The organism is Streptomyces sp. NPDC001606, assembly GCF_053596835.1.
Genome location: NZ_JBSFHC010000011.1, coordinates 111,483 through 168,859 on the forward strand (window position 1 = coordinate 111,483; position 57,377 = coordinate 168,859).

The window sequence follows — 57,377 nt, forward strand, 5'->3', positions numbered from 1 at the left end:
CGCGCAGCTCGCGGAAGACGGTCACCACCCGGCGGATCTCCTCGATGCCGTCGGGCGCGGCCGGCAGGTCCAGGGAGCGGCCGAGCTGCTCGACCCTGCGGGTGACGATGTCGACCTCGGCGTCGGCGCTCTCGGGCAGCGGCAGCACGACCGTGTTGAAGCGGCGGCGCAGGGCGCTGGACAGGTCGTTGACGCCCCGGTCGCGGTCGTTGGCGGTGGCGATGAGGTTGAAGCCGCGCACCGCCTGGACCTCCTCGCCCAGCTCGGGGACGGGCAGGGTCTTCTCGGACAGGATCGTGATCAGCGTGTCCTGCACATCGGCCGGGATACGGGTCAGCTCCTCCACCCGGGCCGTCATGCCCTCGGCCATGGCCCGCATGACGGGGCTGGGGACGAGCGCGTCGCGGCTCGGGCCGTGCGCGAGCAGCTGCGCGTAGTTCCAGCCGTACCGGATCGCCTCCTCCGGGGTGCCCGCGGTGCCCTGCACGAGCAGCGTGGAGTCGCCGCTGACGGCGGCCGCCAGATGCTCCGACACCCATGTCTTGGCGGTGCCGGGCACGCCCAGCAGGAGCAGGGCCCGGTCGGTGGCGAGCGTGGTGACGGCGACCTCGACGATCCGCCGCGGGCCCACGTACTTCGGTGTGATCACGGTGCCGTCCGGCAGGGTGCCGCCGAGCAGGTACGTCGCCACCGCCCACGGCGACAGCTTCCAGCGGGCCGGGCGCGGCCGGTCGTCCTGCGCGGCGAGCGCGGCGAGTTCGGCGGCGAAGGCGTGCTCGGCGTGCGGGCGAAGCACCTGTGCGCCCTCGCCGCGCTGCGTTTCAGCGGTCGTCGGTTCCACGGTCACGGTCATGGCTGAGGCCCCCTCCAGCTCGGCCGGTTCGGTCTGGCATCCACCGTGCACCACGCCACTGACAATCGCTCTGACCTGCACAAACGCTCTCGCCGGGCCGATTGTCAGTGGGGGGACCTACCGTCGGTGGCATGACTGAGCACGGGGAGCGCTGGACCGTGGAGCAGGTGCTGACACTGGCGCCTGACGCCGCGTCACGCACAGCGGGGAGCAGGCTCGGTACGGCCGGGCCGTGGTCCGGGACGGGGTGCGGGAAGGAGACGGTGTGGGGGCTGTGCAAGGGCAGCGGCAGCAAGCCGTACCAGACGGTGGTGGACCTCGCCGGGCCGGCGTACAGGTGCAGTTGCCCCAGCCGTAAGTTCCCCTGCAAGCACGCGCTCGGGCTGCTTGTGCTGTGGGCGGGCGAGGGGGGCGAGGTGCCGCCGGCGCAGCAGCCCCCGGACTGGGCCGAGCAGTGGCTCGCGGGCCGGCGCAGCCGCACGGAGAAAGGGGAGAACGGCGAGGGCGGGGAGGACGGTCGGGCGTCGGCCGACGGCGGTTCCGCCGACCCGCAGGCGGCGCGGCGCCGGGCCGAGCGCCGGGCCGAGCGGGTCACGGCGGGCGCCACGGAGCTGGAGCAGCGCCTGGCCGACCTGCTGCGCGGCGGCCTGGCCGCGGCCGAGCAGGCGGGGTACGGCCTGTGGGACGAGACGGCGGCCCGCATGGTCGACGCCCAGGCGCCCGGACTGGCCGCCCGGGTGCGGGAGTTGGGGGCGATACCGGCCTCCGGCGCGGGCTGGCCGGCGCGACTGCTGGAGGGGTGCGCGCTGCTGCACCTGCTGGACCAGGGCTGGCTCCACCGCGACCGGCTGCCGGACGCGCTCGCAGCCACGGTCCGCGCCCGGATCGGCCTGCCCGGCACGGCGGACGGCCCGCCGGTGCGCGACCGCTGGCTGGTCCTCGCCCAGTACGACACGGTGGACCCGAAACTGACGACGCGCCGGATCTGGCTGCACGGCGCCGCCTCCGCAGACACCCGGCTGCTGCTGTCCTACGGCGCGGCCGGCCGCGCCCCCGAGCTGTCCCTGCCGGTCGGCCTGGCGCTGGAGGCGGAGCTGTCCGCGTACCCGGGCGGCGGCCAGTCCCGGTCCGCACTGGGCGAGCGGTTCACCGCGCCCGCACCGGCCGGGTTCCGCCCGCCGGGGGTGGACACGGGCGAGGCGGCCGCCCGGTACGGCGCGGCGCTGCGCGACGACCCGTGGCTGGAGGCGGTCCCGGTGACGCTGGAGGGGGTGATACCGGTCCAGGACGGCGACCGGTGGCAGCTGGCCGACGCCGACACCGACAGCGCGCTGCCGCTGACCCCGGCCGCCCGCTCCCGCCCCGGCCTGTGGCGGCTGGTCGCGCTGTCCGGCGGCGCGCCGGTACGGGTCTTCGGGGAGTGCGGTCACCGCGGTTTCACCCCGCTCACCGCCTGGGCGGAGGGGCCGGGCGAGGCGGTGCCGCTGTGCTGACCGGGCCTGCCTCCACGAAGACGAGCGGACATCGCGCACCCCACCGGAAGGGACGGCCATGAACGCGTTCTCCCCCACCAGTCCTTCACCCGCCCCCGCCTGGGACGACCTGGTCACGGCCGCCCTCCTCGGCACCGACCGGCGGCCCGCGACCCGCGGCGCGGCCGGGCGGCCGGCCCCGGTCGCCCTGCTGGACGAGGCCGCCCTGGCGACCGTACGGCGGCGGGCCGGGCTGCGTCCCGGGCGCGCCGCGCGGCGGCCGGAGCGGGCACCCGAGGACCCACGCCCCGCACTGCCCGCGGCGGCGGAGCGCAGACTCCTGACGCTGCTCGCCGACCGGTCCGGCGGCGCGTCCGGGGGCCGCCGGGGCAGCTCCCCGGACCTGACGGAGCTGCTCCCGCAGTGGCTCGCGACAGCCAACGCACAGGGGTACGCGGCGCCGCCGCAGACCCTGCCCGCCCTGCTGGACGCGGCCCGTGGCCGTACGGATCTGCGCCCGGCGGCGCTGGCGTTCGCGGGCCCGCGGGCGCTGTGGCTGGCCCGGTTCAACCCGGACTGGCGGTTCGCCCTGCGCGCGGCCCCCGGCGGCGGCATGTCGCTGCCCGGGCCCGAGGACGACGAGGGGACCCGGCGGCTGTGGCAGGAAGGGCTGTTCGCCGAGCGGGTGGCCCTGCTCGGCGCGCTGCGCGCCCGGACCCCGGCACACGCGCGCGAGCTGCTCGCCTCGACCTGGGCGACGGAACGCGCGGAGGACCGGCTGATGTTCCTGGACTCGCTGCGCCTCAATCTTTCCGCGGCGGACGAGCCGTTCCTGGAGCAGGCGCTGGCCGACCGCAGCCGCAACGTCCGGGCGACCGCCGCCGAACTGCTGTCCGCGCTGCCGGGTTCGGCGCTGGCCGCGCGCATGGCCGTACGGGCCACCGCGTGCGTGGCCGTGGACCGTACCGGGGACGCTCCGGTGCTCGTGGTGGAGGCGCCGCACGAGTGCGACGCCGGCATGGAGCGGGACGGCGTCGTGGCCAAGCCGCCCACGGGCCGGGGGGAGCGGTCGTGGTGGCTGGGGCAGCTGGTGGAGGCGGCCCCGCTCGGGATCTGGCCGGGGCGGCTCGGCGGGCGCACGGCCGAGCAGATCGTGGCGCTGCCGGTGGCGGACGGCTGGCAGGGCGAGCTGCACGCGGCCTGGTGCCGGGCGGCGGTCCGGCAGCGGGACGCCGAGTGGTCACGGGCGCTGCTCGGCTCGCCGTCGGCGCCGGAGGCGGGCGGCCCGGGCGCGGTGTCGCTGGCGGAGCGGTCCAAGCTGCTGGCCGCACTGGAACCGGCGGAACGCGCCGAGTGGGTCGCCGGGTTCATCGCCGTGCACGGCCTGTCGGAGGCGTTCCAGGCGCTCGGCGTGTGCGCGGTGCCGTGGGCCGGACCGCTCGGCCGGGCCGTGGTGGACGCCCTCAACATCGCCCGGGACGCGGGGAGTTACCCGTGGAGCTTCAGCGGGGTGATGGGGCTGGCCGAGCGCTGCCTCGACCCGGCGGAGGCCGGCCGGCTCCAGGCGCTGCTCGCGATACCCGACGAGCGCGAGGACGCGGCGCCGGGCGCCGGGGGCTACTGGGCGGAGGCGTTCCAGCGGCTGGTCACCACACTGCGGTTGCGCTCCGCCATGACCGAGGAGCTGACGAGGGCCGAGTGATCCGTCCCGGGCACCGGGCACCGGGCACCGGGCAGTGAGCGCTGTTCACCGGCCATCGAGCAGGCGATCACGTTGCCCGGCCGTCGCGTCCGCAGTCCTGTCCGCGGCGGACGGCACCGCACAGCTCCCGGCGTGCCCCGGTCCGGCCGGTGGTGCCGCTCGCCGGCTCGCCCCGGCCCGGCCCGGTCCGCAGCGCCCGGAATCCGGCCGGATCCCGGACCTGACCGCTCAGTTCCCGGACGCCGCCGGCTGGCGGACGTTCTCCCGCACCCACTCCACGATCGACGTGGTCGTCGCGCCCGGCGTGAAGATGGCCGCGACGCCCTTCTCCTTCAGCGGCGCGATGTCCTCCTCCGGGATGATGCCGCCGCCGAAGACCAGGATGTCCTCGGCCTCGCGCTCCTTGAGCAGGTCGATGACCGCCGCGAACAGCGTGTTGTGGGCGCCGGAGAGGATGGACAGGCCGATCGCGTCGGCGTCCTCCTGGATGGCGGTGTCGACGATCTGCTCCGGGGTCTGGTGGAGCCCGGTGTAGATGACCTCCATACCGCCGTCGCGCAGGGCGCGCGCGATGACCTTGGCGCCGCGGTCGTGGCCGTCGAGCCCCGGCTTGGCGACCACCACGCGGATCGGACCGGCTGCCACACCCATCACTGCCTCCATCACAGGACCACGGAAGCGATCGCTTCCGTCCGTACCGACAAGTACCGCACTTTTGATGCGTTCCGCCACCGTCACGAAGTGAACGAACGTTATCCACAGCATCCCGCAACCGGCAGTTTTACGGGGGGCACCGAGGGGGAAATCACATGGTGGGACATGAGGGCACACGGGGGAGCGGGCCGTCCTCCGGCGTGCCGACAGGAGGTCGGCCATGAAGGTCACCGGGGTAGTGCCGCTGTTCCTCCCGCTGTGCCGTCGGCTGTGGCCGGGCAGACTGGCCGGACTCTCCATGGCGCTGCTCAAGGCGACCGCTCTCGAGGCCGCGATCCTGACCGGACATCTGCTGCTGTATCCGACCGGCCTGTCCCAGGAGCGCCGCGCGGCCGACCCGCCCGCCGCGGACGGCACGGCACAGCTGCCGGTGCGGCCGGGACCGCCGGTGGTGCTGCTGCACGGCTTCATCGACAACCGCTCGGTGTTCGTGCTGCTCCGCCGCCATCTCGCCCAGCACGGCCGACAGCGGGTGGAGTCGCTCAACTACTCTCCGCTGACCCGGGACATCCGCATCGCGGCGGAACTGCTCGGGCGGCACATCGAGGAGCTGTGCGAGCGCACCGGCAGCGCGCAGGTCGACATCGTGGGACACAGCCTCGGCGGCCTGATCGCGCGGTACTACGTGCAGTGCCTCGGCGGCGATCTGCGAGTGCGCATGCTGGTCACCCTCGGCACGCCGCACTCCGGGACCCGGGTGGCGCCGCTGGCCGACGCCCATCCGATCGTGCGCCAGATGCGGCCGGGCTCCGCGGTCATCGAGGAGCTGGCCCGGCCCGCGCCCGGCTGCCGTACCCGCTTCGTCAGCTTCTGGAGCGACCTGGACTCCATCATGGAGCCACTGGAGACGGCCTGCCTGGACCATCCCGATCTGGACGCGCAGAACATCCGGGTCTCCGGCATCGGGCATCTCGCCCTGCCGGTCCATCCGGCCGTCGCGGCGGGGATACGCGAGGCCCTCGACTCGGCACCCGCCGGGGACCGGAGCGCGGGCGGTCTGACGGTGGCGTGAGACGCGGTCCGGCACCGGCCCGCCGGTGACGCACGGTCACCCATCCTCGAACGCTCATCGAACAGAAGGCCAAGGTCGAGTCCGGCCTCCCCCGAAACACGGCCGATTGCCCGTTTCCCGCCACCTCGAAACCGGCCGAAGATTGTCGCGCCCGTATACCGCCGGGTACAGTCGCCGCACTGCTCTGGCAGCCCCTGTTGTCGAGGCGAAAGAGAAGTTGGTGAACGACCGTCACCCGTCGGGGACCATGACCACCCCGGCCCCGGCTTCCGACGCCTCCACCGCGCACTACGCGCCGTACGGCACACCGGAAGTCCCTTACGACGACCTCACCACGTACGGCGGCCACGGCGCCACCGGATTTCCCGGCGGCGCCGGGAACGGCACGGCCTTCGACACGGACCCGCTCTTCGGCAGCCTCCCCGGCGACCCGCACTCCACCGGCGCGTACGACACCACGCAGTGGCAGACCGGCACCGGCCAGGTCCCGGCCCACGACGCGTACGCGGCCCAGCACCACACCGGCTACGACTCCGGCGCCTACGACAGCACCGCCTGGACCTTCCCCGCGCAGGCCACGGGCAACGAGGTCAGCGGTGAGTGGGACGCGAGCGCCTGGCTCCAGCCCGAGCAGTCCGGTGCCGCCGACGCCACCCAGCAGTGGGAGTGGGGCACCCAGGCCTTCGACACCGGCGCGTACGACGCCACCCAGTGGAACCCGGCCGAGCAGACGGCCGTACCGGCTGAGTCCGAGCAGGGTGCCGAACCGTTCGACCAGCAGCCCACGGCGACGTTCGAGCAGGTGCCGTACGACGACCCCGGCGCGGACGAACTCCCCGAGCAGCCCGAGCTGTTGGAGGAGCAGGAAGAGGTCACCCCGGCGCCTTCGACCCGCGCGGGTGCGCGCGGCGGGGCGCGTTCCCGGCGCCGTACGCCCGCCAAGCGCTCCGCGCTGCTGACCGTCGCCGTGCCCTCCGCCTGTGTGATGGGGGTCGCCGGGATCGCCGTCGCCTCCGTGGGTGCGCTGACGGACGACGGCAAGGACACCACCGCCACGGCCTCGGACGCGCACGCGGTGCAGCCCTCGGTCGCCAACAGCAAGCTGGACACCCAGCTGCGGACGCTCTCCGCCGGCGCCGACGACTTCGCCGACCGGGCGAGCCGTACCCAGGAGCGGATCGACCTCAAGAACCAGCAGGAGCTCCAGAAGAAGAAGGCGGCCGCGGAGGCCGCGCTCAAGGAGCGGCTGCGGCCCAAGTTCGTGCTGCCGGTGACGCAGAAGGGGCTCAGCGCCTACTTCGGCCAGGCGGGCGTGAACTGGATGTCGGTGCATACCGGCATCGACTTCCCCGTCGCCTACGGCACCACGGTGATGGCCGCCACCGACGGCACCGTCACCACCAAGTGGAACAGCGCCTACGGCAACATGCTGATCCTGACGGCGAAGGACGGCACGCAGACCTGGTACTGCCACCTGTCCAGCTACCGCGTCCCCTCCGGTACGACCGTGAAGGCCGGCGATCCGATCGCCTACTCCGGCAACTCGGGCAACTCCACCGGCCCGCACCTGCACTTCGAGGTGCGGCCGGCGGGCGGGGCGGCCATAGACCCCCTGCCGTGGCTGCGCAGCCACGGCCTGGACCCGACGTAGGGCACCGGACGGACGGCCGCCGGTGCCGTCCCACTAGAGCTTCTCGACCGGCGCGTACCGCAGCAGGAGCCGCTTGGCCTTGCCGTCGCCGAAGTCGATCGTCGCCTGGGCCTTGTCGCCCACGCCGGACACGGCGACGACCGTGCCGAGTCCGAACTGGTCGTGCGTGACCCGGTCGCCGACCGCCAGGGACACCACCGGCTTCTCGGAGGCGCGCCGGGTGGCGAATCCGGAGGCACCCGACGCCGAGGAGCGGGAGCGGGTCGTGGACAGCGAGGCCGCCACCCCGGACGAGACCGGCGTGGTCGCCCCGGTCCGCTTCCACTCCACATGGGTGGGCGGGATCTCCTCCAGGAAGCGGGAGGGCGGGTTGTACGACGGCTGGCCCCAGGCGCTGCGCATCGCCGACCGGGTGAGATACAGCCGCTCCCGCGCGCGCGTGATGCCGACGTACGCCAGGCGCCGCTCCTCCTCCAGCTCCTTGGTCTGGCCGAGGGCGCGCATGTGCGGGAAGACGCCGTCCTCCATGCCGGTCAGGAACACGACCGGGAACTCCAGGCCCTTGGCGGTGTGCAGGGTCATCAGGGTGATGACGCCGTCGCCGTCCTCCTCGTCGGGGATCTGGTCGGAGTCGGCGACCAGGGCCACCTGCTCCAGGAAGTCGGCGAGCGTCCCCCGCTCCTCCTCGCCGCGCTCCTGCTCGAACTCCAGGGCGACGGAGGCGAGCTCCCGGAGGTTCTCGATCCGGGTCTCGTCCTGCGGGTCGGTGGAGGCCTGCAACTCGGCCAGGTAGCCGGTGCGTTCGAGCACCGCCTCCAGGACGGTCGCGGGTCCAGCGCCGGACTCGACGATCGTGCGCAGATCCTCCATCAGCGTGTTGAACCGCTTGACCGCGTTGGTGGAGCGCGCGGCCATGCCGTACGCCTCGTCCACCCGCTTCAGGGCCTGCGGGAAGCTGATCTTCTCGCGCTGGGCGAGGGCGTCGACCATCGCCTCGGCGCGCTCGCCGATGCCCCGCTTGGGGACGTTGAGGATCCGGCGCAGCGGCACCGAGTCCTCCGGGTTGGCGAGCACCCGCAGGTAGGCGAGGACGTCCCGGACCTCCTTGCGCTCGTAGAAGCGGACGCCGCCGACGACCTTGTAGGGCAGGCCGACGCGGATGAAGACCTCTTCGAAGACACGGGACTGGGCGTTGGTGCGGTAGAAGACGGCGACGTCTCCCGCGCGTGCCTCGCCCGCGTCCGTGAGGCGGTCTATCTCGTCGGCGACGAACTGGGCCTCGTCGTGCTCGGTGTCGGCGACATAGCCGGTGATCCGGGCGCCCTGGCCGGCGTTGGTCCACAGGTTCTTCGGGCGGCGGGACTCGTTGCGCTCGATGACCGCGTTGGCGGCGGACAGGATGGTCTGCGTGGAGCGGTAGTTCTGCTCCAGCAGGATCGTGGTCGCGTTCGGGTAGTCCTCCTCGAACTGGAGGATGTTGCGGATCGTCGCACCGCGGAAGGCGTAGATCGACTGATCCGCGTCGCCCACGACGCACAGCTCGGCGGGCGGGATGTCGTACTCGCCGGGCGGGACGTCCTCGTCGTGTTCCCCGGTGCCGACCAGTTCGCGCACCAGCGCGTACTGGGCGTGGTTGGTGTCCTGGTACTCGTCCACCAGGACGTGCCGGAAGCGGCGGCGGTAGTGCTCGGCGACGTCGGGGAAGGCGCGCAGCAGGTTGACCGTCGTCATGATCAGGTCGTCGAAGTCGAGCGCGTTGGCCTCGCGCAGCCGCGACTGGTAGAGCGCGTAGGCCTGGGCGAGGGTCTTCTCGAAGCCGTCGGTGGCCTGGGCGGCGAAGTCCTCCTCGTCGATCAGCTCGTTCTTCAGGTTGCTGATCTTGGCGCTGAAGGACTTCGGCGGGAAGCGCTTGGGGTCGAGGTCCAGGTCGCGGCAGACCAGGGCCATCAGGCGCTTGCTGTCGGCGGCGTCGTAGATCGAGAACGACGAGGTGAAGCCGAGCTTCTTCGACTCGCGGCGCAGGATGCGCACGCACGCGCTGTGGAAGGTCATCACCCACATCGCTTTCGCGCGCGGGCCGACGAGCTGCTCCACGCGCTCCTTCATCTCGCCCGCGGCCTTGTTGGTGAAGGTGATCGCGAGGATCTGGCCGGGGTGGACATGCCGCTCGCCGAGCAGGTGCGCGATGCGGTGGGTGAGCACGCGGGTCTTGCCGGAGCCGGCCCCGGCGACGATGAGCAGCGGGGAGCCGGCGTGCACGACCGCGGCGCGCTGGTTCTCGTTCAGCCCCTCCAGGAGGGCCGCCGAGTCGATGGCGGGACGCGGGGCGCCGTCGCGGTAGTAGGAGTCCCGGTCCGGCGGCACGTCGAACTTCCCGCCGAACAGATCGTCCGGAAGCGGCTCCGGAGCGTGATCGTCCTCGGTCGGCGGCGGGGGCTCCTCCTCGTGCCCACGCGGGGGCTGGAGGTCCGCCAGGAAGCTGTCGTCAAAGAGGCTGCTCATCGCTCTCCGAGTCTAGGGTGCCCCACCGACAACCGGTCGCCGTCCCCGGAACTCGGCCGGCCGGCGACCCCGCCGACCACGGCCCGCGTGGCGCCCGTCGACCGCTCACGCTGCGGAAGCGCCTGCTCACGCGCGTAGACAAGTGCCCCTCAGGTCACGGAAATGTATCGGACATACCTCGCACCAACCTTCACAGGACGCACACGAGTTGGCTAGGTTGCCGTCAGGCCGCACGACCCCTCTCCGGCGAACCTCGCCGGGCCGCGCGGCCTCCGCCGAATCCGGCGCGCCCCGCACGGTGCCCGGAGCCGGGGACCCACCGATCCTGGGGTGAATCGGCCGACCTCCCGCCCGGGACGACGCCGTAGGGCAACCCTTCCGAAGCACCCGCCCGAACCCGACAGCTAACCCGGTAGGCGGCGCGTTGGAAGGAGTCGCCTCTTTTGGCGTCGCACCGCAAGCCGTGGCCCGGCGGCACCCATGGACCGGGCCTGCGCGGCCCCGCCCTCGCCACCGCCGCGTTCACCTCCGTGGCCGTCCTGTCCCACACGGCCGAGGCCGTCCCCGCCCCCGACGGCAGGCCGAGCCTGGAGGAGATCGAGAAGAAGATCGACGAGTTCTACCGCCGCGCCGACTCGGCCGCGGAGGCGGAACCGGCGGCCCGGCAGCGCGCACGCTCGCAGGAGTCGGCGGCAGCCCGCCAGCGAGCCCGCGCGGAGGCGGCGGAGGCCGCCCGGCAGGGGGCGGGCCCGGAGCAGCCGGGAGCCGCCCGGCAGGGCACGCGCTTCGAGGAGCCGGGAGCCGGCCGGCAGGGGGTCTATTCCGCTTCCGCGGAGGCGTCGGCCGCGCGGCAGCCGGCGCACACGGCGGAAGCGCGCCGGGGCGACCCGGGCCAGGACGACCCGCGCGCGGGGGGCGCCCGGCCCGCGGGACGGCACGCCCGGGCCCGCGCGGGCCTGGTGCCGTTCGCCACGGCGCCGGACGTGGCCGCTTCGCTGCTCGCGGAGTTCCCGCAGGACCACTTCGCGCCGAGCCGGGTGATGAACCGGCTGGCCTCGCGCGTGAAGGACGCGGCGGAGCGGACCAGGGCCACCACCGGCGGGAACGCGCGCGGCCGGGACGCGGGCGGCGAGATCACCGATGCGGGCCCGCGGGGCGAGCGCCCTGGCACGCGCATGACGGCCGACCTGGGCGCGGCGACATCGGCTGCCGCCGACCTGGGTGCGCCGATACCGGCTACCGCCGACCTGGGCGCGGCGACATCGGCTGCCGCCGCCCCGTACGACGTGAAGACCGCCAAGGCCGCCGTCCAGCGCAAGCTCGCCACCGCGCGCGAGCTGCTGTCCCGGCTGACCGCCGAGGCGGACGCCCGCTCGGCCGCGCTCGCCGGGCGGAAGCGGGCAGAGGGTGCCGGTCCGGCGTACGGCGCCCAGGTCACCCGGGCCGAGCTGGCGGTCGCCTTCGCCCGCGCCCAGATCGGCAGGCCATACGTGTCCGGCGCCAGCGGCCCCGGCTCCTACGACGCCTCCGGCCTCACCCAGGCCGCCTGGAAGGCCGCCGGCGTCACCCTTCCGCGCTCCGCCCGGGACCAGGCGGCCGCCGGCACGCCCGTGCCGCTCGCCGACGCCCGCCCCGGCGACCTGGTCTTCTTCTACGACGACAGCAGCCATGTCGGCCTCTGCACGGGCAACGGCATGATGATCCACTCCCCCGAGCCGGGCGCGTACATCCGTGAGGACTCCGTGTACCGCTGGGGCGAGTCACTCGTCCACAGCGTGGTGCGTCCGGGCTGACCGGTGACGACCGGGGCGTGCCGCCCGGTTCATGGCACGGGCGGCCGTCAGGTCCACAGCACGGCGATGAACACGTTCGTCGCCGTGAGGGCGCCGACCAGGCCGAACTGGCCCTTGTCGATCGTCTCCTCGTCGCGCTTCACATAGACCAGCCCGAGGATCACGATCAGCAGCGCCAGCTTGATGCCGATCTTGATGGTGTTGATGTGGGCGCCCTGGGCCTGGTTCAGGCCGACCAGGGCCACGCCGGTGACCAGCATGGTCAGCGCGCCGTGCAGCATCCCGGGGACGAACCGGGCCGTGCCCTGGCCCATCGCCTTCATCTGGGTGAGGAAACCGCCGAGCAGCGCGGCGATACCGATGATGTGCAGGCCGACGAAGAGATGGATGAGTACGTCCATGGGGCCGGAGCCTAATTCGTCCCCCACAGCCCCCCGGACGGCAGGGTGCCGTGCCCGCCAGGCGGGCGCCACCTGCCCGGCGCTCCTACAGCGCCGGCGGCCGCACCCATGGCGCGAACCGCTGCCCGGGAGCCGCGTCGGCACGCCAGTACCGCAGGACGGTTTCCTGTACGACCTCAACCCGCTCCGCAGCGATCAGACAGGAGACCGGCTCCCGCCCGCCCGCGTCCGCCTCGAAGGCGAGGAGCACGGGCGGTATCTCACCAAGCTGACGAGTGATTCTCGCGAGCTCGTCTTCCGACGGGGTGCGAAAGACCGGGTCGGCGAACTGCGCCGGACACGTGACGAAGGCCGGGTCCCCGAAGACCAGTTCCAGGCCGTGGGAGTAGCTGAGGTCATACCCGGCCGCCAGCCGGAACTCGGCCGCGTCCCAGGCGATGACGTCCCAGTCCCACCAGGACCCTTCAGGAAGCTGGATGCCGGCATGCCGGTGTCCCGTGTCCACTCTCGGCTCCCTCCACCGACCCGCGCTGTCGATCTTGCATATATCCGTGCCATAGCACCCCATCACCCTCCCCCGTCCCCCTTTTCCGCGCTTCGGTCACCACGCTGCGTGAAGGCGACGACTCCGGGCGGCGCATTCGGTCATCCTCGGTTGGGATCCGGTCCCTCCCGACCAGTTCCGTACACCGCGTTACCGACTTGTCACCGTCAGGCCTAGCGTCCTCCCCCAGGTGACCGGCTCCCCAACGCCGCCCGGCCAAGGGCGGCAGCCGGCCACCCCCGCCGAGAAAGGCCCGGCGGCGGCCCGCTCCCCCTGTGCCGGCCGCCGCCGGGGCCCGGACGGCCCGCTCGTACGACCCGCACGGAAGGACGTGACGGTCCAGGTGGCAGCGCATCGCAAGCCCCGGCAACGCCCGCTCGGAGGCCATACGGCCCGCACGGCCGCGACCCTCGCCCTGGCGGGCGCGGCCACCGCGACCGCCTTCGACGGCACGGGACACGCGGAGCCGCAGCTGACGCCGGCGCAGGTGAAGGCGAAGGTGGACAAGCTGTACCAGGAGGCCGAGGACGCCACCGAGAAGTACGACGGGACGAAGGAGAAGGCGGATGCCGGGCAGCGGCGGCTGAACTCACTGCGCGACGAGGCCGCCCGCAAGGAGCAGAAACTCAACTCTGCCCGGGAGGCACTCGGTTCGTTCGCCGCGGCGCAGTACCGCTCCGGTGGCATCGATCCGGCCTGGCAACTCGCCCTGTCCAGTGACCCGGACCGGTATCTGGACGGCGCCGCGTTCGCCGAGCGGGCCGGCGACCGGCAGGCGGCCGCGGTGTCGCGGGTACGGCAACAGCTGCGGGAGATCGAGCGGTTGCGCGGCGCCGCCCGCGTGGAGCTGGCGTCGCTGCGGTCCCGGCAGGCGGAGCTGCGACGGCGGAAGACCACCATCACCCGGAAGCTGGACGAGGCCCGGCGACTGCTCGCCGGGCTCACCCCGCGCCAGCGCGACCACATCACCGGCGCCACCGGCACCGGCTCCGCACCCGCCTCGCGGTCGGCCTCGGAGCCCCGGCAGCCGCTGCACCCGACCGGCTCCGCCACCGCCCCCGACCCCCGCGCGGCGACGGCCGTCGCCTACGCCTACGCCAAGCTCGGCAGCCCCTATGTGTGGGGCGCCACCGGCCCGAACGCCTTCGACTGCTCCGGCCTGGTCCAGGCCGCCTACCGCTCCGCCGGGGTCTCCCTGCCCCGCACCACCTACTCCCAGATCAACGCCGGCCGGCGCGTCTCCCGCTCCGAACTCCAGCCGGGCGACCTGGTGTTCTTCTACTCCGGCATCAGCCATGTCGGGCTCTACATCGGCAACGGACAGATGATCCACGCCCCGAACCCGTCGGCGCCGGTGCGGATCGCCCCCGTCGACGAGATGCCGTTCGCGGGAGCGACCCGGGTGGTCTGAGGCGCCCCGGCTCAGACCAGCCGGCGGGCCGTCGCCCAGCGGGTCAGCTCATGGCGGTTGGACAGCTGAAGCTTGCGCAGCACCGCCGAGACATGGGACTCGACCGTCTTCACCGAGATGTACAGCTGCTTGGCGATCTCCTTGTAGGCATAGCCGCGGGCGATCAGGCGCAGCACCTCGCGTTCGCGCTGGGTGAGGCGGTCCAGGTCCTCGTCCACCGGCGGGGCGTCGGTGGAGGCGAAGGCGTCCAGCACGAACCCGGCCAGCCGCGGGGAGAAGACGGCGTCGCCCTCCTGGACGCGGAAGATGGAGTCGACCAGATCGGAGCCGGTGATGGTCTTGGTGACATAGCCGCGGGCGCCGCCGCGGATCACGCCGATCACATCCTCCGCCGCGTCCGACACGGACAGCGCGAGAAAGCGGACGGGCTGCTCGGCGTCCGCCATCAGCGCCGCGCACCGGCGCAGCACCTCGACCCCGCCGCCGCCCGGCAGATGCACATCGAGGAGGACCACCTCGGGCCGGGTCGCGGTGATGACCGTGACCGCCTGGTCGACGTCCGCGGCCTCGCCGACCACCTCGACCCCGGTCTCGGCGGTCTGGCCGATCTCGGCCTGCACTCCGGCGCGGAACATCCGGTGGTCGTCGACGAGCACCACCCGTACGTGCCGCCCGGCCGGCTCCCCCGCCCCCGCCGTGCCGTTCGCCTCGTTCGCGTCGCTCATGACGTCCTCTCCGCCCTCTCCATCTCCAGCTCCACCTCGGTGCCGCCGCCCGGCACCGCCCGCAGCCGGGCCGTGCCGCCGTTGCGCTCCATGCGACCGATGATCGATTCTCTGACACCCATGCGGTCGGCGGGTATCGAGTCGAAGTCGAAACCCGGGCCGCGGTCGCGCACGGACACGAAGACCGTCGCCCGCTCGACCTCGGCGTAGACCTGTACGGCACCGCCCTCGCCACCGTACTTGGCGGCGTTCACCATCGCCTCGCGCGCGGCCTGCATCTGCGCGCCGGTCCTGTCGTCCAGCGTGCAGTCGCCGACGACGACGACCTCGATGGGCACTCCGTGCTTGTCCTCCACCTCGGCGGCGCTGCGCCGCACGGCCTCGGCGACCGTGTCCGGCTCGTCGGCCTCGTCCTTGCCGGTGCCCTCCGGCTTGTAGAGCCAGGTGCGCAGGTCGCGCTCCTGGGCGCGGGCCAGGCGGCGCACCTCGCCGGCGTTGTCGGCGTTGCGCTGGATCAGGGTCAGGGTGTGCAGCACGGAGTCGTGGACATGGGCGGCGACCTCGGCGCGCTCCTGGGCGCGGATGCGCATCAGGCGTTCCTCGGACAGGTCCTGGGTCATCCGGACCAGGTACGGGCCGGCGAGCAGGGTGATGCCGACGAGGACGGCGAGCGCCGCCTGGAGGACCGCGCCGAGATGGGCGGCCGAGCCCTGGAGGACGAAGATGGCGGAGACGCCGGCCGTGACGAGCAGGACGCCTGCGGCCGCCCGCACCAGGGTGAGGGTGCGGCGCCGCCGGCCGACCTCGACCCAGCGGGCCCGGCGGGCGTTGTCCGCCTGCCGCCAGACCAGGGCGACACCGGCCGCGACGAGCACGGCGGGCAGCAGATACGCCTTGGCCACGCCACCGAGGTCGACGCTGGTCACGAAGACCACGGACACGACGACCATGAGGAGCAGGGCGACGATCTGGCCCCGGTCGGGCTTGCGGGTCACGAGTCTTCGGCGGCCGTCCGGCGCGGTCTCGGTGGCGACGAGCGACTGCTTCTGCGCCGCGACCCCGCCGACGCCGAGCGGGACGAAGAACCAGAACGCCGCGTACAGCAGCGCTCCGTATCCGTGGGCCATGAACAGGCCCGCGAAGGCGAGCCGGACCCAGACGACGGGCAGCCCGAGGTGCCCGGCGAGGCCCCGCGCCACTCCGCCGAGCCAGCGTCCGTCGCTGCTGCGGTAGAGCTTGCGCGGCGGCCGCGGGTCGTCGAGGGGCAGGCTTGCGGCTTCCGGCATGGCATCGATGGTCACACGGGGTGGCGGGGCGGGGCATCAGGGTCGGCCCCGGAGACTCCCCTGATCTTCCCCGAGCCGGGGCCGGGGCCGCGGTGTCCTGAGCCCGCCGGGGCCGCTCGACCGCGGCCCTGGCGCGTGTCAGGGCCGATCTCAGGGTTCGGCCAGGGTCTTCCCGACTGCCGTGGCGGCGGCCGGGCCGTCACCATGGACGCATGACGGATCACGAGCACGCCGCGACGGGTCCGGGACCCGGCCCCGGCCCGCGCCCGGCCCCGGGCACCGGGCCGACGGATGCCGCGCCCGCCGCGACGGGGAAGACGGACGCGGCCGGCACCGGCGCCACCGACACCACCAGCCCGGGCACCGACACCTCCAGCACCACCACCGGCACCGGCAGCTCCGACCCGCGCCCCGGCGGCCGCGGCACCCGCCCGGACACCGACGCGCAGGAGCAGACGGGCACCGACCCGCAGGAGCCGCAGCAGGACGCCGGCGCGGCCTTCGACCGGTTCCAGCGCGACCGCGGGCACAAGATGATCGCGGGCGTGTGCGCGGGCCTGGGCCGGCACACCGACATGGACCCGGTGATCTTCCGGATCACGCTGGCCGTGCTCTCCGCGACCGGCGGCATCGGCCTCATCTTCTACGGCTTCGCCTGGCTCCTGGTGCCGTACGCGGACGAGGAGGAGAACGAACTGCGCAAGCTCCTGACCGGCCGGGTGGACGGCCAGGCCCTGGCCGCCGTGCTGTTCGCGCTGGTCGGCTGCGGGCTCTTCCTGACCATGCTGAGAAACGGCGGGGTGCTGGCCTTCACCGTGGTCCTCTCGCTGCTGCTGGCGGGCGCCGGGTACTGGTCGCGGCGCCGCGGCGCCTCCGATCCCGACCCCCTCGCCGCGCAGGCCGCCGCCGACGCCCCGCCGGAGGCCCAGGCGCCGCCGGTCGTCATCTCCTACCCCTCGTGGTGGCGGGACCCGATCGTCAAGGACGGCACCCATGTCGGTGGCACCGGGTATCTGTGGGGCCCCGGGGACGCCCGCGACCGGGACGTGCCCTCGGGCGTCGACATCGGCATCCCCCTCCCCTGGACCCACCCCGGCGCCCGACAGCAGCAGCCACCCACGCCCACGCCCCCGAGACCGAGCGGCCCGCGTGGCCCGCGCTGGATCGGCGGCTGGGTGTTCCTGCTGGCGCTGGTCGCGGGTGGCCTGGGCACCGGGCTGACCTGGGACACGCATCCGCTGGGCGCCACTTTGGAGGCCGGTCTGGCCTGCGCGTTGGCGGTCTTCGGGCTGGGTCTCGCGGTCAGCTCGCTGCTCGGCCGCACCGGCGCCGGGACAGTGTTCCTGGCGATCGTCACCGCCGCGCTGCTCGCCGGGGCGGCGGCCCTCCCCGGAGACATCACCACGCACTGGCGGAACACCACCTGGACGCCCACCGCGACGGCCGCGATACGTCCGGCGTACGACCTCGGGACCGGACGCGGCACCCTGGACCTGAGCCGGGTGCACCCGGCCAAGGGGCAGACGGTCGCCACGAAGGCCCATGTGGGCGCGGGACAGCTGAAGGTGATCGTGCCCGCCGGGTCGGCCGTCCGGATGAAGATCGATGTGGGCGTGGGCGACATCCGGTTGCCCGGCGACAGCAGCAAGGACGTGGACGTGCAGCCGAGCAGGCACAGGACGGTGACGCTGGCCCCGGTCAAGGGAGCCCGGGGCACCGGCACCCTGGACCTCACGCTCGGGGTCGGTGTGGGACAGGTGGAGGTCAGTCGTGCTGCGTCATGAGTTCCAGCCGGGAAGGCTGGTCGCCGGGCTCTTCCTGACCGCGACCGGCGTGGTCTTCGCCGGGGATGCGGCCGGCTGGTGGAACACCCCGTGGTTCGGTGTTCTGCCGCTGGTCGTGGGCGGGCTCTGTCTGGCGGTTGTCACGGCGGCCGTCTCCCGGGGCATACGCAGACGGGCCGGCGCCGGGGAAGGTCAGCGGTAACCGCCGGTGCGGGCGCGGCGACGGGCTCGCCAGGCCGCGTCGAGTGAGAGGTAGGGGGCGCCGGCCAGGATCAGGGGCAGCCAGGCCATCAGGTAGGCGAGGTCGTTGCCGTAGTAGTAGGGGGTGGTGGCCCAGCTGACGGTCAGCCAGAGACTGAGGGAGATCAGGGCGCCGCCGAGCGCGGCCACCCGGCCGAGCAGTCCGAGCAGGGTGCCGATGCCGACGGCCAGTTCGCCGAGGGCGATGCCGTAGCCGAAGCCGACCGGGCTCTTCAGGGCCAGGTCGATCAGGGCCGGGACGGCGGCGGAGCCGCGGGCCGCGCGCATGGTGTCGCCGACCGAGCCGGCGCCGCCGGACTTCAGGAAGGCGCTGTCCGTGAGCTTGTTCAGGCCGGCGTAGATGAAGGTGACGCCGAGGAAGACGCGCAGGGGCAGCAGGGCGTAGTGGGCGGCGGTGTCCCGCAGTCCGCGGCGGCCGCCCAGCCGGGCGGGGTGCGTGTCGGTTCGCATACCGTGAGTCATCGCCGTCAGCCGCCTCTCTCCCGCACTGCCCCCTTATCCGACGATACGTAGGGCGGGAGGGGCCGGTTCAACCCCGGGCCGGATGTTCTGCCGTGTTTCGTTCACTCGGTGATGTGGACGATGCACCGGTTGGTCGCCACCCCGGCCGCGGTCACCACCTGGATCTCGGCGGTGCCGGGCTCCACATCGGCCGGTACCGGCACGGTCAGGACGGTGTCCGCGGGGTTGCGGAAGCCACCCGTGACCGGGACCAGCGGGACATGGACGTCGACGGCGCCGATCCGGACGACCGTGCGCGCCAGCCGGTCGGCGGTGTGCGCGCCGGGCGGGACGAAGCCGCTGCCGCGGATCTCGATGTCGTCGCCGGTGCGGATCGGACCGTCCAGGTCGCCGGGTTCCCGGGCGCGGACCACGGAGAGGATGACCGGGCGGCCGCCCTCGGCGTACTTGCCGGCCAGGTAGGTCGCGGCCGAGATCAGCACGACGGTGCCCAGTCCCCAGGGCAGGTCGGGCAGCTGGTCGGGGCGGCGGGCGAGCCGTACGGCGGCGAACAGCAGGGCGACGGCGCTGATGGCGACGTACTGGATGTCGGTGAAGGCGCCCCGGCCGGAGTCGTCGGTGAGCAGGTCGGCGGCGCGCGGCCGGTGGGCCGGCAGCTTCTGGAGCCGCTGGGCGAGGATGCGCACGCCCACCACCCGGCGGACCAGGACGGCGATGCCGCAGACCACGGCGAGGACGGTCACCGTGCCCGCTCCGCGCGCGAGGTCGAGGCCGGAGATGAGGGCGTCGCGTTCGGCGTGGTCGGAGGCGGTGGCCAGGCGGCCGGCCAGCAGCAGGATCGCGTAACCGACGAACAGCACCCAGCAGACGGCGACCGTACGGGAGGTGGACATGCGATTGTCCTCGCCGATCACCGGGGCGAGCGCCCCGCCGCGGGCCCGGTGGAACCAGCAGGCGGCACTGAGCGAGAGGGCGGTGACGAGCGCGGCGAGCAGGGCCGCGGTGCGGGCGTCCGTCCAGCCGGCGCCGACCGCGGTGAGCGCCTCGCCGAGCAGCAGGCCGAGCACCGCGCCCCACACCACGGCCAGGGTCCGCAGCCACAGCCGGGCCAGCCAGGCCTCGCCCTCGGCGCGGCCGCGTTCGGCGACGGCCTCCGCCCGCTGGGTCAGCTCCTCGGAGACCCAGCTCCGGGAGGCCGAGGCCGAGTGGACCACGGCCGCGGGCAGTCCCTGCCCGGCCGCGAACTCGTCGCGCCGGCGCAGAAACGCGGCGACGGCCCGCCGATGTCCCTCGCGTGCACCGTGCGGACAGTCCCCGCAGGTGCAGCCGCCCTCATGGATCCCGTCGGGGCTCGTGCCCCCTCTCGCCTCCTGCACCGCCACGCCCGACGCCCGCCTTCCCCGCGACCTTCCGGCACGGCCGGCGGCACCCTCGGTGCGCGCGCCACGGCCATGCAACTGCCCAGTGCCGTCAGCGAATTGTGCCCTACATCGGGGCCTGTGGGGCCTCCGGAGCGGGTCATGACGGGTGATGCGGCAGCCGGCGTGTTGACCCGACTGCAAGAATGTGCGTATGGCCGAGATCATCCAGCGGGACGGGACCTGGGCCTTCGACGGCAGCACGATCCGGATCACCCCGGGACTGCACCGCTCGGTGCCGCTGTTCCGGCAGACGTACGGGGAGATCGCCGTACCGCTGGAAGCGGTGTCCGGGGTCGGCTACGAACCGGAGCGCAAGCGCGGCCGGCTGCGGATGCGGTTGCGCGAGGGCGCCGACCCGCTGTTGCAGGCCACCGGCGGCCGGCTGCCGGAGGCGGCCGATCCCTACCGGCTGGCGGTGGACGCGGACCGGGGAGCGAACGCGGAGTACATCGCCGAGGAGATCCGGCACGCGCTGCTCATCGAGCAGGTGCCCAAGGAGCCGACGCACAGCTATCTGCTGCCGGGTCCGCCGGTTCCGGTGTCGGTGCGGTCGTCCGACGGTACGGCCTCCTTCGACGGCACCCAGGTCCGTATCGACTGGGCCGACACCTCCGACCGGGTCAAGCGCGCGACCGGCCCGCGGATCATCGCGCTCGGGGAGATCGTGCAGGTGGAGTGGCTGCCCAACTCGGGGGGCGAGGACGGGTTCCTGCGGTTCGTGACCCCGGAGACGGCGTTCTCCAAGCTGCCGCCCGAGCGGGACCCCTACACCCTGGACCTGTGGGGCAGCGTGCGCCGCGATCTGCTGACGGCGCTGGTCGCCGCGGCCGTCACCGCCCGGCTGCCGCATCCCTCGGCCCGTGCGGGCGGGGGGCACGGCGGCGGTGCGGGCCGGGCCCGGGCGGGCGTACCGGCGCAGGGCGACCGCCATGACGTACTGCTGCGCCGACTGCGGGAGCTGGGGCGGCTGCACCGGGAGGGGGTGCTCACGGACGAGGAGTTCGCGCGGACCAAGGCGGTGGTGCTGAGGGAGTTCTGCTGACGGGTGCCGCTCGGGGTCAGCTGAGCAGGTCGGGCTCGGTGCGGCTGATGTCCTGCCACATCGGCTGGTAGTTGATCCAGGCCACGAGGTCGCCGCCGAGCTGTTCGCGGGTGGCGACGGCGAGCTTGTGGTCGATGAGCACCGGGCGCCCGGCGGCCTTGGCCATGAGCTGCACCTGGCAGGACCGTTCCAGGGACAGGAACCACCAGGCGGCCGCGTCCACCGAGTCGCCGACGGTGAGCAGCCCGTGATTGCGCAGCACCAGCGCCTTGCGGGAGCCGAGCGCGAGCGCGATCCGGCGGCCCTCCTCGGCGTCGACGGTGACACCGCTGTAGGCGTCGTAGAGCGCGAGGTCCTCGTAGAAGGCGCAGCTCTCCTGGGTGATGGGCTCGATCAGGTCACCGAGGGCGGCGACGGCCCGGCCGTGCACGGAGTGGCAGTGGGCGACGGCGACCACGTCCGGGCGGGCGGCGTGCACCTGGGCGTGCACGGTGAAGGCGGCCTGGTTGACGTGGTAGCGGCCCTCGACGACCTGCCCGTCCTGGTTGGCGAGGACCAGGTCGCTGACGGTGACGTGCCGGAACGGCATGCCGAACGGGTTCACCCAGAAGCAGTCGGTGAACTCCGGGTCGCGGGCGGTGATGTGCCCGGAGACCCCGTCCTCGAAGCCGCTGCGCCCGAAGATCCGCAGGGCACCGGCGAGCCGTTCCTTGCGGTGCCGGCGCTCGTCCTCGACCGACTCGAACATCTGCGGCATGGCGAACCGCAGCTGGTCGGTGGGGAGCGGCCGGGGCGGGGTGGGCCCGTGCATAGGTCCTCCAGCGCTGGGATTGCTGTCTGCGCGGGAAGTTACCGCCGGTCAGCGCAGAAGGGCAGAGCTGTTCTTGTGAAGATGACGTACGCGAAAAAGAGGTGGAACCGCCGCAGCCGTTCCACCTCTTCCGTACCGGGCCGGCATCCGCCGGCCCGGTGAGTCCCCGCGCGCGTCAGGCGCGGGTGGTCACTCCCACTCGATGGTGCCCGGGGGCTTCGAGGTCACGTCGAGGACGACGCGGTTGACGTCCCGGACCTCGTTGGTGATACGGGTCGAGATGCGGGCGAGGACGTCGTACGGCAGCCGGGACCAGTCGGCGGTCATGGCGTCCTCGGACGAGACCGGGCGCAGCACGATCGGGTGTCCGTAGGTGCGGCCGTCGCCCTGGACGCCCACGGAGCGGACGTCGGCGAGCAGGACCACCGGGCACTGCCAGATGTCCCGGTCCAGGCCGGCCGCGGTCAGCTCCTCGCGGGCGATGGCGTCGGCCTCGCGGAGCAGGTCCAGCCGCTCCTTGGTGACCTCGCCGACGATCCGGATGCCGAGGCCGGGGCCCGGGAAGGGCTGGCGCTGGACGATCTCCTCCGGCAGGCCCAGCTCCTGGCCGACCATGCGGACCTCGTCCTTGAACAGCTTGCGCAGCGGCTCGATCAGCTTGAACTCGAGGTCCTCGGGCAGGCCGCCGACGTTGTGGTGCGACTTGATGTTCGCGGTGCCGGTGCCGCCGCCGGACTCCACCACGTCCGGGTAGAGGGTGCCCTGGACCAGGAACTCCACGGCCGGGCCCTCGTCGGCGATGATCTCGGCCTGCGCCTGCTCGAAGACGCGGATGAACTCACGGCCGATGATCTTGCGCTTCTCCTCGGGGTCGCTGACCCCCTTCAGCGCGGTGAGGAAGCGCTCCTCGGCGTCGACGACCTTCAGCTGGACGCCGGTGGCCGCGACGAAGTCCTTCTCGACCTGCTCGGTCTCGCCCTTGCGCATCAGGCCGTGGTCGACGTAGACGCAGGTCAGCTGGGAGCCGATGGCCTTCTGGACCAGGGCGGCGGCGACCGCGGAGTCCACACCGCCGGACAGGCCGCAGATCGCGCGCTTGTCGCCGACCAGCTCGCGGATGGCCTCGACCTGCTCCTCGATCACATTGCCGGTGGTCCAGGTCGGCTTCAGGCCCGCGCCGCGGTACAGGAAGTGCTCCAGGACCTGCTGGCCGTGCGTGGAGTGCATGACCTCGGGGTGGTACTGGACGCCGTAGAGCTTCTTCTCGTCGTTCTCGAAGGCGGCGACCGGGACGACGTCCGTGGACGCGGTGACGGTGAAGCCCTCGGGGGCGGCGGAGCAGGCGTCGCCGTGCGACATCCACACGTGCTGCTCCTCCGGGGTGCCCTCGAAGAGGGTGGAGGAGGGCCGGGAGACGTGCAGGTCGGTGCGGCCGTACTCACGGGCGCCGGTGTTGTCGACGGTGCCGCCGAGCTTCTGCGCCATCAGCTGGAAGCCGTAGCACATGCCGAAGACGGGGACGCCGGCCTCGAAGATCTCACGGTCGAGGTGGGGGGCACCCTCCTCGTACACCGAGGACGGGCCGCCGGAGAGGATGATCGCCGCGGGGTTCTTGGCGAGCATCTCCTGGACCGGCATGGTGCTCGGCACGATCTCGCTGTAGACCCGCGCCTCGCGGACGCGACGGGCGATGAGCTGGGCGTACTGTGCGCCGAAGTCGACGACCAGGACGGTGTCGGGAGCGGCGGCAGCGGGGTTCGCTGATGACACGGGGTGCCTTCTGGTGGTCGGGCGGGGGTCGGTGTCTACGAGTCTACCGGGGTGGCCGCGGGTGGCCCGGACGTCCCTGGGCCGCCCCTCCCGGAGGCCGGAAGCGGGCCGGGTCCAGGGCCGGGTCCGGGAGCTGGGTGGTCCAGGGAGTGGACGCCCCCGGACGGGCGCGTACTGCCGTGGCATACTGGCCGCATGCTCCAGCACCAGACCTTCGTCTTTACCTATGGCACCCGGCCCGCCGGCTGCCATGGTCGTGCTGCTTGAGCTGAACGAACGCCAAGCGACTTCCCAGGCGCCCCGGGCCGACAAGGCCCGGGGCGCCTGTCGTTCTCAGGGTTCTGTCGTTCCGGGACGCTCATCCCACCCGAGGAGCCCCGACATGACCACCACCACACCGGAAGCGACCATCAGCGACGCCCGGGAGCGCATCGACGCGCTCGACGACCGGATCATCGGTCTGATCCAGGAGCGGATGGCCGTCTCCGCCGTCGTGCAGCAGACCCGGATCGCCGCCGGCGGGCGGCGCGTGCACCTGTCCCGGGAGATGGAGATCCTCGGCCGCTACCGGGACGCCCTGGGCAAGCCCGGCACGGCCCTCGCCATGACGCTGCTGGAGCTGTGCCGGGGTCGCATCTGAGTTCGGTCCCGCTCTCACCCGTACGGCGCGTGACCGGCCCGCGCACCGCCTCGTTGAGGGGGGTGTCCGTGCCAGCCAGGGGCGGGCCCGAACAGAACCACGCGTGGCTCACTGGAGCGATGAGGCGTACGGGTCGTGCCGTACGCCGTGGGACCTCGCTCCAGGAAGTGACCGGACGGCAGGGGACAGCAGCCCGGTCACCCAAAGAACGACCGGCTCCGGGGACGCCCGGGGCCGGTCGGCGGGACAACTGAACAGGTGCGCGGGATGTCCGAGCCGGCCCGGCCGGTGAGTGATCCAGGTCATATAAAGATCCTGTCAGGGCGGCACAACCATCTCACCGGGCCCCAGGTCTCCTCTGCGAAACCAACGGCCACGCCCGCGCCCCACACGCGGAGGCCTCCCGACACGTGCTGCGGTCTGTGCGGCACGTCCGCCCATCAGAGGTCTTCATGAAGCTTCGCCGCGCCCTGGTCACCGCGGCCGCGACGGCAGCCGTCGCACCGATCGCCCTGCTGTCCGCTCCGACGGCGTTCGCCGAGACCGGCGAGTCCCCCACCACCACGGTGAGCAGCCCGGCCGCCGACGACAGCTCCCCCAGCGGCGACACCAGCCCCACGGCCGGGGACGACAGCTCCCCCAGCGGGGAGAGCAGCCCGACGGACGGGACCGGCGGCTCGCCCTCCGGCTCCCCCTCCCCGACCGCTTCGCAGTCCGACACCGCCTCGCCCACCGCCTCCGCCACCGCGACCGGCAGCGCGAGCGCCTCGGCGTCGGCTTCGGCGTCCGCCTCGGCCTCGGCGTCCGCGAGCGCCAGGCCCACCGCCGAGCCCAGCGACTGCCCGGTGGACGGCGACCTGTCCGACCCCGACTCCCAGCTGACCCTCTCCCTCTCCGGCCTGCCCGGAAAGATCGTCGCGGGCAGCGGCTGGCACTACTTCTCGATGACGGCCGCCAACCACAGCGACCAGTCGCTCGGCACCGTGCAGTGGCTCGCGGTCGTGGACAACGACACGGAGAGCGCCGACGAGAAGGACTGGCTGAGCACCTACGCCAAGCTGGAGTACTTCAACCCGCAGACCAAGGCGTGGGAGTCCATGGACGACGAGGTCGGCGGCGGCCTCTACTTCGGCGAGACCCCGCTCGGCCCCAAGCAGACGGTCGGCATCAAGCTGCGGGTCGACATCACCGCGCAGGCCCCCGCCGGCGACGGCTTCAGCATGGGCTTCGGCGGTTACCTCGACACGGAGAAGAACTGCGTCCACAACGCGTTCGCCTCCTACGAGTTCACCGTGCTCAAGCCGGGCAGCAGCAACCCGGACCCGGGCAAGGCCAAGCCCGGCAAGGGCACCGAGCCGGCCGGCGGCAAGGAGCCGCAGGGCGGTGCCACCGAGATCGCGCCCACCGGCACCCTCGCGCACACCGGCGCCAACTCCATGCTGCCGACCATCGGGCTCGTCGGCGGTGTCGCCGTCGTGGTCGGCGCCGGGGCGATCTACACGGTCCGGCGCCGCAAGGGGAACGCCGCCGCGTAACCGCGTCACACCCGCCGGGCGGGGCGGCATCCGTCGCCCCGCCCGCGGACACGCCGAGGGGGCCTGCGCCAGGAGGGGGGTGCAGGCCCTTTCGGCGTACTCGGGGCCGGGCCGGACGTAGCCCCCCGGGCCGGGCTACTGCTTCGGCGGGACCGTCGGCATCCCCAGGAACGGCAGGCGCAGGGCGCCGAAGGCCTCCGCCGGGACGGCCGGGGTCCGCGGCTCCACCGGCTTCAGCCGCTCGTACGCCGCGCCCGGCGCCGGACGCGGGTCCTCCTCCCCCTTGTTCGGCCAGAAGGACATCGCCCGCTCGGCCTGCGCGGTGATCGTCAGCGACGGGTTCACGCCCAGGTTCGCAGAGACGGCCGCGCCGTCCACGACCGAGATTCCGGGGTGGCCGTAGAGCCGGTGGTAGGGGTCGATGACGCCCGTCTCCGGCGAGTCGCCGATGGGGCAGCCGCCGAGGAAGTGCGCGGTGAGCGGGGTGCCCATCAGCTCGCCGACATTGCTGCCGGCGAAGCCGTTGATCTCGGCGGCCAGCGCGCTCGCGGCCTCCGTGGCGGCCCTGATCTGCTTGGGGTTGGGGGCGCCATGGCCCTGGCGGGCGGTGAGCAGGCCCTTGCCGACGCCGCCGGGCTTGAGATACGTGGTCAGCGAGTTGTCCAGCGACTGCATGACCAGGCCGATGATCGTCCGCTCGGACCAGCGCCGGTTGGAGAGGGAGCGGGCGACCAGCACGGGGTGGCGGGCCGCGTTCGCCAGCCAGGCCAGGGCCCGGGAGGAGCCCTCGGCGTACGGGACCTGGAGGATCGACAGGCTGCCCATCGCGTTCGAGCCCTTGCCGTAGCGGACCGGCTCGATGTGGGTGTTCTCGTCGGGGTGGATCGAGGAGGTGATGGCGACGCCGCGGGTGAAGTCGGCCCGGGGCTCGCCGGTCGCCTTCCGGTAGCGGCGGTTGTCGGTCTGCGCGCCGACCAGGGCCTCGGAGTTGGTCCGGGTCAGCCGGCCGAGCAGACCGGAGAGGTACGGCAGCTGGCCGCCCGCCTTCATCCGGTGCAGCAGGGTCTGGGTGCCGTAGGTGCCGGCCGCGAGGACGACCCGGCGCGCGGTGAAGATCCGGCCCTCGTCCTTCTTCTTCCGGTCCGTCGGCAGGGTCGCCACCGCGTAGCCGCCCCGGGAGTCGTCCGTGACGGAGACGACCGTGGTCATGGGGTGGACGACGGCGCCAGCCCGTTCGGCGAGGTGGAGGTAGTTCTCGTTGAGGGTGTTCTTCGCGCCGTGCCGGCAGCCGGTCATGCACTCGCCGCACTCGGTGCAGGCCTTGCGGGCGGGTCCGGCGCCGCCGAAGTACGGGTCGTCCACCTGCTCGCCCGGGGCGGCCTTCGCCGTGCCGTCGGCGTCCTTGCCGTCGCCGAAGAAGACGCCGACCGGGGCGATGTGAAAGGTGTCGCCGACGCCCATCCGCTGCGCCGCGGCCTTCAAGTGGACGTCGGACGGGGTCATGGTCGGGTTCAGCCGGACGCCGAGCATGCGCTGGGCCTGGTCGTAGTACGGCTTCAGCTCCTCCTGCCAGTCGGTGATGTCCCGCCACTGGGGGTCGTCGAAGAAGGCCTTGGGCGGGACGTAGAGGGTGTTGGCGTAGTTGAGGGAGCCGCCGCCGACGCCCGCGCCGGCCAGCACCATCACGTTGCCCAGCAGGTGGATGCGCTGGATGCCGTAGCAGCCGAGCCTGGGCGCCCAGAGGTAGTTCTTCAGGTCCCAGGAGTTCCTGGGCAGGCTCTCGCGGGTGAAGCGGCGGCCCGCTTCCAGCACGCCCACCCTGTATCCCTTTTCGGTGAGGCGCAGCGCGGACACCGAGCCGCCGAATCCGGATCCGACGACGATGACGTCGTAGTCGTAGGCGTCCTGGGGCACGGGGGTCTCCTCGTCGAGTGGGCGGGTCACCGGAACCGGAACGCCTTCATCAGGCGGAGACTCGTGCTCATGAACCGGGCGTACTTCTCGTCCGTCATCCCCAGTGCGGGCGCCATCGGCAGCAGGCGCTGCTGGGCGACGGTCTGGGCCTCGGTGTACTTGAGGATGCCCTCGGAGCCGTGGCGGCGGCCGAGGCCGGAGTCCTTCATGCCGCCCATCGGGGACTGGACGCTGCCGTAGGCGGGCGCGTAGCCCTCGTTGATGTTGACCGTGCCGGTACGGAGGCGGGCGGCGACCTCGGCGCCACGGCGGGCGTTCTTCGTCCAGACGGAGGAGTTCAGGCCGTACGGCGTGGCGTTGGCGCGGTCGATCGCCTCGTCGTCGGTGGCGAAACGGTAGACCGACACGACCGGGCCGAAGGTCTCCTCCTCGCACACCGCCATGGAGTCGGCCACGCCGTCGAGGATGGTGGGTTCGAAGAAGTACGGGCCGATGTCCGGGCGGGCCACGCCGCCCGCGATCGCCTTGGCGCCCTTGGCCAGGGCCTCCTGTACGTGCCGTTCCACGGTCTTCAGCTGGCGCTCGCCCACCAGCGAGCCCATGTCGGCGCCGTAGGCGAGGGAGTTGCCGAGCCGCATCGCCCTGGTGCGGGCGGCGAAGCGCTCCAGGAAGGCGTCGGCGACCGACTCGTGGACGTAGAGCCGCTCGATGGAGATGCAGAGCTGGCCGGCGGAGGAGAAGCAGGCCCGTACGGCGCCCGCGGCGGCCTTCTCGATGTCGGCGTCGTCCAGCACCAGCATGGCGTTCTTGCCGCCGAGTTCGAGGGACACGCCGACCAGGCGGGCGGCGGCGCTCTGGGCGACCTCGCGGCCGGTGCGGGTGGAGCCGGTGAAGGAGACGTAGTCGGCGTGCCGGACCACCTCGGGGCCGACGACCGGGCCCTCGCCGAGGACGACCTGGAAGACGCCCTCGGGCAGACCGGCCTCGATCAGCAGGTCGCGGGCCCAGAGCGCGGTCAGGCAGGTCTCCGTGTCCGGCTTCATCACCACGGCGTTGCCGGCCACGAAGGCGGGCAGGGCGTCGCCGACGGACAGCTCCAGGGGGTAGTTCCAGGGGACGATCTGGCCGACGACACCGCGCGGGTGACGGAGTTCGGTGACCTTCGTCAGGGTCGGCATGGCGCCCGCGTGCCGCTTGGGCCGCAGATAGGCGGGGGCCTTCCGGCCGTAGTGGCGGGAGGCGATGGCGACGGCCTGGATCTCCTCGTGCGCGTGCAGCCGGGCCTTGCCGGTCTCCAGCTGGATCAGGTCCAGGACCTCGGCCTGCCGCTCCAGGAGCAGATCGTGGAAGCGGAGCAGGACGGCGGCCCGCTGCCGTACCGGGGTCCGCTCCCAGACGGCCTGCGCGGTCCGGGCCGCCGCGAAGGCCTCGCGGACGTCCTCGGGGGTGGACTCGGGCAGGTCGGCCAGCTTCTCGCCGGTGAAGGGGGTGTGGTTGGCGGTACGGCCGGAGCCGACGACCCCCTTGGTGAGCCGGGCCACCAGTTCCGGCGTGACCACGTCGACGGCGGTGCGGGCGCCTTCGGGGGCGGGCGCGAGGGGGTTGGTACCGGCGATGTCCTGGGACTGCGTGTCCGTCATGACGCGCAGGGTATGCCGCGGCGGAGCCTTTGTGTACCCGTCGGTAACGGGGATTCACCGAGCGCTCACACACCGCCAGCGATCACTGGCAGAGAATGCGCTGATCAGGGCGGCGACGGGCGGGGAGCGCCGGACGATCATTCGGCTCCGGGTTTCTTCGCCAGCAGCAGGCCGAGGGCGGCGAGGGGGGTACGGCGGCGGGGGTCGGGGGTGGCGGGGGCGGGGCCGGGGGTCGAGGCAGGGGTCGAGCTGGGGGCTGGGGTGGGGTGCGGGTCGGGGTCCGGTACGGCGGTCAGACCGAGGTGGTCGCGCAGTGCCGCGTCCACCTCCGCCGCGCCGGGCCGGGCCTCGGGCTCCTCGGCCTGGAGCCGGTCCAGCAGCGGTGCCAGCGGGCCGGGGTCCGCCGGTCCGAGGACGGTACGCAGCAGCGCGCCCAGTGACCACAGGTCGGAGGCGGGTCCGGCGCCGGGTCCCGCGGCGCGCTCCGGGGCGACGAACCCGGCGGCGGTGTCACCGGTGGAGCTGCCGCCCGTGCCGAATCCGGTGAGGACGACACGCCCGGTGGCGGTCTCCAGGAGGACGTTGGACGGTTTGACGTTCCGGTGCACGATGCCGACGGTGTGCGCGGCGCGCAGGGCACCGAGCACGGCGAGTCCCATCCGGGCGGCCTCGGGGGGCGGGAGCGGGCCGCGCCGCAGGACCTCCCGGAGGGACTCGCCCGCGACCAGCTCCATGACGGTCCAGGGCACCCCGGCCTCGGTGACGACGTCGTACACCGTGACGGCGGAGGGGTGCCGCACCAGGGTGGCGGCCCGGGCCTCGTGGTACAGCCGGCGGGCGAGGCGCCGGCTCGCCTCGTCCGTCGCCGGATCTCCGGGCAGCCGCGGCTGTCTGACGGCGACGTCCCGGTGCTCCTGTTCGTCCCGGGCCCGCCACACGGTGCCGGACGGACCGGCCCCGAGCCGCCCGGCCAACCGGTAGCGGCCGCCGATCAGACGTGCGTCGGGCGGGTGTTCGCCGTCTTCGGTCATGTCCCATGAGTACCGTGCCCACCACGCCCTTGTCGAAGCGGACGGGGCGGCGGTCAGGCCGTCTCCCGCCGGTGGAAGGTGAAGCCGCCGAGCTCACTCCGGACCTCCACGGCGCCCGTGCCGCCGAAGTGCGCCGGCACTACCAACGCCCTTTCCTGCGCCGCGCGTTCCAGGACCTGCCGCCGGGTCGCCGCCGCCTGCCGCGGGTCGAGGCAGAAGCAGCTGTTGCACTCGGGGTGCAGGATCTGGACCGGGCTGTGCAGCAGGTCGCCGACGAACACCGCGTGCTCGCCCCGGGATGCGACGCGCAGCACCGAGGAGCCCGGGGTGTGTCCGGGGGCCGGCTCCAGCACCAGGTGTCCGTCGATCCGGTACGTGTCCTCCCACAACTCCGCCTGTCCGGCCCGGTGCACGGGGGCGACGCTGTCCTCGTAGACGAGCCGGTCGTCGGGCCGTACGCCGCCCGCGTAGCCGCCCGCCGGGCCGAAGTACCGGTCGTCGGCGGCCGGCAGCAGGTACCGCGCCCGGGGGAACGCCGGGACCCACTCCCCTTCGGCGTCCACTGTGTTCCAGCCGACGTGGTCGGCGTGCAGGTGGGTGTTGACCACGATGTCGACGTCACCCGGCCGGATCCCGGCCCGCTCCAGCCGGTCCAGGAAGTCGCCCTGCCGGTGGTGGAAGAGCGGGTTGCCGGGCCGTTCACGGCCGTTGCCCACCCCGGTGTCGACCAGCACGGTGGGTCCGTCGCCGCGCACCACCCAGGTCTGGAGCGCCACCACGGCCCGGTCCGAGCCGGGTTCCCGGTGGTCGGGGACGAGCTGGTCCGCGTGCGCCTGCCACACCTCCGGGCCGACGTCGGGGACCAGGTTGGCGGCGGGCACGTACGGGCCCCGCCACTCCACGATCCGCAGCACCTCGACGTCCCCGATCAGGAAACGCTGTACGTCGTCGTCTTCTTCAGCCATGTCCTCGACCCTAGGCGCCGGGAGTGAGCGCCCCCATGCTCTTGTGGCTCACACGGATACGCTGGCGTCTCATGGACGTGCTGAGCGATGCGATCTCCGCGGTACGGGTGGGCAGCCCCTCCTCCGACCGGCTCCGCGTCGGGGGCGACTGGTCCGTGCGGCTGGCGCCGTACGAGGGCGCGGGCTTCCATGTCGTGCTGAGCGGAGCCTGTCAGCTGCTGCCGGACGGGGACGGCACGCCGGTGCGCCTCGGCCCGGGGGACGTGGTGCTGCTGCCGCACGGGGCCGGTCATGTGCTCGCCGACGCGGCGGCGGGCCCGGACGCGGCACGCCGGGCGGTGCCCTTCGAGACCGTCTCGGCACGCCGGGCGGCGCCCTTCCCGGCCGTGTCGGGAGATCTGCCGCGGCCGGCCCCCGAGGTCGAGCTGTTGTGCGGCAAGTACCGGCTCGACCGCAGCCGCACCCATCCCCTGCTGGCCGAGCTGCCGCAGGTGGTCCATCTGCCGCACCGGACCGGCGAGCAGCCCGAACTCCGCGCGGCCGTCGACCTGCTGGCGCGGGAGCTGGAGGACCGGCGGCCCGGCAGCTGTCTGGCCCTGCCGAGCCTGCTGGACCTGCTGCTGATCTACATGATCCGCGCCTGGACCGCCCGGGCGGACACGGGCGCCTGGCCCGCGGTGCTGGCCGACCCGGTGACGACGGCCGCGCTGCGCGCCCTGCACACCGACCCGGCGGCGCCCTGGACGGCCGGCCGGCTGGCCGCCGCGGCCGGGGTGTCGCGCGCCACCCTTGCCCGCCGCTTCACCGCCCTGGTGGGCCGGCCGCCGATGGCCTACCTCACCTGGTGGCGGCTGACGCTGGCGGCGCGGCGGCTCCGCGAGACGGACGCGCCGCTCGCGGCGGTCGCGCGCGAGACCGGGTACGGCAGCCCGTACGCCCTCTCGCACGCCTTCAGCCGGGAGTTCGGCATCACTCCGGGCCGGTACCGGGCGCGTCAGTCTCCCGTGGCCGTGAAGGTGTCGACCGCCACGTCGAAGTACTCCTGCGCCTCCCGCACCCTGCCGACCGGCGCCGACACCCACACGTCGTACAGCCGCCCGGCCTCCTCCCAGCACAGGTCGTAGGTGTGCCGCGGGCCCTGTGCCGCGCTGAAGCCGTCCCAGGTGAACTCCCAGAGCGCGGCGGGGTGTCCGTGGTGGGTGGTCGCGGTGACCCGGCCGTCGCGGTAACCGGGGTTCGTCGCGGGCCCGTTGGCGGCCGACGCCTCCATCATGGCCTGCGGCCCGCCCGGTTGCGGGTCGCCGGCCCGGACACCGAGGCGGTACGTCTCCCCGGGCGAGAGATAGAAGACCCGCTCGCCCTGCGGACTGCGGACGAAGTCCTCCGGCACGGCGAGGGAGAAGCCCGCCGGGTCGTGGGCCGTGCGGTACCCGGAGGGCGCCGGGTGGACGGCCGCGTGCGACGCGGTGGCCCCGGGCCCGGTGGACCCCGGCCGGCGCGTTCCGGTGGCCGTCGGGGAGGACGGCCCGCTGCCACTGGTTCCGGGGCTGGTCGCCGGTGCCGTCGCCGTACCGCCCGGGGTTCCGCCGCCCCCGCCGCCGCGGCCGTGCAGCAGCAGCGCGGCAGCCGACACGCCGGCACCGGCCAGGGCGGCGACGAGCAGGGCCGCGATCAGCACGCCGCGCGTGGAGGACCGGGCGGGCGGCGGTTCCGCCGGCGGGTGCGGGGAGGACCCGTGGTGCGGCAGGTCCCGCTCGGTCGGCGGGTGGTGCGCGGCGGCCTTCACCGCCCGGACCGCGTCGCCGAACCGGTGGCCGTGCCCGGCCGGCGGCGATCCGGACACGCCCGGTGCCTGCGGGGTGCGGCCCGTCTCCAGATAGGCCCGCAGCATCTCCTCGGCCTCCGCCGCGCGCAGCCGCCGGTCCGGGTCGCGCTCCAGCAGGCCCCGTACGACGGGCAGCAGCGGCTCGGCCTGCGCGGGTGGCCGGATGTCATCGGTGACGACAGCGTGCAGGATGCCGCCGAGCGAGTCGCGCCGGAAGGGCGACTCGCCGCTGAGCGCCGTACACAGCAGCGCACCCAGCGACCACAGGTCGGACTCCGGACCGCTGCGCAGCCCCGCCATCCGCTCCGGCGCGGTGTACTCGGGCGAGCCGACGAAGGCCCCGGTCTCGGTGAGCGTGGTCGCGCCGGAGACCTGCGCGATACCGAAGTCGGTGAGCACCACCCGGCCGGTGCCGGACTCGATCAGGACGTTCGCCGGCTTGATGTCCCGGTGCAGCACCCCGGCCTCGTGCGCGGTGCGCACCGCGCTGAGCAGCGCGATCCCGATCCGCGCGGCCTCGGCGGCGTCCACCGGGCCCTGCCGGGCGATCCGGTCCGCGAGCGAGCCGCCGTCGATCAGCTCCATCACCAGATACGGCCGTCCGCCCTGCTCGACGACGTCGTGCACGACGACGATGTGCGGATGGCTCAACTGGGCCACCGCACGGGCCTCGCGGAGGATGCGGTCGCGGCGGCGGTGCGCCTCGTCGTCCGCGCGCGCCTCCTCCGCCGCGCGCGGGTCGCCCGCGGAGCGCGCGTCGCTCTCCGGGCGCGCGTCGCTCTCCGGGCGTGCGTCCTGGGCCGGCGCGTCGTCCCCGAGGAGTTCCTTGACCGCGACCCGCCGTCCCAGCACCTGATCGCTCGCCCGCCACACGACACCCATGCCGCCGCGCCCGATCCGTGCCTCCAGTCGGTAACGGCCCGCGATCACCCGGCAGTCGGCGCCCTCGGTCCCCATGCGCCCCATCATGCCGCACGGGGCGCATGCGCTCCGGGGCACCGATCGGCCAACCGGGCGGCCCAGCCTGCGGTTTTCAGCCGTCTCGGTCCGCTGCCCCGGCCCCGGTCAGCCCGTCTGCGGCTCCTGCCAGCCCTGCAACACCCAGGTGAACTGCTTGCTCGCCGTCGCCCAGTCGGCGGCGGGCGACGACATATAGAGCGCGTACTCGGTGCCTGTGCGCGAGAAGTACGTCTCCTCGACGGCGTGCCGCGGCCCGGGGACGTACGGCGGGTCCTTCTTCAGCGCGGTCCAGGTGTACTCCCACCGCGAGCCCTTGCGGTCGCGGTAGATGTTCGCCTTCATCTTCACGCGGCGGTAGTCGACCAGCCGCTGAAGCTGCTGCTCCAGGTCCACCTGGTGCTGGTAGGCGTCGGCGAAGTCGGGCGAGCTGTCGATGGCGATACGAACGAAGTGCTTGCCGTTGTCGGGCGTGTAGTCGATCTGCTTGAGCGCGCCCGAGATCTCGTAGACCTTCCGCTTCCAGCCCTTGGGCAGGGAGAGGCTGAAGCCCAGCGGGTCGTGGTGGACCACCCAGTTGTCCGGGATCGTGCCCGAGGCCGTCGTGGTGTTCGTGGTCGCGGGGGCCGGGTCGGTGGGACCGTTCGCCTCGGTGTCCTGCTGCATCGCGTTCCACTGCTGGACACCGACGGCGGCGCCTCCGCCGAGGACGGCCGCGAGGGCGACGACCAGCGCGAGCGTCCGCAGCCGGCGGCGCGGGCGGCCCGCCCGTCCGGAAACGCCGCCCGCCGGGCCGGCGGGTACGGAGGGCGGTGCGGGCGCCACGGCGGTCGGGCCGGTGACGGGCGGGTGACCGGAGGCCTGAGTGGGCGGATACCCGGACGCGGTGGCGCCGGGGCCGTAGCCCGGGCCCGGTGCGCCCGGGGTGGGCCGGTACCCGGCACCGGTCATCGTGCCCGTGCTCTGCGTCGGCACGAACGCCTGGGCCGCGCTGGGCCGTCGGCCCTCCGCCGCCTCGGCGAGCATCTGCTCGGTCTCCTCGGCGGTCGGCCGCTGAGCGGGCTCCTTGCGCAGCAGCGCGGCTATCACCGGCGCCAGCGGGCCGGCGTGCCGCGGCTCGGCGGCGTCCTCCTCGACCACCGCCTGCATGGTGCTCAGCGGCGAGGTGCGGCGGAACGGCGACCGTCCCTCGACCGCCGTGTACAGCGTCGCGCCGAGCGCCCACAAGTCGGAGGACGCGCCCGGGTCATGGCCGCGCACCCGCTCCGGCGCGAGGTAGTCCACCGAGCCGACGACCTCCCCGGTGCGGGTGATGGTCGTGTCGCCGTCGATCTGGGCGATGCCGAAGTCGGTGAGCAGCACCCGGCCGTCCCGGCCGAGGAGCACGTTGCCGGGCTTGACGTCCCGGTGCAGCACCCCGGCGGAGTGCGCGGCGCGCAGCGCCCGCAGCACCCACAGCCCGATGCGGGCGGCCTCCCTCGGCTCCAGCCGCCCCCGCTCCTTGACCGCGTCGGCCAGCGAGTGGCCCTCGACCAGCTCCATCACGATCCACGGGCGCCCGTCGTGGTCGAGGACGTCGTGCACGGTGACGACGGCGGAGTGGTTGATCCGGGCGGCGGCCCGCGCCTCGGCCCGGGTGCGGGCGAGCAGGACGGCCTGGTCGCTGTCGGAGACGTAGAGCGCGGCGGTCAGCTCCTTGATCGCGACCGTCCGGTGCAACACCTCGTCGTGGGCGCGCCACACCCGGCCCATGCCGCCGCTGCCGATGGAATCGGCGAGCCGGTAGCGGCCCGCTATGAGCAGGCCCTGCATCTGATTCACGTTGCCCCGCAATGCTCTTGACAGGGTCAGACTAAGGACCGGCCCCCGGTCAGGGAACCGGCGGGGTGCCAAGGTGACAGCACTGTGACGGTTGGCGCTACGCGCGTGTACGGGGCGCTCAACCCGTGTAGCGGTACGTCGCCGTGGCCTGCTCGTACAACCGGGTCACCGCGTCGCGCTGCGCGTCCGGACCGCGCACCTGGATGATGTGGTAGCGGCCGTCGAGCAGGATCGCCATGTTGCGCACGAACAGGTCGCGGCCCTGGCCGTCGGTCCAGGTGAACTGCCCCTCGGCCATGGTCCGTCCACCCACCTCGATGGTTCTCAGCCCGGTCGCCGTGGCCCAGCTGGAGTCGCGGTACGGCTGGAGTTCACGCTCCTTGTCCCGCTGATAGGCCATCGGATCGCCGCCGTAGGCCGCCGCGCCGTCCCGCCCGGGTACGACGATCAGCTCCAAGTCGCCGTGCGCGTAGACCACCTGGCCGCTGCCGTTCTTCGGGGTGCGGTCCCAGCCCTCGGCGACGGCGACCTGGAAGCCCTCCGGGTCCTTGCGCAGGGTGAAGCCGGAGGCGACGGAGGGGTCCCCGCCGGTCTGGGTCTGGGTGCCGGTGGCGGGCGCGCTGCTGTCCGGCGTGCTCTGCCCGGCGGTCGGCTGCCCCGGGGACGGCTGTCCGGCGGAGTGCTGCCCGGCGCGCGAGGGTGCGGGGCCGGTCCGGCCGACCGCCCCGGTCCGGTCCGTCCCGCCCTGCTTGGGCATGAACAGCATCGCGTACGCGATCGCGCCGGCCAGCAGCAGGAGGATCAGCAGGAGCAGGATGCGGCCGAGGCTGCGGGGTGAACGCTCCGGCTCCCGGCCGCGCTTGTGCCGGCCGTGCGGGTGGGTCGCGGGCAGTCCGGCGCGCCGGCGCCGCACCAGTTCGCCGCGGCGTCGGACGATCGGCAGCCGCCTCGGGTCGGCGGACGGTACGGGCACCACATGCCTGCCCGCGTCCGGCTCCGGTGCGGAACGCACCAGGGAGCGCAGCCAGCCGCTCAGCTCCTCGACCTCCGGCCGCTCGGTCGGGTCCTGCCGCAGCAGCGACTCCACGACCGGCCGCAGCGGTCCGCACTCCTCGGCGAACGCGGGCGGCTCCGCGCACACCAGCTGCACCAGCTCGGCCGTGGACTCCTCCGGGTAGGGGGCGTGCCCCTGCACGGCCCGGAACAGCAGCGCGCCCAGCGCCCACAGATCGGTGGCGGGCCCGACCGGCGCGGCGAGCTGCCAGTTCTCGTGCACGGGCCCGGCCTGTTCCGGCGCCCAGCGCTCGGTCACCGGCCCGACGACGGTCATCCGCAGCTGCCGCGCCCGCTCCGCGGCCAGCGCGGTCCCGGGCCCGCGCCGCCCACCGCCCCCGCGCTCGTCCCACCGGGCCTGCGCGGGCAGCACGGAACCGTCCCCCGCCCCGGGATACGGCGAGTCGGCCTTCTCGGGCGGGCCAGGGGCGCGCCCGGAGCCGGGGCGCGGGACGGCGGCACGGGCGCCCGCCGCGCCGTAGGGGTCGGCCGTGGGTCCCGTCCGGGAGCCGTACGGCGACTGCGCCGCGCCGTTGGCTGTCCGGCCGGGCGGTGGCGTGGGCCCCGTCCCGGAGCCGTACGGCGACTGCGCCGCGCCGTCCGCCCGGTCGGCACCGGTGCCACTGTCGGCGGGTGTACGGGCGCCGGGCAGGGCAGCGCGCCCGCTCTGCCGGTCGTCCTGCACCCGGGCGGCGGCACGGGTACCCGCCCGGTAGGCGGCGATCGCCCCGGCCCGGGCCGCCCGGATGTCGGCGCCGCTCTCCAGTGCCCGCGGCCCGGCCGGCCTGGACCCGCCGTTCGTCCCCGGCGCCGGCAGTCCTCCGGCCGCCCTCGCCTGGATCGCGGCCCGCCGCGCGGCCTCGGGATCAAGATGGGCATCGGCACCGGCATCGATGTCGGCGGACAGCCCACCGGCCGTCTCCGACACCCCGACCGACGCCGCTTCCTCGTCGTCCTGGGCCGGCACCGGGTCGTACCCGCACAGGGCCTCCTCCGCCGCGCCGGTCGCGAGGCCGGTCAGCAGCACCCGGCCGTCGTCGCAGACCAGCACCGTGCGGGCGGTGACATTGCGGTGCACCCAGCCGTGGGCGTGCAGCACCCTCAGCGCCATGAGCACATCGGAGGCGACCTCGGCGGCCCGGTACGGCGTCAGCGGCTTCTCGGCGAGCAGCGCGGACAGCGGGCGCGCGGCCACCCACTCGCTGACGATCCACAGCGAACCGCCCTCGGCGAACACGTCGAAGACCTGGTCCAGCCGCGGATGGTCGGGTATGCGGGCCGCCGCCTGGGCGGCCTCGACGGCGCGCCGCACGGCGGGGTCGGCGGGCCGCCGGGTGGCGGCTCTGGCCTCCTGTGCCCGGCGGGTCCCCCGCTCACGCGCCGTGAACCCCTCGGGCAGCCCCTCCGCGTCGAGCACCTCGGCCTCGACGACCTCGGGCAACGGCACCTGCCGGATCAGGACTTCCTGTCCGCTGTAGGTGTCGAAGGCGCGGGTCTCGGTGAGTTCGTACTCGTCGGCCGGCGGCAGCGGCAGGCGGTAGCGGTCGGCGAGCACCCGCCCCGCGTAGTCCTCCACTGTGCCTCCCCCGGCCGCCCGGTTGCTCACATCCGTTCGCCTCGCGACCCGTTTCGCACAGACATCCGGCTGCGTACGGTCCGCAACCATTCACGATACGTGCCGGAGGCAACCCTCATGGAGAGGATGCCGGATTATCCCGGCCCGAACCGGTACGCCCTGCTCTGCATTACGCCCTGCCCTGCATTAGGACTTGGGCTCGAAGGACTTCCGCAGTGTCTTCCAGGTGTCCTTGCGCAGCTCGCTGTCCCAGTTCGCGGCTTTCGCGGTGTACATCAGGGCATAGCCGAGATGGCCGTTCACCACGAAACCCCGGTCGATGGTGCGGTACTTGGTGCCGTCGTCGACGTAGGTGAACTCCCAGTCGGCCGTGTTCCAGCCGCGGTAGCCGACCTTCTCGATCCGGATCCGCTGGTACTGGGGACGGATCATGGCGTGTTCCTGGTTCTTCCAGTCCGCCACCGGGTCACCCTTGGGCGTGCCGGTCCAGGCCACGAGCAGCTTCTGTCCGTCGGGGCCGGTGTAGCGGTCGCCGGCGCCGTCGCTGGACTTGTACGCCCACCCCTTGGGCAGTCCGATCGAGTAGCCCTGGCCGCCCTTGCGCGTGCTGACGGCCGGTGCGCTGCCGGCGTCCTTCGCCGCGGCGGAGGCGGAGGCGTCGGCGGACGCGCTCGCACCGGAGGCCGCCCTGCCGCCCGGCGCCGCACCGGTGCCGGTGGGGGCCGAACTCGCGCCGTCCGTCCGGGCTCCGGTGTCCGCGTTCGCGTCCTTGCCCTTCTGCTGGCGGGTGGTGGCCCCGGCCGTCGTACGGGACGTGGCCGAGGCGCCCTTGTCGCCGCTGTCGTCACCGCTCAGTGCGAAGGCCAGTACGGTGCCCAGCACCACGAGCGCGACCACCACCGCGATGACCACCAGCGTGCGCCGGGGCACCACATCGGTCAGCGGGGCCCGCGGCACCGGGCGCGGCGGCAGGTCCAGGTCCGGTGGCGGCACCACGGGCCAGCCCGTGCCGGGCTTGTTGCCCGAGCCGGAGTTCGGCACGGTGGCGGAACCGGCGGCCGGACCCGCCGGTCTTGCTATGCCGTCCGCAGCCGTCCTGGCCGGGGGCACGGACGGCCGCGTTCCGCGGGATCCGGCCCCGCCCACGCCCGGCGCACCACCGGCGCCCGGCACGGCCGTGCCGCTGCCACCACCGCTGCTACCGCTGCCGCTTCTGGCCCGCGTCGCGCCCCCGGCGGTGGCCGCGCCGGCCGCCTTGCGCACCGACCGCAGCGCCCCGCGGAACTTGTCCGCGGCGTCCTCGCCCCGCTTGCCCTCGCCCCCGCCGGGCGGCACCGGCAGTGGCACCACCCGGGTGGCGTCCATCGGCTCCGGCTCGGGCGCGTGGATCACGGCGTTGAGCATGGCCCGGGCCCCGGCGTCGTCGAGCCGCTTGGCCGGGTCCTTGGTGAGCAGGCCGTAGATGACGTCCCTGAGCGGGCCCGCGTGCTTGGGCTCGTCCAGGGGCTCGGTCATCACCGCGGTGAGCGTGGCGATCGCCGAGCCCTTGTCGTACGGCGGGACGCCCTCGACCGCCGCGTAGAGCAGGCCGCCGAGCGACCACAGGTCGGCCGCCGGGCCGGGCTTGTGGCCGCGGGCGCGCTCCGGGGCGATGTAGGAGGGGGCGCCGACGAGCATGCCGGTGGAGGTGATGGACGGGTCGCCCTCGACCTGGGCGATGCCGAAGTCGGTGAGCACGACCCGGCCGTCCTCGGCGATGAGCACGTTGGAGGGCTTCACGTCCCGGTGCAGGATGCCCTGGCGGTGCGCGGAGCGGAGCACGTCCAGGATGGCGAGCCCCACCTCGGCGGCGCGCCTCGGCTCCAGCAGGCCGTCCTCGCGGATGACCTCGGCGAGGGACTTGCCCTCCACCAGTTCCATGACGATCCAGGGCCGGTCGTCCTCGTCGACCACGTCGAAGACCGTGACCGCGCTGTTGTTGCGGATCCGGGCGATCGCCTTGGCCTCACGCAGGGTGCGCGTGATCAGGCGCCGCTTCTCGTCCTCGTCGATGTTCGACGGGAACCGCAGCTCCTTGACCGCGACCGTACGGCCCAGGGTCTCGTCCTCGGCGCGCCAGACCGTGCCCATGCCGCCGCGGCCCAGCACGTCTCCCAGCCGGTACCGCCCGGCGAGGAGACGCCGTTCGCTCTTGTCCTGACGAGTCTCCTGACGAGATGTACCCGCCCGCTCCGCCTCCGACATGCGTCCCCTCATACAACCCGCCCTGACAGAGCCTCCATTGTCTCTCACTCGACAAGTGGCCGACGCCCAGGGGCCCCGGCACCGGCCCACGCCTCCGTACGCCGGAAGCCCTGATGAAGGACGAATTCCGCTTACCGGAACGACAGTCCGCGCGAAAGTGCGTGCGAAAGGGAGGAACCGCCACCGAAGCCACCCCTGGCGCCGTGCCGCTGACTTCGTTTCAGGCGGTTCTCACAGCGGCACGATGTCCGGTGCGCCCAGCCGGGCCGCGTCCGCCGTCTGGTCGTCCGGCTGGAGCTGGGACTCCCGCTCCGCCTCCACCCGCTTCTCGTAGTGCTCGACCTCGCGCTCGATCTGGTCCTTGCCCCAGCCGAGCACCGGCGCCATCAGCTCGGCCGCCTCGCGGGCGCTGCGGGTGCCCCGGTCGAAGGTCTCGATGGAGATGCGGGTGCGCCGGGTGAGGACGTCGTCCAGGTGTCGGGCGCCCTCGTGCGAGGCCGCGTAGACCACTTCGGCGCGCAGATAGTCGTCCGCGCACCGGAGCGGTTCGCCGAGCGAGGGGTCGGCGGCGACGAGGTCGAGGACCTCCTCGGCCATCGAGCCGTACCGGTTCAGCAGGTGCTCGACGCGGACCACGTGCAGTCCGGTGCGGGCGGCGATCCGGGCGCGGGCGTTCCACAGCGCCTGGTAGCCCTCCGCGCCGAGCAGCGGGGTCTCCTCGGTCACGCAGTCGGCGACGCGCCGGTCCAGTCCGTGCACGGCCTCGTCGACGGCGTCCTTGGCCATCACCCGGTAGGTGGTGTACTTGCCGCCCGCCACGACCACCAGCCCCGGTGCCGGGTGGGCGACCGTGTGCTCGCGGGACAGCTTGCTGGTGGCGTCGGACTCGCCGGCCAGCAGCGGGCGCAGACCCGCGTACACGCCCTGCACGTCGTCGCGGCTGAGCGGCACCGAGAGCACCGAGTTGACGTGCTCCAGCAGATAGTCGATGTCGGCGCTGGACGCGGCCGGGTGGGCCTTGTCGAGGTCCCAGTCGGTGTCGGTGGTGCCGACGATCCAGTGCCGGCCCCAGGGGATGACGAACAGGACGGACTTCTCGGTGCGCAGGATCAGTCCGGTGGTGGAGTGGATGCGGTCCTTGGGCACGACCAGGTGGATGCCCTTGGAGGCGCGGACGTGGAACCGGCCCCGCTCCCCCACCATGGCCTGCGTGTCGTCGGTCCACACGCCGGTGGCGTTGACGATCTGCTGGGCGCGGATCTCGTACTCGCCGCCGCCCTCCACGTCCCGCACCCGGGCGCCGACGACCCGCTCGCCCTCGCGCAGGAACGCCGTCACGCGCGCGCGGTTGGCCGCCTGGGCGCCGTAGGACACGGCCGTGCGGACCAGGGTGGCGACGAAGCGGGCGTCGTCCATCTGGGCGTCGTAGTACTGGAGGGCGCCGACCAGGGCGTCCTTCTTCAGGCAGGGGGCCACGCGCAGGGCGTGACGGCGGGTCAGGTGGCGGTGCAGGGGCAGGCCCCGGCCGTGCGCGCGGGCCATGGACATCGCGTCGTAGAGGGCGACGCCCGAGCCGGCGTACCACCGCTCCCAGCCCCGGTGCTGGAGCGGGTAGAGGAAGGGCACCGGTTTGACCAGGTGCGGGGCGAGCCGCTCCAGGAGCAGGCCGCGCTCCTTCAGCGCCTCGCGGACCAGCGCGAAGTCGAGCATCTCCAGATAGCGCAGGCCGCCGTGGATGAGTTTGCTGGACCGGCTGGAGGTGCCGGACGCCCAGTCGCGGGCCTCGACCAGGCCGGTGGACAGGCCGCGGGTGACGGCGTCCAGCGCGGTGCCGGCGCCGACCACGCCGCCGCCCACGACCAGTACGTCCAGCTCGCGCTCCGCCATCGCCGCCAGTGCCCCGGCGCGCTGCGCCGGACCCAGAGTCGCTGTCCTCACCGCTGCCTCCCGCTGTCGCTGACCCGCTCGCGTCGGCCGCACCCGGGTGGGCGAAGCCCGGTTCATCCCCTCCTCATGCCCAAATTCTGACCGGCTTGCCCGGCTTCAGCCACCAGGGGCCGGGGCGCTGTGGACAACTCGTGCAGCCCCCTGGAAAGACACACGAACACAATCCCACATAACGGTCATATTTACTCCTAGTGTGACAGTGCGCTCGCTCATCTTGTCCACAGCGGTTGCGCACCTGTCCCGCTTCGGCTACTGGGAAGGACGGCTCACGCCATGCCCGCAGACCTCGCCGTCATCGGACTCGGTCCCTACGGCTTGCCGCTCGCCCAGGCCGCCGTCGCCGCAGGCATCCCCACCATCGGCTATGCCACCGGTCCGGAGGCGGGCTCGCTCAGTCCGGCCGAGCTGCGCCGGATGCACGCCTCCGGCTTCCGGCCCGCCACCGACCCGGCCCAGCTCGGCCGGGTGCGTACGGCGGTGATCTGCGCGCCGACCCCGCGCGGCGCCGACGGCGGCCTCGACCTCGGCCAGGTGGAGGCCGCCGCCCGCGCCCTCGCCGAACGGCTCCGCCCGCACACCACGGTCATCCTGGAGTCGCCGGTGCCGCCCGGCACCACCGAGGAGTTCCTGCGGCCGCTGCTGGAGCAGGGTTCGGGGCTGCGCGCCGGCCGCGACTTCCACCTCGCCTACTCGCCCAGCCGGGTCGACCCCGGCAACCGCGAGCACACCCCCGCCAACACCCCGAAGGTCATCGGCGGCCTCACACCCGCGTGCACCGAGTCGGCCGCCGCCTTCTACGGCCGGCTCACCGACAAGGTGGTACGCGCGCGCGGCCTGCGCGAGGCGGAGACCGTGCAGCTGCTGGAGACCAACTTCCGGCACGTCAACATCGCCCTCGTCAACGAGATGGCCGTCCTCTGCCACGAGCTGGGCGTGGACCTGTGGGACGTCATCCGGTGCGCGGAGACCAGGCCGTTCGGCTTCCAGGCGTTCCGGCCCGGCCCCGGCGTCGGCGGCCACGGCGTCCCGCAGGACCTCACCGGGCAGACCCCCCGCGCGCTGCGCATGGTGGAGTTGGCCCAGCAGGTCAACCACCGGATGCCGCGGTACGTCGTCCAGCGCGCCGCCGCGCTCCTGAACGAGCACGGCAAGTCCGCCCGTGGCGCGCGTGTGCTGCTGCTCGGCGTGACCTACAAGGCCGACCTCGCCGACCAACAGGGCACGCCGGCCCACGAGATCGCCGTACGGCTGATGGAACTCGGCGCGTCCGTCAGCTATCACGACCCGTACGTGCCCGCGTGGAGCGTCCTGGACCGCCCGGTGCCGCGCGCGGACTCCCTCTACGAGGCCGCCGCGGACGCCGATCTGACGATCCTGCTCCAGCAGCACCGCACATACGACCTCCAGGGTCTGTCGGTGAAGGCCCAGTTGCTGCTGGACACCCGCGGGGCCACGCCCACCGGGGCGGCGCACCGGCTCTGAGTGCGGGTCACGAACGGAGAACAGCCGTCACGAACGGAAAACGGCCGGGGGCTTTGTCGCCCCCGGCTGTTAGTCTCCCCCGGACTCGCCGCGCACGCGTGTGTGTGCGAGCAAACGTTCTCCGTCTGTCCTTCAGCAGCCATGCTCCACCATCGGGGGGTTCCTGTCATGAGCCAGTCAGTTCCACCGCCGCACCAGCCCGGTCCCGCGGACGGCAACCCGTACGCGCAGCAGCCGCCGGCCGGCCAGCCGTACCCGCCGCAGCCGGGCGGCTTCGCCGGCCCGCCGGCGCCGCCCGCGCCGGGCCGTAACAACCTCGTCGGCGGCCTGCTCGCCGCCGTCGCGGCCGCCGTGATCGCCGCCGCGGTCTACGGCATCGTCATCGGCCTCACCAAGCACGAGATCGGCTGGGCGGCCGTCGGCGTCGGCTTCGTCATCGGTCTCGCGGCCGGCAAGGTCGGCGGCCGCAACCCCGCCCTGGCGGTGGTGAGCGCTCTGCTCGCGCTCGGCTCGGTCTACATGGGCCAGCTGGTCGGCGAGGCCGTGATCGGCGCCAACGCGCTCGACGTGAGCTTCACCGAGGTGTTCTTCCAGCACTTCGACGTCGTCCAGGAGGCATGGAAGCAGGACGCGGACCCGCTGACCTTCGTGTTCTTCGCGATCGCCGCGGCCGCCGCGTTCTCCGGCACCAAGAAGGCCGCCCAGTAACCCAGCGCCCCTACGGGAGCACCCCCCCACGCGAAAGGGCCCGGCCACCGCATCGGTGGCCGGGCCCTCGCGTCATCGCACAGCGGTCAGCGGCGGTGCTGGCTGTCCGCCACCGTCACCTCGACCCGCTGGAACTCCTTCAGCTCGCTGTAGCCGGTGGTGGCCATCGCGCGGCGCAGGGCACCGAAGAGGTTCATCGAGCCGTCCGGGGTGTGCGACGGGCCGGTGAGCACCTCCTCGATGGTGCCGACCGTGCCGAGGTCGACCTTCTTGCCGCGCGGCAGCTCCTCGTTGACCGCCTCCATGCCCCAGTGGTGGCCCTTGCCGGGCGCGTCCGTGGCGCGGGCCAGCGGGGAGCCCATCATCACCGCGTCGGCGCCGCAGGCGATCGCCTTCGGCAGGTCACCGGACCAGCCGACACCGCCGTCCGCGATCACGTGCACATAGCGGCCACCGGACTCGTCCATGTAGTCACGGCGGGCCGCCGCCACATCGGCCACCGCGGTGGCCATCGGGACCTGGATGCCCAGCACGTTCCGCGTGGTGTGCGCGGCGCCGCCGCCGAAGCCGACCAGCACGCCGGCCGCACCGGTACGCATCAGGTGCAGGGCCGCGGTGTAGGTGGCGCAGCCGCCGACGATCACCGGGACGTCCAGCTCGTAGATGAACTGCTTCAGGTTCAGCGGCTCGGCCGCGGACGACACGTGCTCCGCCGAGACCGTCGTACCGCGGATGACGAAGATGTCCACGCCCGCGTCCACGACCGCCTTGGAGAACTGGGCGGTGCGCTGCGGGGAGAGCGCGGCCGCCGTGACCACGCCGGAGTCGCGCACCTCCTTGATGCGGGCGCCGATCAGCTCTTCCTTGATGGGCGCCGCGTAGATCTCCTGGAGCCTGCGGGTGGCCCGCTCGGCCGGCAGCTCGGCGATCTCGTCGAGCAGCGGCTGCGGGTCCTCGTACCGCGTCCACAGGCCCTCGAGGTTGAGCACCCCCAGACCGCCCAGCTCGCCGATGCGGATCGCGGTGGCCGGCGATACGACGGAGTCCATGGGGGCGGCCAGGAAGGGCAGCTCGAAGCGGTAGGCATCGATCTGCCAGGCGATCGAGACCTCCTTCGGGTCCCGCGTACGGCGGCTGGGGACGACGGCGATGTCGTCGAAGGCGTACGCCCGGCGGCCGCGCTTGCCGCGCCCGATCTCGATCTCAGTCACGTCTGTGGCCTTTCCCTGATGCGTTTCAGCGCCTTCCAGTATCGCCGACGGCTACGACACCGGCCCTCCGCGGGGACCACAAGGGCGGCCCCGGATGCTCCGGAGCCGCCCTGGGCCGCGCTCACGCGCACGCGTGGAGGTGCGCGCGTGCTACCTGAGAGCTACTTCCTGCTGTAGTTCGGCGCCTCGACCGTCATCTGGATGTCGTGCGGGTGGCTCTCCTTCAGACCCGCCGAGGTGATCCGCACGAACCGCCCGTTGGCCTGGAGCTCGGGCACGGTCTTGCCGCCGACGTAGAACATCGACTGGCGCAGACCGCCGACCAGCTGGTGGACCACGGAGGACAGCGGGCCGCGGTAGGGCACCTGGCCCTCGATGCCCTCGGGGATCAGCTGCTCGTCGGAGGCGACGCCCTCCTGGAAGTAGCGGTCCTTGGAGAAGGACTTGCGGTCGCCGCGGGACTGCATCGCGCCGAGCGAACCCATGCCGCGGTACGACTTGAACTGCTTGCCGTTGATGAACAGCAGCTCGCCCGGGGACTCCTCACAGCCCGCGAGCAGCGAGCCCAGCATCACCGTGTCGGCGCCCGCGACCAGGGCCTTCGCGATGTCGCCGGAGTACTGGAGGCCACCGTCACCGATCACCGGGACACCGGCGGCCCGGGCGGCGAGCGCGGCCTCGTAGATCGCGGTGACCTGCGGGACGCCGACACCGGCGACCACGCGCGTGGTGCAGATGGAGCCCGGGCCGACACCGACCTTGATGCCGTCGGCGCCCGCGTCCACCAGCGCCTGGGCGCCGTCGCGCGTGGCGATGTTGCCGCCGATGACGTCCACCCCGGAGGAGTTCGACTTGATCTTGGCGATCATGTCGCCGACCAGCCGGGAGTGGCCGTGCGCGGTGTCCACGACGATGAAGTCGACACCGGCCTCGATCAGTGCCTGGGCGCGCTCGAAGGAGTCACCGGCCACACCGACCGCCGCGCCGACCAGCAGCCGGCCCTCGGCGTCCTTGGCGGCGTTCGGGTACTTCTCCGCCTTGACGAAGTCCTTGACCGTGATCAGGCCCTTGAGGACGCCCGAGTCGTCCACCAGCGGCAGCTTCTCGATCTTGTGCTTGCGCAGCAGCTCCATGGCCTCCGGGCCGGAGATGCCGACCTTGCCGGTGACCAGCGGCATCGGGGTCATGACCTCGTGCACGCGGCGGCTGCGGTCGCTCTCGAAGGCCATGTCACGGTTGGTGACGATGCCGAGGAGCTTCTTGTCGTTGTCCGTCACCGGGACGCCGCTGATGCGGAACCTGCCGCACAGCGCGTCCGCCTCGGCGAGCGTGGCCTCGGGGTGGATGGTGATGGGGTCGGTGACCATGCCGGACTCGGAGCGCTTCACCAGGTCGACCTGGTTGGCCTGGTCCTCGATGGACAGGTTGCGGTGCAGCACGCCGACACCGCCCTGGCGGGCCATCGCGATCGCCATGCGGGACTCGGTCACCTTGTCCATGGCGGCCGACAGCAGCGGGATGTTGACCCGCACGTTCTTGGAGACGTACGAGGCGGTGTCGATCTCGTCGGGAGCCATGTCCGACGGGCCCGGCAGCAGCAACACGTCGTCGTAGGTCAGCCCGAGTGTCGCGAATTTACCGGGCACTCCGTCGACGTTGGCAGTCATGACACCTTCCCCAAATGGCCTTGATCGGTGCGGATGTCCATGCTAACGGGAAGCATCGCTAGCAAATTCCACGGTACTGGGTCGCTTCAGGCTTCGTATGTTCGTACGACAGCAGGCCTGCGCCTGGTCAGGAAAGGCCACGGCGGGGGCTTTGCCCAAGGGGTTACTGCTCGGCGAGCGCGCGCAGCCGGCTCAGCGCCCGGTGCTGGGCGACCCGGACGGCTCCGGGTGACATTCCCAACATCTGCCCGGTCTCCTCCGCGGTCAAGCCCACGGCGATGCGCAGCAGCAGCAGTTCCCGCTGGTTCTCGGGCAGGTTGGCCAGCAGCTTCTTGGCCCACTCGGCGTCGCTGCTGAGCAGGGCGCGCTCCTCCGGGCCGAGGGAGTCGTCGGGCCGTTCCGGCATCTCGTCGGAGGGCACCGCCGTCGAACCGGGGTGGCGCATCGCGGCGCGCTGGAGGTCGGCGACCTTGTGGGAGGCGATGGCGAACACGAACGCCTCGAAGGGGCGGCCGGTGTCGCGGTAGCGGGGCAGCGCGAGCAGCACCGCCACGCAGACCTCCTGGGCGAGGTCCTCGACGAAGTGCCGGGCGTCGCCGGGCAGCCGGGACAGCCGGGTGCGGCAGTAGCGCAGCGCGAGGGGGTGGACATGGGCGAGCAGATCGTGCGTGGCCTGCTCGTCACCGTCGACGGCACGATGCACGAGGGAGCCGATCGCCCCCTGGGCTGTGCCCGCCTCGTCGTCGCGCATCGGTCCATGGTGCCCTGCGGCCGTCCGGTCCGTCGCATCGTGCTCGTGGTTGTGCACCGAAGCGTTATGAGCAGGTGCGCCGGCACTCATTCCCTGCGCCCTCCCCTTCCGCTCGACCGACTCGTCCCCGAGAGACTCCACACCTCAAGGATGCGGCATCCGCGCCGAAACGAGCAGCGCGCGTCCGCCAGACCCCGGCACCCCCCGCCAACCGGCGCATCCGACCGGCCCGGCACCTGCCGCACGGACGGCCGTCCCCGGGGGCGGCCGGAGAGGGGGGCGCGGTGGCGCCCAGGCAGCCGGGGGCGTCTCTCCCCACCAGCGGAACCTTCCGGCCCGGACCGGCCCCCGAGCCGGCACCGCACGCAGCGCGTGACTCGACAGCCGACGCCGCACCGAGCGTGCGCGCAGACGCGGCGCCCATGGCGGGGACGGCACCCGACGCGGCGACGGGCACAACAATCCACACAGCATCCGGCACAGCAGCCGAACGAGCCCCGGCACGGCCGACAGGCACAGCAGCCGGCACCGTCACAGCCTCGCCGACAGGCCCAGCAGCCGGCACCGTCACGGCGGCCCCACCGGCCCGCACATCACCCGCCACCCTGCCCGGCGCAACGCCGAACGCGCCCACGGCCACCGGCCGGGCGCCCCAGTCATCGCAACGGCAGTCACAGGCGGCGGACGCCCCAAGACGACCGGGCACGGAGACAGCCGGCACGGCAGGCACCTCAAGGCGACCAGCCACGGACACCGCAGCCACGCCAGACGCCCCGAGCCGACCGGCCACCGACACCGCAGCCACGCCCGACACCGCACGGCGACCAGCCACGGAGACGGCCCGCACGGCCGGCACGGCAGCCGCGCCGCCGATCACCGCCGTACGACGCCGGCTCCCGCCGTTCCGGCCACAGGCGCCCCCGCCCGTACCCACCACCCCGCCGCAGCCGGTGCCTCCGGCGCACCCGGCCGGGGCCGGATGCCAAGGAGGGGCCGCCGAGTCGCCCGGCCGCCATCGCCGATGCCGTTGCCCGTCGGGGGTGCCGGGTCCCGGGAGGCGGCCGGTGCGCTGGCGCGCCGTCCGCCCCGCAGGGCTGTGCACGTCCTACCGGACCAGACCCCAGCGGAAGCCGAGCGCCACCGCGTGGGCCCGGTCCGAGGCGCCGAGCTTCTTGAACAGGCGCCGCGCGTGCGTCTTCACGGTGTCCTCGGAGAGGAACAGCTCACGGCCGATCTCGGCGTTGGAACGGCCGTGGCTCATGCCCTCCAGCACCTGGATCTCCCGCGCGGTGAGCGTGGGCGCGGCGCCCATCTCGGCCGAGCGGAGACGGCGCGGCGCGAGGCGCCAGGTGGGGTCGGCGAGCGCCTGGGTCACCGTGGCCCGCAGTTCGGCGCGCGAGGCGTCCTTGTGCAGGTAGCCACGGGCGCCGGCGGCGACCGCGAGGGCCACGCCGTCCAGGTCCTCGGCGACCGTGAGCATGATGATGCGCGCGCCGGGGTCGGCGGAGAGCAGCCGGCGGACGGTTTCGACACCGCCGAGGCCGGGCATGCGCACGTCCATCAGGATGAGGTCGGAGCGGTCGGCGCCCCAGCGGCGGAGGACTTCCTCGCCGTTGGCCGCCGTCGTCACGCGCTCGACGCCGGGCACGGTCGCGACCGCGCGGCGGAGCGCTTCTCGGGCAAGCGGGGAGTCGTCGCAGACGAGGACGGATGTCATGACCGCCCTCCGCAGCTGATGCGCGTCACCTTGAGCCTCCAGGCTGGTACGGAATCGTCACCTGTGCGGTCGACCGCCTCGGACGCCTGCCCGAGCGCTTGTGTTCTCAACCGCCTCCGCACTCTCAACGACGGTCACTCGAAAGAGTTACGGGCCCGCGTGCCGTCTTCGGCACTCTACGTGAGGGGCCCGACACGGTGCAGTCACGACCAAGAGACCCTCAACTTTTCATCACAACCTATGCCCCATTTGGACCCTTTTCTTCCCGTTTCGTGGTGTCCGAGGCTAGATTCGCAATGAGTCATATTTTCATCTCCTTAGACCGGAGATGTACGGTCGTTGGCACCGTATCCGCCCAGAACGGCTACAAGGGGTCACGTAATGGCAGATTTCTCCCGCCTTCCCGGACCGAACGCGGACCTGTGGGACTGGCAGCTGCTGGCTGCCTGCCGCGGGGTGGACAGCTCGCTCTTCTTCCACCCGGAGGGCGAGCGCGGGGCGGCACGGAGCGCTCGCGAGAACTCGGCCAAGGAGGTCTGCATGAGGTGCCCGGTCCGTGCGGAGTGCGCGGCGCACGCGCTGGCGGTGCGCGAGCCGTACGGAGTGTGGGGCGGCCTGACCGAGGACGAGCGCGAAGAGTTGATGGGGCGGGCCCGCAACCGCCTGGTACCGGCCTCGGCCGGCTCCGGCGGCACCGCCTCGACCGCCTGAGAAGAGCTTGAAGCACGCCTGAAGGAACGTTTCTGCGAAAAGTACGCACACAGCAGGCCGCGTAGAAGCCGCACCCGCGGCTCCGGGTTCCTCCGGCCTTTACGGCCGCCGGGCCGCGCGCGCCAGCTGCTCCAGCGTCGCCGCCACGGCCGGCACCTGTGCCAGGTCGGGCAGGGTGAGGGCGACGATCTCCCGCCGTACCGCCGGCTCCAGCCGGACCGCACGCACTCCCCTGGGCCGTACCGACTCCACCGCCAGCTGGGGCAGTACGGCGACCCCGAGGCCCGCGCCGACCAGGCCGACCACCGCCGGATAGTCGTCCGTGGCGAAGTCGATGCGCGGGCTGAAGCCGGCCCCCTCGCACACCTCCACCAGCTGGCCCCGGCAACGGGGGCAGCCCGCGATCCAGGGCTCCTCGGCCAGCTCGCCGATGGCGACGGTCTCCGCGCGCGCGAGACGGTGCCGTTCCGGTACGAGGGCCACCAGACGGTCCGTCAACAGGGGGCGGACGACGAGGTCGTCCCAGTCCTCGGCGACGGCCGCGCCCTCGTAGCGGAAGGCGAGCGCCAGGTCGCAGTCGCCGTCACGGAGCAGGGCGACGGACTTCGGGGGCTCAGCTTCCTCCAGCGAGACACGGGTGCCCGGGTGGGCGGCGCGCAGGGCGGCCAGGGCGGTGGGGACCAGGGTGGAGCTGCCGCTGGGGAAGGAGACCAGCCGGACCCGGCCGGCCCTCAGGCCCGCGATGGCGGCGACCTCCTCCTCGGCGGCGGTGAGTCCGGCGAGGATGCCGGAGGCGTGCCGGACGAGGGCCTCGCCGGCCTGGGTGAGGCGCATCTCGCGGCCGCTGCGCACCAGCAGCGGGGTGCCCACGGAGGTCTCCAGGGCCTTCATCTGCTGGCTGACGGCGGGCTGGGTGCAGCCCAGTTCGCGCCCCGCCGCCGAGAAGGAACCGGTGGCGGCTACGGCGCGCAGGACGCGGAGATGACGTGCCTCGATCACCCCTTGAGCATAAGGCAGCCTTAGGGAAAGCACCCAATAATCGCTCGACGCTTTGAGGCAGGTCCCGTACCGTACCGGCATGAAGCTTCTCTCCCTCAACCTGGGCCGTCCGCAGCGGGTGCCGTACACGAGCCAGCGGGACGGCGTGACGGGCATCGACAAGAAGCCGGTCGACGGGCCGGTGCGGGTGACGGCACCGGGGCCCAAGGGGACCGGAGCGAGCGGGCTGGCCGGGGACGCGGTGTGCGAGCTGCGCCACCACGGCGGAGACGACCAGGCGGTGTACGCCTACGCGCGCGAGGACCTGGACGACTGGGAGCGCGAGCTGGGCCGACCGTTGGCCAACGGTTGCTTCGGCGAGAACCTCACGACGATCGGGCTGGAGGTCTCCCGGGCGCTGGTCGGCGAGCGCTGGCGGATCGGCGCGGAACTGGTCCTCGAAGTGACCGCCGGGCGGATCCCGTGCCGCACCTTCGAGGGCCATTTGGGCGAGCGGGGATGGGTGAAGAGGTTCACCCGGAAGGCCGCGACCGGTGCCTACCTGCGGGTGATCGAGCCGGGTGAGATCCGCGCGGGCGACGCGATCGAGATCGTCCACCGGCCGGACCACGGGGTGACGGCGGAGATGCAGTTCCGCGCGGCCACCACGGAGCGGGAACTGCTGCCGCGGCTGCTGGCCGCGGGCGAGGCGCTGCACTCGGAGTCGCTGGCGGCGGCCCGTAAGTACGTGGCGGAACAGGGCGGCTGAGGGCCGGTCACCGGCAGCGGGCGCTGTCGGTGCGGGTCACTACCCTTGGGCCATGACAACGGCTCTGATTACGGGATCGACCGCGGGGATCGGTGCCGCGTTCGCGCGGCGGCTGGCGGCGGACGGACATGACCTGGTCCTGGTGGCGCGGGACACCCGCCGACTGCGCGAGCAGGCGACGGAACTGCACGACCGGCACGGCATCGAGGCGGAGGTGCTGACCGCCGACCTGTCCGAGGACAAGGGCATCGAGGCGGTGGCCGACCGGCTCGGCGACCGGAAGAACCCGGTCGACCTGCTGGTCAACAACGCGGGTTTCGGCAACAAGGGCCGCTATCTCGAGGTGCCCATGGCCGACGAGCTGAAGATGCTCAAGGTGCACTGCGAGGCGGTGCTGCGGCTGACCTCGGCGGCGGTCGAGGGGATGCGGGAGCGCGGCCGGGGCGGGGTCGTCAACGTCGCCTCGGTGGCGGCCTTCGTGCCCCGGGGGACCTATGGCGCCTCCAAGTCGTGGGTCGTGCAGTTCACCCAGGGCGCGGCGCGGGACCTGGCGGGCAGCGGGGTGCGGCTGATGGCGCTGTGCCCGGGCTTCGTGCGCACGGAGTTCCACCAGCGGGCCGGGATGGGCACGGACAACATCCCGGGCTGGCTGTGGCTGGACGCCGACAAGCTGGTCGCCGCGGCGCTCGCCGATCTCGCGCGCGGCCGGACGCTGTCCATCCCGGACCCCCGGTACAAGGCGCTGATGGGCCTGGTGAAGGTGGCGCCCCGGGGGCTGCTCGGCGGGGTCACCTCGAAGACGGGGCGCAAGTACGGGCCGCAGTAGGCCCCAGGGCCGCACCCGTCGGTGAACGGGTGGCGCCGTCGCCCCGGTGGGAAGATGGGCCTGACGGAAACCGGGCCAGGGGGGCCGGGAGGCGGCGTCATGACCTTCGTACAGCTCATCGAGTGCAAGACGAGCCGGCTGGACGAGATGAACCGGCTCATGGACGACTGGGTCGAGCAGACCAAGGGGAAGCGGACGGCGCGGCACGCGCTGGTCGGCAAGGACCGCTCGGACGCGTCGCACATCGTGGAAGTGGTGGAGTTCTCCTCCTACGAGGAGGCGATGCGGAACTCGAACCTGCCGGAGACCGACCGGATCTTCGAGGGGATGGTCGCGCTGTGCGACGAGATGCCGACCTTCGTCGACCTGGACGTCGTACGGGACGAGCGGCTGTCGGAGGACACCGTCCGCAGGTTCTTCGCCGCGTTGGAGCAGGCCGGCGAGCTGGCTCCGTTCAACGACCTGCTGGAGGAGGACATCCACAGCCATGACCCGGTGAATCCGCAGGACACCATCGGGCTGGACAACGTCCGCAGCGAGTTCCGGATGTGGCGGGGCGCCTTCGACTTCACCTGGTCGCTCGATGACGTGTTCACCGAGGGGGACCGGGCCTGTGCGCGGTGGACGTGGCGGGCCACGCACACCGGCGACTTCCTGGGCATCCCGCCCACCGGCCGGAAGGTCACCATGACCGGGATGACCCTGTTCCGCTTCGGTGCCGGCGGAAAGATCGCCGAGCTGTGGTGGCAGCACGACCAGCTGGGGCTGATGCAGCAGCTCGGCGCGCTGGACGAACTGGAGCAGTGAACGGCCGATGGCCCGGCGCCGCAAGGGCGGCACCGGGCCATCGTCACGGTCCGCGCGTCACAGGACGCGCGGTGACCGGTTCGCTCAGTGGGCGTGGCCGTGGCCGTGGCCCGCGGCGGCCGGCTCTTCCTCTTCCTTCTTCTCGACGACCAGGGTCTCGGTCGTGAGCAGCAGGGAGGCGATGGAGGCGGCGTTCTCCAGGGCGGAGCGGGTGACCTTCACCGGGTCGATGACGCCGGCCTTGACCAGGTCGCCGTACTCGCCGGTGGCGGCGTTGTAGCCCTGCCCCTTCTCCAGGTCCTTGACCTTGGAGACGATGACGTAGCCCTCCTGGCCGGCGTTCTCGCCGATCCAGCGCAGCGGCTCGACCACGGCGTTGCGGACGACCGCGACACCGGTGGCCTCGTCGCCGGTCTTGCCGAGGTTGCCCTCGAGGACCTTGGAGGCGTGCACCAGGGCGGAGCCACCACCGGAGACGATGCCCTCCTCGACCGCGGCGCGGGTCGCGGAGATGGCGTCCTCCAGACGGTGCTTCTTCTCCTTCAGCTCCACCTCGGTGGCGGCGCCGACCTTGATCACGCACACGCCGCCGGCCAGCTTCGCGAGGCGCTCCTGGAGCTTCTCGCGGTCCCAGTCGGAGTCCGTGTTCTCGATCTCGGCCTTGATCTGCGCGACGCGGCCGGTGACGTCCTCGGACTTGCCGCCGCCGTCGACGATCGTGGTGTCGTCCTTGGTGACGGTGACGCGGCGGGCGGTGCCGAGCACGTCGAGACCGGCCTGGTCGAGCTTGAGGCCGACCTCCTCGGAGATGACGGTGGCGCCGGTGAGGACGGCCATGTCCTGGAGCATCGCCTTGCGGCGGTCGCCGAAGCCGGGGGCCTTCACCGCGACGGCGTTGAAGGTGCCGCGGATCTTGTTGACGACCAGGGTCGACAGGGCCTCGCCCTCGACGTCCTCGGCGATGATCAGCAGCGGCTTGGAGGCGCCGGCCTGGATGACCTTCTCCAGCAGCGGCAGCAGGTCCTGGATGGAGGAGATCTTGCCCTGGTTGATCAGGATGTAGGGCTCGTCGAGGACGGCCTCCATGCGCTCCTGGTCCGTGACGAAGTACGGCGACAGGTAGCCCTTGTCGAAGGCCATGCCCTCGGTGAAGTCCAGCTCCAGACCGAAGGTGTTGGACTCCTCGACGGTGATGACACCGTCCTTGCCGACCTTGTCCATGGCCTCGGCGATCAGCTCGCCGACCTGCTGGTCCTGGGCGGACAGCGCGGCGACGGCGGCGATGTCGGACTTCTCGTCGATCGGGCGGGCGGTGGCCAGCAGGTCGTCGGAGACGGCCTTGACCGCGGCGTCGATGCCCTTCTTCAGGGCGGCCGGGGAGGCACCGGCGGCGACGTTCTTGAGACCCTCGCGGACCAGCGCCTGGGCGAGGACGGTGGCGGTGGTGGTGCCGTCACCCGCGATGTCGTTGGTCTTGGTCGCCACCTCCTTCACCAGCTGCGCGCCGAGGTTCTCGTACGGGTCCTCGATCTCCACCTCACGGGCGATGGTGACACCGTCGTTGGTGATGGTGGGGGCGCCGAACTTCTTGTCGATGACGACGTTGCGGCCCTTGGGGCCGATCGTCACCTTCACCGTGTCGGCCAGCTTGTTGACGCCGCGCTCGAGGGCGCGACGGGCGTCCTCGTCGAACTTCAGGATCTTCGCCATGACAGCGGGAGCCCTCTCGGAAATCTGTGGGTGAAAAACCGAACTGCGCCCCGGGCGCCCGGCTTCGTTATCGGTCGCGGGGGCCAGGGGCGCAGCTCAGAATGCTTGAGGTGGTCTTACTTCTCGATGATCGCGAGAACGTCGCGAGCCGAGAGGACGAGGTACTCCTCGCCGTTGTACTTCACCTCGGTGCCGCCGTACTTGCTGTAGAGGACGACGTCGCCGACCTTGACGTCGAGCGGCAGACGCTCGCCGTTCTCGAACCGGCCCGGGCCCACGGCGAGGACGGCGCCCTCCTGGGGCTTCTCCTTCGCGGTGTCCGGGATGACCAGGCCGGAAGCCGTGGTCTGCTCGGCGTCGAGCGGCTGGACCACGATGCGGTCCTCGAGCGGCTTGATGGCAACCTTGGAGCTGGCGGTCGTCACGATCCGACCTCCCCCTTCGGAGATCTCACGGGGTTAACTGTCTGAGGTGGCGACCAGGTCGATCCGTCGTCGCGGGTGCCGGACCTGCCCGTCGCGTTTGTTGGCACTCTCCAGGGGGGAGTGCCAGAGCGAGACTATGACCGCGATTAGCACTCGGTCAAGCCGAGTGCCAATTCCGGCCGCGCGTCGCACGGAACGCCCCCCGTGGCTGGTCCTAGAGGTAGTCCTCCAGCCGTCCGACCGTCAGTCCCCGTCGCTGGATGCGGCGCAGCAGCCGCGCGGTCCGCTCGCGCAGGGACGGGCCCGTCGTCCCGTCCGGGCCGACGAGGACGATGTCGCCGGGGCCGAGCCGGTGTTCGCCGTGGGGGTAGACGAGGCCGGCCGGGGTCATCGCGGCCCGCCACAGCACGATCGCCGAGATGCCGCAGTCGGCCGCCGCGCGCAGGGTGACCGTGTCGTACCTGCCGTAGGGCGGGCGGAACAGCCGGGGGTGGACGCCGAGGCGGGAGGCGAGGCGGCTCTGCTGGCCGCAGATCTCGGCGCGCTGGCCGGCGTACGGCACTCCGGGCAGGGCGCGGTGGTCCAGGGTGTGGTTCTCGATGCCGGCGCCGAGCCGGTGCAGCCGGGCGACGTGCGGGTAGCCGGGGCCGGCGACGCTGTCGGTGAGGAAGAGGCTCACCGGGAGCCGGAGTTCGCGGACCATGGCGAGGAAGCGGGGGTCGCGCTCGGCGCCGTCGTCGTAGGTGAGGAAGACGACCCGGTCCCGGGTGGGGACGTGGTCCAGGACGGGCGGGGCGGCGCGACGGCCCGGGCGGGCCGCGAGCGGACGGCCGGCGGGCGGTGCGGGGGG

At 73.0% G+C, this 57,377-nt stretch carries 45 protein-coding genes, 1 pseudogene and 1 riboswitch (2 of these 47 cut by a window edge); of the genes and pseudogenes, 18 read left to right on the forward strand and 28 right to left on the reverse strand.

The window, feature by feature from the left end:
- Positions 1-853, reverse strand: partial view of an ATP-binding protein gene (locus ACWCV9_RS21035; RefSeq protein WP_450788588.1) — the 5' portion only. It extends 278 nt beyond the left edge of the window; 853 of the gene's 1,131 nt are visible here — the first part of the coding sequence; the start codon lies at positions 851-853; the stop codon falls past the left edge of the window.
- Positions 854-984: 131 nt separating this feature from the next.
- Here ACWCV9_RS21035 and ACWCV9_RS21040 point away from each other — a divergent pair, with 131 nt between their 5' ends.
- On the forward strand, positions 985-2,346 hold the full coding sequence (locus ACWCV9_RS21040; RefSeq protein WP_450788590.1) for an SWIM zinc finger family protein: 1,362 nt from the start codon (positions 985-987) through the stop codon (positions 2,344-2,346).
- 58 nt (positions 2,347-2,404) lie between these two features.
- A complete protein-coding gene (locus ACWCV9_RS21045) occupies positions 2,405-4,027 on the forward strand; it encodes a DUF5691 domain-containing protein (RefSeq protein ID WP_450788591.1) in 1,623 nt (540 codons plus the stop codon).
- 228 nt (positions 4,028-4,255) lie between these two features.
- On the opposite strand, the gene ACWCV9_RS21050 is transcribed toward ACWCV9_RS21045, so the two are convergent.
- Positions 4,256-4,678: a cobalamin B12-binding domain-containing protein gene (locus ACWCV9_RS21050; protein WP_385843437.1), complete on the reverse strand. Its 423-nt coding sequence runs from the start codon at positions 4,676-4,678 to the stop codon at positions 4,256-4,258.
- Positions 4,679-4,901: 223 nt separating this feature from the next.
- Here ACWCV9_RS21050 and ACWCV9_RS21055 point away from each other — a divergent pair, with 223 nt between their 5' ends.
- Positions 4,902-5,753 (forward strand): esterase/lipase family protein, encoded by an 852-nt coding sequence (locus ACWCV9_RS21055; RefSeq protein ID WP_450788594.1) that lies wholly within the window; start codon positions 4,902-4,904, stop codon positions 5,751-5,753.
- Between the two features lie 220 nt (positions 5,754-5,973).
- Positions 5,974-7,404, forward strand: a complete 1,431-nt coding sequence (locus ACWCV9_RS21060) for a M23 family metallopeptidase (RefSeq protein WP_450788596.1) — start codon at positions 5,974-5,976, stop codon at positions 7,402-7,404.
- 33 nt (positions 7,405-7,437) lie between these two features.
- Here the strand turns inward: ACWCV9_RS21060 and pcrA are convergent, their stop codons facing one another.
- On the reverse strand, positions 7,438-9,906 hold the full coding sequence (pcrA, locus tag ACWCV9_RS21065; RefSeq protein WP_450788598.1) for a DNA helicase PcrA: 2,469 nt from the start codon (positions 9,904-9,906) through the stop codon (positions 7,438-7,440).
- A gap of 263 nt (positions 9,907-10,169) precedes the next feature.
- Positions 10,170-10,342, forward strand: a riboswitch (cyclic di-AMP (ydaO/yuaA leader).
- 7 nt (positions 10,343-10,349) lie between these two features.
- Here pcrA and ACWCV9_RS21070 point away from each other — a divergent pair.
- The gene (locus ACWCV9_RS21070; protein ID WP_450788600.1) at positions 10,350-11,699 is read left to right on the forward strand and encodes a C40 family peptidase; all 1,350 of its coding nucleotides are present in this window, start codon (positions 10,350-10,352) and stop codon (positions 11,697-11,699) included.
- Between the two features lie 47 nt (positions 11,700-11,746).
- Here ACWCV9_RS21070 and ACWCV9_RS21075 read toward each other — a convergent pair whose 3' ends face one another.
- Both ACWCV9_RS21075 and ACWCV9_RS21080 read right to left on the reverse strand, forming a co-directional pair.
- Complete coding sequence (locus tag ACWCV9_RS21075; RefSeq protein ID WP_385843430.1) at positions 11,747-12,100, reverse strand: hypothetical protein; 354 nt, start codon at positions 12,098-12,100, stop codon at positions 11,747-11,749.
- A gap of 85 nt (positions 12,101-12,185) precedes the next feature.
- Positions 12,186-12,605, reverse strand: coding sequence for a hypothetical protein (locus tag ACWCV9_RS21080; RefSeq protein ID WP_450788602.1), 420 nt, complete (start codon positions 12,603-12,605; stop codon positions 12,186-12,188).
- Positions 12,606-12,987: 382 nt separating this feature from the next.
- Here ACWCV9_RS21080 and ACWCV9_RS21085 point away from each other — a divergent pair, with 382 nt between their 5' ends.
- Entirely contained in the window at positions 12,988-14,055 is a 1,068-nt protein-coding gene (locus ACWCV9_RS21085; RefSeq protein ID WP_450788604.1) for an NlpC/P60 family protein, read from the forward strand.
- Positions 14,056-14,066: 11 nt separating this feature from the next.
- On the opposite strand, the gene ACWCV9_RS21090 is transcribed toward ACWCV9_RS21085, so the two are convergent.
- Positions 14,067-14,780, reverse strand: a complete 714-nt coding sequence (locus ACWCV9_RS21090) for a LuxR C-terminal-related transcriptional regulator (RefSeq protein WP_385843427.1) — start codon at positions 14,778-14,780, stop codon at positions 14,067-14,069.
- Positions 14,777-16,066, reverse strand: coding sequence for a PspC domain-containing protein (locus tag ACWCV9_RS21095; protein ID WP_450788606.1), 1,290 nt, complete (start codon positions 16,064-16,066; stop codon positions 14,777-14,779). The genes ACWCV9_RS21090 and ACWCV9_RS21095 overlap by 4 nt, the downstream gene beginning before the upstream one ends.
- 212 nt (positions 16,067-16,278) lie before the next feature.
- Here ACWCV9_RS21095 and ACWCV9_RS21100 point away from each other — a divergent pair, with 212 nt between their 5' ends.
- A complete protein-coding gene (locus tag ACWCV9_RS21100; protein ID WP_450788607.1) occupies positions 16,279-17,850 on the forward strand; it encodes a PspC domain-containing protein in 1,572 nt (523 codons plus the stop codon).
- On the forward strand, positions 17,837-18,052 hold the full coding sequence (locus ACWCV9_RS21105) for a hypothetical protein (RefSeq protein ID WP_385843423.1): 216 nt from the start codon (positions 17,837-17,839) through the stop codon (positions 18,050-18,052). Before ACWCV9_RS21100 ends, ACWCV9_RS21105 begins: the two co-directional genes overlap by 14 nt.
- Here the strand turns inward: ACWCV9_RS21105 and ACWCV9_RS21110 are convergent.
- Complete coding sequence (locus ACWCV9_RS21110) at positions 18,043-18,573, reverse strand: DoxX family membrane protein (protein WP_450788609.1); 531 nt, start codon at positions 18,571-18,573, stop codon at positions 18,043-18,045. The genes ACWCV9_RS21105 and ACWCV9_RS21110 overlap by 10 nt on opposite strands.
- Positions 18,574-18,674: 101 nt before the next feature.
- Positions 18,675-19,955, reverse strand: coding sequence for a hypothetical protein (locus ACWCV9_RS21115; RefSeq protein ID WP_450788611.1), 1,281 nt, complete (start codon positions 19,953-19,955; stop codon positions 18,675-18,677).
- Positions 19,956-20,145: 190 nt separating this feature from the next.
- Here ACWCV9_RS21115 and ACWCV9_RS21120 point away from each other — a divergent pair, with 190 nt between their 5' ends.
- Complete coding sequence (locus ACWCV9_RS21120; RefSeq protein WP_385843419.1) at positions 20,146-21,036, forward strand: DUF4429 domain-containing protein; 891 nt, start codon at positions 20,146-20,148, stop codon at positions 21,034-21,036.
- Between the two features lie 16 nt (positions 21,037-21,052).
- Here ACWCV9_RS21120 and ACWCV9_RS21125 read toward each other — a convergent pair whose 3' ends face one another.
- Positions 21,053-21,847 (reverse strand): class II aldolase/adducin family protein, encoded by a 795-nt coding sequence (locus tag ACWCV9_RS21125; protein ID WP_450788612.1) that lies wholly within the window; start codon positions 21,845-21,847, stop codon positions 21,053-21,055.
- Between the two features lie 189 nt (positions 21,848-22,036).
- Positions 22,037-23,617: a glutamine-hydrolyzing GMP synthase gene (gene guaA / locus ACWCV9_RS21130; protein ID WP_450788613.1), complete on the reverse strand. Its 1,581-nt coding sequence runs from the start codon at positions 23,615-23,617 to the stop codon at positions 22,037-22,039.
- Positions 23,618-23,999: 382 nt separating this feature from the next.
- Here guaA and ACWCV9_RS21135 point away from each other — a divergent pair, with 382 nt between their 5' ends.
- Together ACWCV9_RS21135 and ACWCV9_RS21140 are read left to right on the forward strand one after the other, a co-directional pair.
- Positions 24,000-24,257 (forward strand): chorismate mutase, encoded by a 258-nt coding sequence (locus ACWCV9_RS21135; RefSeq protein ID WP_385843415.1) that lies wholly within the window; start codon positions 24,000-24,002, stop codon positions 24,255-24,257.
- A gap of 452 nt (positions 24,258-24,709) precedes the next feature.
- Positions 24,710-25,792: an LPXTG cell wall anchor domain-containing protein gene (locus ACWCV9_RS21140; protein ID WP_450788614.1), complete on the forward strand. Its 1,083-nt coding sequence runs from the start codon at positions 24,710-24,712 to the stop codon at positions 25,790-25,792.
- Positions 25,793-25,927: 135 nt separating this feature from the next.
- Here ACWCV9_RS21140 and ACWCV9_RS21145 read toward each other — a convergent pair whose 3' ends face one another.
- The 4 genes from ACWCV9_RS21145 to ACWCV9_RS21160 all read right to left on the reverse strand — a co-directional run bounded on the left by ACWCV9_RS21145 (position 25,928) and on the right by ACWCV9_RS21160 (position 31,342).
- Positions 25,928-27,706, reverse strand: coding sequence for a GMC family oxidoreductase N-terminal domain-containing protein (locus ACWCV9_RS21145; protein WP_450788764.1), 1,779 nt, complete (start codon positions 27,704-27,706; stop codon positions 25,928-25,930).
- A 26-nt stretch (positions 27,707-27,732) separates the two neighbouring features.
- Entirely contained in the window at positions 27,733-29,346 is a 1,614-nt protein-coding gene (locus ACWCV9_RS21150) for a succinic semialdehyde dehydrogenase (protein WP_450788615.1), read from the reverse strand.
- 137 nt (positions 29,347-29,483) lie between these two features.
- Complete coding sequence (locus ACWCV9_RS21155) at positions 29,484-30,377, reverse strand: protein kinase domain-containing protein (RefSeq protein WP_450788616.1); 894 nt, start codon at positions 30,375-30,377, stop codon at positions 29,484-29,486.
- Between the two features lie 53 nt (positions 30,378-30,430).
- Positions 30,431-31,342: an MBL fold metallo-hydrolase gene (locus tag ACWCV9_RS21160; protein ID WP_450788618.1), complete on the reverse strand. Its 912-nt coding sequence runs from the start codon at positions 31,340-31,342 to the stop codon at positions 30,431-30,433.
- 71 nt (positions 31,343-31,413) lie between these two features.
- Here ACWCV9_RS21160 and ACWCV9_RS21165 point away from each other — a divergent pair.
- Positions 31,414-32,331 (forward strand): annotated as a pseudogene (locus ACWCV9_RS21165) (AraC family transcriptional regulator); the annotation flags it as partial.
- A gap of 5 nt (positions 32,332-32,336) precedes the next feature.
- Here the strand turns inward: ACWCV9_RS21165 and ACWCV9_RS21170 are convergent.
- The 5 genes from ACWCV9_RS21170 to ACWCV9_RS21190 all read right to left on the reverse strand — a co-directional run bounded on the left by ACWCV9_RS21170 (position 32,337) and on the right by ACWCV9_RS21190 (position 42,756).
- Positions 32,337-34,124, reverse strand: coding sequence for a serine/threonine-protein kinase (locus ACWCV9_RS21170; RefSeq protein WP_450788619.1), 1,788 nt, complete (start codon positions 34,122-34,124; stop codon positions 32,337-32,339).
- A 108-nt stretch (positions 34,125-34,232) separates the two neighbouring features.
- Positions 34,233-35,936: a protein kinase domain-containing protein gene (locus ACWCV9_RS21175; protein ID WP_450788621.1), complete on the reverse strand. Its 1,704-nt coding sequence runs from the start codon at positions 35,934-35,936 to the stop codon at positions 34,233-34,235.
- A 127-nt stretch (positions 35,937-36,063) separates the two neighbouring features.
- The gene (locus ACWCV9_RS21180) at positions 36,064-38,574 is read right to left on the reverse strand and encodes a protein kinase (protein WP_450788623.1); all 2,511 of its coding nucleotides are present in this window, start codon (positions 38,572-38,574) and stop codon (positions 36,064-36,066) included.
- A gap of 186 nt (positions 38,575-38,760) precedes the next feature.
- On the reverse strand, positions 38,761-40,818 hold the full coding sequence (locus ACWCV9_RS21185; protein ID WP_450788624.1) for a serine/threonine-protein kinase: 2,058 nt from the start codon (positions 40,816-40,818) through the stop codon (positions 38,761-38,763).
- A gap of 231 nt (positions 40,819-41,049) precedes the next feature.
- Complete coding sequence (locus tag ACWCV9_RS21190; RefSeq protein ID WP_450788625.1) at positions 41,050-42,756, reverse strand: glycerol-3-phosphate dehydrogenase/oxidase; 1,707 nt, start codon at positions 42,754-42,756, stop codon at positions 41,050-41,052.
- A 282-nt stretch (positions 42,757-43,038) separates the two neighbouring features.
- Between ACWCV9_RS21190 and ACWCV9_RS21195 the strand changes: the two genes are divergently transcribed.
- Entirely contained in the window at positions 43,039-44,247 is a 1,209-nt protein-coding gene (locus tag ACWCV9_RS21195; protein WP_385843401.1) for a nucleotide sugar dehydrogenase, read from the forward strand.
- 168 nt (positions 44,248-44,415) lie between these two features.
- Entirely contained in the window at positions 44,416-44,955 is a 540-nt protein-coding gene (locus tag ACWCV9_RS21200) for a hypothetical protein (protein ID WP_450788627.1), read from the forward strand.
- 86 nt (positions 44,956-45,041) lie between these two features.
- Here ACWCV9_RS21200 and ACWCV9_RS21205 read toward each other — a convergent pair whose 3' ends face one another.
- The 4 genes from ACWCV9_RS21205 to ACWCV9_RS21220 form a co-directional block, all read right to left on the reverse strand.
- Complete coding sequence (locus ACWCV9_RS21205) at positions 45,042-46,166, reverse strand: GuaB3 family IMP dehydrogenase-related protein (protein WP_450788628.1); 1,125 nt, start codon at positions 46,164-46,166, stop codon at positions 45,042-45,044.
- A 161-nt stretch (positions 46,167-46,327) separates the two neighbouring features.
- Positions 46,328-47,833, reverse strand: a complete 1,506-nt coding sequence (gene guaB, locus ACWCV9_RS21210) for an IMP dehydrogenase (protein ID WP_450788630.1) — start codon at positions 47,831-47,833, stop codon at positions 46,328-46,330.
- A gap of 163 nt (positions 47,834-47,996) precedes the next feature.
- A complete protein-coding gene (locus ACWCV9_RS21215) occupies positions 47,997-48,584 on the reverse strand; it encodes a sigma-70 family RNA polymerase sigma factor (protein ID WP_385843395.1) in 588 nt (195 codons plus the stop codon).
- A 1,105-nt stretch (positions 48,585-49,689) separates the two neighbouring features.
- Positions 49,690-50,301 (reverse strand): response regulator transcription factor, encoded by a 612-nt coding sequence (locus ACWCV9_RS21220; RefSeq protein ID WP_003948568.1) that lies wholly within the window; start codon positions 50,299-50,301, stop codon positions 49,690-49,692.
- Between the two features lie 381 nt (positions 50,302-50,682).
- Between ACWCV9_RS21220 and ACWCV9_RS21225 the strand changes: the two genes are divergently transcribed.
- Positions 50,683-51,012, forward strand: coding sequence for a WhiB family transcriptional regulator (locus ACWCV9_RS21225; protein ID WP_385843393.1), 330 nt, complete (start codon positions 50,683-50,685; stop codon positions 51,010-51,012).
- A 99-nt stretch (positions 51,013-51,111) separates the two neighbouring features.
- Here the strand turns inward: ACWCV9_RS21225 and ACWCV9_RS21230 are convergent, their stop codons facing one another.
- Complete coding sequence (locus ACWCV9_RS21230) at positions 51,112-52,011, reverse strand: LysR family transcriptional regulator (RefSeq protein ID WP_450788632.1); 900 nt, start codon at positions 52,009-52,011, stop codon at positions 51,112-51,114.
- A 79-nt stretch (positions 52,012-52,090) separates the two neighbouring features.
- On the opposite strand from ACWCV9_RS21230, the gene ACWCV9_RS21235 reads away from it, so the two are divergent.
- The 3 genes from ACWCV9_RS21235 (at position 52,091) to ACWCV9_RS21245 (ending at position 54,392) form a co-directional block, all read left to right on the forward strand.
- The gene (locus ACWCV9_RS21235) at positions 52,091-52,759 is read left to right on the forward strand and encodes an MOSC domain-containing protein (protein WP_450788633.1); all 669 of its coding nucleotides are present in this window, start codon (positions 52,091-52,093) and stop codon (positions 52,757-52,759) included.
- 52 nt (positions 52,760-52,811) lie between these two features.
- Positions 52,812-53,585 carry an SDR family NAD(P)-dependent oxidoreductase gene (locus ACWCV9_RS21240; protein WP_450788635.1) on the forward strand — a complete coding sequence of 258 codons (774 nt, stop codon included), beginning with the start codon at positions 52,812-52,814 and terminating at the stop codon, positions 53,583-53,585.
- 99 nt (positions 53,586-53,684) lie between these two features.
- Positions 53,685-54,392 (forward strand): ester cyclase, encoded by a 708-nt coding sequence (locus tag ACWCV9_RS21245; RefSeq protein WP_450788637.1) that lies wholly within the window; start codon positions 53,685-53,687, stop codon positions 54,390-54,392.
- Positions 54,393-54,476: 84 nt separating this feature from the next.
- Here ACWCV9_RS21245 and groL read toward each other — a convergent pair whose 3' ends face one another.
- The 3 genes from groL to ACWCV9_RS21260 all read right to left on the reverse strand — a co-directional run.
- Positions 54,477-56,102 (reverse strand): chaperonin GroEL, encoded by a 1,626-nt coding sequence (gene groL / locus ACWCV9_RS21250; RefSeq protein WP_450788639.1) that lies wholly within the window; start codon positions 56,100-56,102, stop codon positions 54,477-54,479.
- 116 nt (positions 56,103-56,218) lie between these two features.
- Complete coding sequence (gene groES / locus ACWCV9_RS21255; RefSeq protein WP_039652762.1) at positions 56,219-56,527, reverse strand: co-chaperone GroES; 309 nt, start codon at positions 56,525-56,527, stop codon at positions 56,219-56,221.
- A gap of 214 nt (positions 56,528-56,741) precedes the next feature.
- Positions 56,742-57,377: the 3' portion of a polysaccharide deacetylase family protein gene (locus ACWCV9_RS21260; RefSeq protein WP_450788640.1), read on the reverse strand. Its footprint extends 192 nt past the window's final position; 636 of the gene's 828 nt are visible here — the last part of the coding sequence; its start codon lies beyond the right edge, outside the window; the stop codon is at positions 56,742-56,744.

Bases quoted from the DNA above. Each gene is read 5' to 3' on its own strand.
- ACWCV9_RS21040 (WP_450788590.1), top strand. From the start codon at position 985: ATGACTGAGCACGGGGAGCGCTGGACCGTGGAGCAGGTGCTGACACTG.
- ACWCV9_RS21045 (WP_450788591.1), top strand. From the start codon at position 2,405: ATGAACGCGTTCTCCCCCACCAGTCCTTCACCCGCCCCCGCCTGGGAC.
- ACWCV9_RS21050 (WP_385843437.1), bottom strand. From the start codon at position 4,678: ATGGGTGTGGCAGCCGGTCCGATCCGCGTGGTGGTCGCCAAGCCGGGG.
- ACWCV9_RS21055 (WP_450788594.1), top strand. From the start codon at position 4,902: ATGAAGGTCACCGGGGTAGTGCCGCTGTTCCTCCCGCTGTGCCGTCGG.
- pcrA (WP_450788598.1), bottom strand. From the start codon at position 9,906: ATGAGCAGCCTCTTTGACGACAGCTTCCTGGCGGACCTCCAGCCCCCG.
- ACWCV9_RS21075 (WP_385843430.1), bottom strand. From the start codon at position 12,100: ATGGACGTACTCATCCATCTCTTCGTCGGCCTGCACATCATCGGTATC.
- ACWCV9_RS21090 (WP_385843427.1), bottom strand. From the start codon at position 14,780: ATGAGCGACGCGAACGAGGCGAACGGCACGGCGGGGGCGGGGGAGCCG.
- ACWCV9_RS21095 (WP_450788606.1), bottom strand. From the start codon at position 16,066: ATGCCGGAAGCCGCAAGCCTGCCCCTCGACGACCCGCGGCCGCCGCGC.
- ACWCV9_RS21100 (WP_450788607.1), top strand. From the start codon at position 16,279: ATGACGGATCACGAGCACGCCGCGACGGGTCCGGGACCCGGCCCCGGC.
- ACWCV9_RS21110 (WP_450788609.1), bottom strand. From the start codon at position 18,573: ATGACTCACGGTATGCGAACCGACACGCACCCCGCCCGGCTGGGCGGC.
- ACWCV9_RS21120 (WP_385843419.1), top strand. From the start codon at position 20,146: ATGGCCGAGATCATCCAGCGGGACGGGACCTGGGCCTTCGACGGCAGC.
- ACWCV9_RS21125 (WP_450788612.1), bottom strand. From the start codon at position 21,847: ATGCACGGGCCCACCCCGCCCCGGCCGCTCCCCACCGACCAGCTGCGG.
- ACWCV9_RS21135 (WP_385843415.1), top strand. From the start codon at position 24,000: ATGACCACCACCACACCGGAAGCGACCATCAGCGACGCCCGGGAGCGC.
- ACWCV9_RS21140 (WP_450788614.1), top strand. From the start codon at position 24,710: ATGAAGCTTCGCCGCGCCCTGGTCACCGCGGCCGCGACGGCAGCCGTC.
- ACWCV9_RS21150 (WP_450788615.1), bottom strand. From the start codon at position 29,346: ATGACGGACACGCAGTCCCAGGACATCGCCGGTACCAACCCCCTCGCG.
- ACWCV9_RS21155 (WP_450788616.1), bottom strand. From the start codon at position 30,377: ATGACCGAAGACGGCGAACACCCGCCCGACGCACGTCTGATCGGCGGC.
- ACWCV9_RS21160 (WP_450788618.1), bottom strand. From the start codon at position 31,342: ATGGCTGAAGAAGACGACGACGTACAGCGTTTCCTGATCGGGGACGTC.
- ACWCV9_RS21170 (WP_450788619.1), bottom strand. From the start codon at position 34,124: ATGGGGACCGAGGGCGCCGACTGCCGGGTGATCGCGGGCCGTTACCGA.
- ACWCV9_RS21175 (WP_450788621.1), bottom strand. From the start codon at position 35,936: ATGCAGGGCCTGCTCATAGCGGGCCGCTACCGGCTCGCCGATTCCATC.
- ACWCV9_RS21185 (WP_450788624.1), bottom strand. From the start codon at position 40,818: ATGTCGGAGGCGGAGCGGGCGGGTACATCTCGTCAGGAGACTCGTCAG.
- ACWCV9_RS21195 (WP_385843401.1), top strand. From the start codon at position 43,039: ATGCCCGCAGACCTCGCCGTCATCGGACTCGGTCCCTACGGCTTGCCG.
- ACWCV9_RS21200 (WP_450788627.1), top strand. From the start codon at position 44,416: ATGAGCCAGTCAGTTCCACCGCCGCACCAGCCCGGTCCCGCGGACGGC.
- guaB (WP_450788630.1), bottom strand. From the start codon at position 47,833: ATGACTGCCAACGTCGACGGAGTGCCCGGTAAATTCGCGACACTCGGG.
- ACWCV9_RS21215 (WP_385843395.1), bottom strand. From the start codon at position 48,584: ATGCGCGACGACGAGGCGGGCACAGCCCAGGGGGCGATCGGCTCCCTC.
- ACWCV9_RS21220 (WP_003948568.1), bottom strand. From the start codon at position 50,301: ATGACATCCGTCCTCGTCTGCGACGACTCCCCGCTTGCCCGAGAAGCG.
- ACWCV9_RS21225 (WP_385843393.1), top strand. From the start codon at position 50,683: ATGGCAGATTTCTCCCGCCTTCCCGGACCGAACGCGGACCTGTGGGAC.
- ACWCV9_RS21235 (WP_450788633.1), top strand. From the start codon at position 52,091: ATGAAGCTTCTCTCCCTCAACCTGGGCCGTCCGCAGCGGGTGCCGTAC.
- ACWCV9_RS21240 (WP_450788635.1), top strand. From the start codon at position 52,812: ATGACAACGGCTCTGATTACGGGATCGACCGCGGGGATCGGTGCCGCG.
- ACWCV9_RS21245 (WP_450788637.1), top strand. From the start codon at position 53,685: ATGACCTTCGTACAGCTCATCGAGTGCAAGACGAGCCGGCTGGACGAG.
- groL (WP_450788639.1), bottom strand. From the start codon at position 56,102: ATGGCGAAGATCCTGAAGTTCGACGAGGACGCCCGTCGCGCCCTCGAG.